This is a genomic window from Kitasatospora sp. NPDC092039 (assembly GCF_044756065.1).
Taxonomy (GTDB): domain Bacteria; phylum Actinomycetota; class Actinomycetes; order Streptomycetales; family Streptomycetaceae; genus Kitasatospora.
This window is the reverse complement of the sequence record NZ_JBIVSD010000006.1, coordinates 382208-429479: the sequence shown is the minus strand read 5'-3', so window position 1 is coordinate 429479 and position 47272 is coordinate 382208. Positions and strand designations below refer to the sequence as shown.

Annotated in this window: 53 protein-coding genes and 1 pseudogene; 14 read left to right on the top strand and 40 right to left on the bottom strand. The window is 71.6% G+C overall.

The genetic code is table 11. The features are described from left to right. The coding region (locus tag ACIQI7_RS15835; protein WP_401106869.1) for a transposase at positions 1 to 128 on the bottom strand (128 nt) is incomplete at its 3' end. Positions 129 to 434: 306 nt separating this feature from the next. Here ACIQI7_RS15835 and tcmP point away from each other — a divergent pair. Continuing rightward, on the top strand, positions 435 to 1592 hold the full coding sequence (tcmP, locus tag ACIQI7_RS15830; RefSeq protein ID WP_401109723.1) for a three-Cys-motif partner protein TcmP: 1158 nt from the start codon (positions 435 to 437) through the stop codon (positions 1590 to 1592). Here tcmP and ACIQI7_RS15825 read toward each other — a convergent pair. The 20 genes from ACIQI7_RS15825 to ACIQI7_RS15730 form a co-directional block, all read right to left on the bottom strand. Continuing rightward, a complete protein-coding gene (locus ACIQI7_RS15825; RefSeq protein WP_401109720.1) occupies positions 1582 to 2328 on the bottom strand; it encodes a DUF5131 family protein in 747 nt (248 codons plus the stop codon). The two genes, tcmP and ACIQI7_RS15825, sit on opposite strands and share 11 nt — an antisense overlap. A 425-nt stretch (positions 2329 to 2753) precedes the next feature. Continuing rightward, positions 2754 to 4691 (bottom strand): tetratricopeptide repeat protein, encoded by a 1938-nt coding sequence (locus ACIQI7_RS15820; protein WP_401109717.1) that lies wholly within the window; start codon positions 4689 to 4691, stop codon positions 2754 to 2756. A 173-nt stretch (positions 4692 to 4864) separates the two neighbouring features. Then, on the bottom strand, positions 4865 to 5782 hold the full coding sequence (locus ACIQI7_RS15815; RefSeq protein ID WP_401109714.1) for a glycosyltransferase: 918 nt from the start codon (positions 5780 to 5782) through the stop codon (positions 4865 to 4867). Between the two features lie 39 nt (positions 5783 to 5821). Further along, on the bottom strand, positions 5822 to 7696 hold the full coding sequence (locus ACIQI7_RS15810; protein WP_401109711.1) for a glycoside hydrolase family 15 protein: 1875 nt from the start codon (positions 7694 to 7696) through the stop codon (positions 5822 to 5824). A 328-nt stretch (positions 7697 to 8024) separates the two neighbouring features. Next, a complete protein-coding gene (locus tag ACIQI7_RS15805) occupies positions 8025 to 8177 on the bottom strand; it encodes a hypothetical protein (protein WP_401109709.1) in 153 nt (50 codons plus the stop codon). A gap of 10 nt (positions 8178 to 8187) precedes the next feature. Next, complete coding sequence (locus ACIQI7_RS15800) at positions 8188 to 8610, bottom strand: amidase (RefSeq protein WP_401109706.1); 423 nt, start codon at positions 8608 to 8610, stop codon at positions 8188 to 8190. 29 nt (positions 8611 to 8639) lie between these two features. Continuing rightward, positions 8640 to 9239, bottom strand: coding sequence for a GTP cyclohydrolase I (folE, locus tag ACIQI7_RS15795; RefSeq protein WP_401109704.1), 600 nt, complete (start codon positions 9237 to 9239; stop codon positions 8640 to 8642). A 47-nt stretch (positions 9240 to 9286) separates the two neighbouring features. Beyond that, positions 9287 to 9907 carry a PIG-L deacetylase family protein gene (locus tag ACIQI7_RS15790; RefSeq protein WP_401109701.1) on the bottom strand — a complete coding sequence of 207 codons (621 nt, stop codon included), beginning with the start codon at positions 9905 to 9907 and terminating at the stop codon, positions 9287 to 9289. Continuing rightward, complete coding sequence (locus ACIQI7_RS15785) at positions 9901 to 10734, bottom strand: 5'-3' exonuclease H3TH domain-containing protein (protein WP_401109698.1); 834 nt, start codon at positions 10732 to 10734, stop codon at positions 9901 to 9903. Before ACIQI7_RS15785 ends, ACIQI7_RS15790 begins: the two co-directional genes overlap by 7 nt. Before the next feature lie 29 nt (positions 10735 to 10763). After that, complete coding sequence (locus ACIQI7_RS15780; protein WP_401109695.1) at positions 10764 to 11897, bottom strand: glycosyltransferase family 4 protein; 1134 nt, start codon at positions 11895 to 11897, stop codon at positions 10764 to 10766. Then, positions 11894 to 12451 (bottom strand): phosphoribosyltransferase, encoded by a 558-nt coding sequence (locus ACIQI7_RS15775; protein WP_401109692.1) that lies wholly within the window; start codon positions 12449 to 12451, stop codon positions 11894 to 11896. The genes ACIQI7_RS15780 and ACIQI7_RS15775 overlap by 4 nt, the downstream gene beginning before the upstream one ends. Then, complete coding sequence (locus tag ACIQI7_RS15770; RefSeq protein ID WP_401109691.1) at positions 12448 to 13395, bottom strand: radical SAM protein; 948 nt, start codon at positions 13393 to 13395, stop codon at positions 12448 to 12450. The genes ACIQI7_RS15775 and ACIQI7_RS15770 overlap by 4 nt, the downstream gene beginning before the upstream one ends. Continuing rightward, positions 13392 to 14429, bottom strand: a complete 1038-nt coding sequence (locus ACIQI7_RS15765; protein WP_401109688.1) for a glycosyltransferase — start codon at positions 14427 to 14429, stop codon at positions 13392 to 13394. The genes ACIQI7_RS15770 and ACIQI7_RS15765 overlap by 4 nt, the downstream gene beginning before the upstream one ends. Further along, positions 14429 to 14872: a hypothetical protein gene (locus tag ACIQI7_RS15760; RefSeq protein WP_401109685.1), complete on the bottom strand. Its 444-nt coding sequence runs from the start codon at positions 14870 to 14872 to the stop codon at positions 14429 to 14431. The genes ACIQI7_RS15765 and ACIQI7_RS15760 overlap by 1 nt, the downstream gene beginning before the upstream one ends. Further along, entirely contained in the window at positions 14869 to 15432 is a 564-nt protein-coding gene (locus ACIQI7_RS15755; RefSeq protein WP_401109683.1) for a formylglycine-generating enzyme family protein, read from the bottom strand. Before ACIQI7_RS15755 ends, ACIQI7_RS15760 begins: the two co-directional genes overlap by 4 nt. A gap of 11 nt (positions 15433 to 15443) precedes the next feature. Then, on the bottom strand, positions 15444 to 16226 hold the full coding sequence (locus ACIQI7_RS15750; RefSeq protein WP_401109681.1) for an RNA-directed DNA polymerase: 783 nt from the start codon (positions 16224 to 16226) through the stop codon (positions 15444 to 15446). 160 nt (positions 16227 to 16386) lie between these two features. After that, positions 16387 to 17100, bottom strand: a complete 714-nt coding sequence (locus tag ACIQI7_RS15745) for a 7-carboxy-7-deazaguanine synthase QueE (RefSeq protein ID WP_401109678.1) — start codon at positions 17098 to 17100, stop codon at positions 16387 to 16389. Continuing rightward, positions 17097 to 17498, bottom strand: a complete 402-nt coding sequence (locus ACIQI7_RS15740; protein ID WP_401109675.1) for a 6-pyruvoyl trahydropterin synthase family protein — start codon at positions 17496 to 17498, stop codon at positions 17097 to 17099. Before ACIQI7_RS15740 ends, ACIQI7_RS15745 begins: the two co-directional genes overlap by 4 nt. Then, positions 17495 to 18205, bottom strand: a complete 711-nt coding sequence (gene queC / locus ACIQI7_RS15735) for a 7-cyano-7-deazaguanine synthase QueC (protein ID WP_401109672.1) — start codon at positions 18203 to 18205, stop codon at positions 17495 to 17497. The genes ACIQI7_RS15740 and queC overlap by 4 nt, the downstream gene beginning before the upstream one ends. A 179-nt stretch (positions 18206 to 18384) precedes the next feature. Then, on the bottom strand, positions 18385 to 18648 hold the full coding sequence (locus ACIQI7_RS15730) for a hypothetical protein (protein ID WP_401109669.1): 264 nt from the start codon (positions 18646 to 18648) through the stop codon (positions 18385 to 18387). 263 nt (positions 18649 to 18911) lie between these two features. On the opposite strand from ACIQI7_RS15730, the gene ACIQI7_RS15725 reads away from it, so the two are divergent. Further along, positions 18912 to 20246 carry a helix-turn-helix transcriptional regulator gene (locus ACIQI7_RS15725; RefSeq protein ID WP_401109667.1) on the top strand — a complete coding sequence of 445 codons (1335 nt, stop codon included), beginning with the start codon at positions 18912 to 18914 and terminating at the stop codon, positions 20244 to 20246. On the opposite strand, the gene ACIQI7_RS15720 is transcribed toward ACIQI7_RS15725, so the two are convergent. From ACIQI7_RS15720 to ACIQI7_RS15710, 3 genes are all read right to left on the bottom strand, one after another. Further along, the gene (locus ACIQI7_RS15720; RefSeq protein WP_401109664.1) at positions 20224 to 22014 is read right to left on the bottom strand and encodes a S9 family peptidase; all 1791 of its coding nucleotides are present in this window, start codon (positions 22012 to 22014) and stop codon (positions 20224 to 20226) included. The two genes, ACIQI7_RS15725 and ACIQI7_RS15720, sit on opposite strands and share 23 nt — an antisense overlap. 143 nt (positions 22015 to 22157) lie before the next feature. Continuing rightward, positions 22158 to 23012, bottom strand: a complete 855-nt coding sequence (locus ACIQI7_RS15715) for an IclR family transcriptional regulator C-terminal domain-containing protein (protein WP_401109661.1) — start codon at positions 23010 to 23012, stop codon at positions 22158 to 22160. A gap of 106 nt (positions 23013 to 23118) precedes the next feature. Beyond that, positions 23119 to 24066: a zinc-binding alcohol dehydrogenase family protein gene (locus tag ACIQI7_RS15710; protein WP_401109657.1), complete on the bottom strand. Its 948-nt coding sequence runs from the start codon at positions 24064 to 24066 to the stop codon at positions 23119 to 23121. 852 nt (positions 24067 to 24918) lie between these two features. On the opposite strand from ACIQI7_RS15710, the gene ACIQI7_RS15705 reads away from it, so the two are divergent. The 9 genes from ACIQI7_RS15705 to ACIQI7_RS15665 all read left to right on the top strand — a co-directional run bounded on the left by ACIQI7_RS15705 (position 24919) and on the right by ACIQI7_RS15665 (position 31824). Beyond that, complete coding sequence (locus ACIQI7_RS15705; RefSeq protein WP_401109654.1) at positions 24919 to 25197, top strand: transcriptional regulator; 279 nt, start codon at positions 24919 to 24921, stop codon at positions 25195 to 25197. Positions 25198 to 25223: 26 nt separating this feature from the next. Next, positions 25224 to 26273 (top strand): hypothetical protein, encoded by a 1050-nt coding sequence (locus tag ACIQI7_RS15700; protein WP_401109651.1) that lies wholly within the window; start codon positions 25224 to 25226, stop codon positions 26271 to 26273. Then, positions 26273 to 26980, top strand: coding sequence for an ATP-binding protein (locus ACIQI7_RS15695; RefSeq protein ID WP_401109648.1), 708 nt, complete (start codon positions 26273 to 26275; stop codon positions 26978 to 26980). Before ACIQI7_RS15700 ends, ACIQI7_RS15695 begins: the two co-directional genes overlap by 1 nt. A gap of 110 nt (positions 26981 to 27090) precedes the next feature. After that, positions 27091 to 27666, top strand: a complete 576-nt coding sequence (locus ACIQI7_RS15690) for a WhiB family transcriptional regulator (protein WP_401109645.1) — start codon at positions 27091 to 27093, stop codon at positions 27664 to 27666. After that, positions 27663 to 28664: a DUF2637 domain-containing protein gene (locus ACIQI7_RS15685; protein ID WP_401109642.1), complete on the top strand. Its 1002-nt coding sequence runs from the start codon at positions 27663 to 27665 to the stop codon at positions 28662 to 28664. Before ACIQI7_RS15690 ends, ACIQI7_RS15685 begins: the two co-directional genes overlap by 4 nt. 82 nt (positions 28665 to 28746) lie before the next feature. Further along, positions 28747 to 28971 (top strand): hypothetical protein, encoded by a 225-nt coding sequence (locus ACIQI7_RS15680; RefSeq protein ID WP_401109639.1) that lies wholly within the window; start codon positions 28747 to 28749, stop codon positions 28969 to 28971. Positions 28972 to 29150: 179 nt separating this feature from the next. Beyond that, positions 29151 to 29585, top strand: coding sequence for a MobC family plasmid mobilization relaxosome protein (locus ACIQI7_RS15675; RefSeq protein ID WP_401109637.1), 435 nt, complete (start codon positions 29151 to 29153; stop codon positions 29583 to 29585). After that, positions 29582 to 31330, top strand: a complete 1749-nt coding sequence (locus tag ACIQI7_RS15670; RefSeq protein ID WP_401109634.1) for a relaxase/mobilization nuclease domain-containing protein — start codon at positions 29582 to 29584, stop codon at positions 31328 to 31330. The genes ACIQI7_RS15675 and ACIQI7_RS15670 overlap by 4 nt, the downstream gene beginning before the upstream one ends. Before the next feature lie 113 nt (positions 31331 to 31443). Then, entirely contained in the window at positions 31444 to 31824 is a 381-nt protein-coding gene (locus tag ACIQI7_RS15665) for a hypothetical protein (protein ID WP_401109631.1), read from the top strand. Between the two features lie 18 nt (positions 31825 to 31842). On the opposite strand, the pseudogene ACIQI7_RS15660 reads toward ACIQI7_RS15665, so the two are convergent. The 5 genes and pseudogenes from ACIQI7_RS15660 to ACIQI7_RS15640 form a co-directional block, all read right to left on the bottom strand. After that, positions 31843 to 32013: pseudogene (locus tag ACIQI7_RS15660) on the bottom strand (IS5/IS1182 family transposase); the annotation flags it as partial. Between the two features lie 107 nt (positions 32014 to 32120). Further along, entirely contained in the window at positions 32121 to 33902 is a 1782-nt protein-coding gene (locus ACIQI7_RS15655; RefSeq protein ID WP_401109630.1) for a reverse transcriptase domain-containing protein, read from the bottom strand. Between the two features lie 459 nt (positions 33903 to 34361). Next, a complete protein-coding gene (locus ACIQI7_RS15650; RefSeq protein WP_401109627.1) occupies positions 34362 to 35117 on the bottom strand; it encodes an IS5 family transposase in 756 nt (251 codons plus the stop codon). A 101-nt stretch (positions 35118 to 35218) separates the two neighbouring features. Further along, positions 35219 to 35794 (bottom strand): DedA family protein, encoded by a 576-nt coding sequence (locus ACIQI7_RS15645; protein WP_401109625.1) that lies wholly within the window; start codon positions 35792 to 35794, stop codon positions 35219 to 35221. Positions 35795 to 35875: 81 nt separating this feature from the next. Next, entirely contained in the window at positions 35876 to 36616 is a 741-nt protein-coding gene (locus ACIQI7_RS15640; RefSeq protein WP_401109623.1) for a class I SAM-dependent methyltransferase, read from the bottom strand. 132 nt (positions 36617 to 36748) lie between these two features. Here ACIQI7_RS15640 and ACIQI7_RS15635 point away from each other — a divergent pair, with 132 nt between their 5' ends. Beyond that, the gene (locus ACIQI7_RS15635; protein WP_401109621.1) at positions 36749 to 37900 is read left to right on the top strand and encodes a sensor histidine kinase; all 1152 of its coding nucleotides are present in this window, start codon (positions 36749 to 36751) and stop codon (positions 37898 to 37900) included. Next, positions 37897 to 38577, top strand: a complete 681-nt coding sequence (locus tag ACIQI7_RS15630; protein WP_401109618.1) for a response regulator — start codon at positions 37897 to 37899, stop codon at positions 38575 to 38577. The genes ACIQI7_RS15635 and ACIQI7_RS15630 overlap by 4 nt, the downstream gene beginning before the upstream one ends. 193 nt (positions 38578 to 38770) lie before the next feature. Here the strand turns inward: ACIQI7_RS15630 and ACIQI7_RS15625 are convergent, their stop codons facing one another. The 7 genes from ACIQI7_RS15625 to ACIQI7_RS15595 all read right to left on the bottom strand — a co-directional run bounded on the left by ACIQI7_RS15625 (position 38771) and on the right by ACIQI7_RS15595 (position 43408). Next, positions 38771 to 39253, bottom strand: coding sequence for a hypothetical protein (locus tag ACIQI7_RS15625; protein WP_401109617.1), 483 nt, complete (start codon positions 39251 to 39253; stop codon positions 38771 to 38773). Between the two features lie 73 nt (positions 39254 to 39326). Beyond that, the gene (locus tag ACIQI7_RS15620) at positions 39327 to 39803 is read right to left on the bottom strand and encodes a barstar family protein (protein WP_401109615.1); all 477 of its coding nucleotides are present in this window, start codon (positions 39801 to 39803) and stop codon (positions 39327 to 39329) included. Positions 39804 to 39842: 39 nt separating this feature from the next. Then, on the bottom strand, positions 39843 to 40097 hold the full coding sequence (locus ACIQI7_RS15615; protein WP_401109613.1) for a hypothetical protein: 255 nt from the start codon (positions 40095 to 40097) through the stop codon (positions 39843 to 39845). Positions 40098 to 40543: 446 nt separating this feature from the next. After that, the gene (locus ACIQI7_RS15610; protein ID WP_401109610.1) at positions 40544 to 41620 is read right to left on the bottom strand and encodes a phage tail sheath family protein; all 1077 of its coding nucleotides are present in this window, start codon (positions 41618 to 41620) and stop codon (positions 40544 to 40546) included. Positions 41621 to 42339: 719 nt separating this feature from the next. After that, positions 42340 to 42669, bottom strand: coding sequence for an esterase (locus ACIQI7_RS15605; RefSeq protein ID WP_401109607.1), 330 nt, complete (start codon positions 42667 to 42669; stop codon positions 42340 to 42342). A gap of 89 nt (positions 42670 to 42758) precedes the next feature. Beyond that, positions 42759 to 42971, bottom strand: a complete 213-nt coding sequence (locus tag ACIQI7_RS15600) for a hypothetical protein (protein WP_401109604.1) — start codon at positions 42969 to 42971, stop codon at positions 42759 to 42761. 56 nt (positions 42972 to 43027) lie between these two features. Then, complete coding sequence (locus tag ACIQI7_RS15595; RefSeq protein WP_401109601.1) at positions 43028 to 43408, bottom strand: hypothetical protein; 381 nt, start codon at positions 43406 to 43408, stop codon at positions 43028 to 43030. A gap of 447 nt (positions 43409 to 43855) precedes the next feature. Between ACIQI7_RS15595 and ACIQI7_RS15590 the strand changes: the two genes are divergently transcribed. After that, on the top strand, positions 43856 to 44119 hold the full coding sequence (locus ACIQI7_RS15590; protein ID WP_401109598.1) for a hypothetical protein: 264 nt from the start codon (positions 43856 to 43858) through the stop codon (positions 44117 to 44119). Positions 44120 to 44126: 7 nt separating this feature from the next. Here ACIQI7_RS15590 and ACIQI7_RS15585 read toward each other — a convergent pair whose 3' ends face one another. The 4 genes from ACIQI7_RS15585 to ACIQI7_RS15570 form a co-directional block, all read right to left on the bottom strand. Next, on the bottom strand, positions 44127 to 44612 hold the full coding sequence (locus ACIQI7_RS15585; protein ID WP_401109597.1) for a hypothetical protein: 486 nt from the start codon (positions 44610 to 44612) through the stop codon (positions 44127 to 44129). A gap of 23 nt (positions 44613 to 44635) precedes the next feature. Further along, positions 44636 to 45484 carry a DUF317 domain-containing protein gene (locus ACIQI7_RS15580; RefSeq protein WP_401109594.1) on the bottom strand — a complete coding sequence of 283 codons (849 nt, stop codon included), beginning with the start codon at positions 45482 to 45484 and terminating at the stop codon, positions 44636 to 44638. Positions 45485 to 45503: 19 nt separating this feature from the next. Then, positions 45504 to 46298 (bottom strand): DUF317 domain-containing protein, encoded by a 795-nt coding sequence (locus tag ACIQI7_RS15575; RefSeq protein ID WP_401109592.1) that lies wholly within the window; start codon positions 46296 to 46298, stop codon positions 45504 to 45506. 124 nt (positions 46299 to 46422) lie between these two features. After that, positions 46423 to 47235, bottom strand: a complete 813-nt coding sequence (locus ACIQI7_RS15570) for a winged helix-turn-helix transcriptional regulator (protein WP_401109590.1) — start codon at positions 47233 to 47235, stop codon at positions 46423 to 46425. Positions 47236 to 47272: the final 37 nt, after the last annotated feature.

Here is a 47272-nt window from a genome sequence, read left to right as displayed (position 1 = left end):
AGCCGCCACAGCACCCCGTTGACCACCTGCCGGTGATCCCGCCAAGGACGCCCGGCACCATCCCGCTGCGGCAGCAACGGCTCAATCCGAGCCCATGCAGCATCCGTTATCTCTCCTCGACCCACCACAAGATCAATTATGAGACACGGCCTAGACCGCAACGACGCCGCGTCGTCCGCTGGAGGCACCTCGTCAGCGGGCGATGGGCGGATCGTAGGAGTCGACAGCCCTACCTGAGCAATGTCGCGAGCGGCCTCCTCAACACCGCGCTGTTCGGTGTAGCCAGCACGATTCCGGCTTCCGGGCCGGAGGAGGACGCCGAACTGTACCGGCGCTGGAGAGGATGGCCCGCACGTGCTCTTTACGGGACGCGCGCACCTCGTCCACCCTGGATCGATCAGCGGTTGGGATTGGCCGACGGCGAAGGGGGACGCATGTCGAAGGGCACGTCGGGGGAGTACTGGTCGGAGCCCGAGCTGCCGAGTGTCTTCAAGCACGCGTTGCTGAGCCGCTACATGCCCAAGTTCGGCGGGATGACCGGAGCACACGGTGGGCGAGTGACCTACCTCGACGGGTACGCGGGTGAGGGCCGTTACGAGAACGGCGAGCCCGGCTCGGCCGCTCACATCCTGCGAATCGCGGCTGATCACCAGGCGACGGCGGGTATCCGCTGGACCTGCTTCTTCGCCGAGAAGTCAGCGCCGTCCTTCGCCCAACTCGGCTCGTTGATTGCCGAGTACCAGGCACGAGGGGTCGATGCCAGGGCGTTCCGCGGCGACGTCCTCGGCTACCTGGACGAAGTGCTCGCTGCGGCGGCGGGCCGCCCGCTGTTCCTCTTCCTCGACCCCTGTGGGCTCGCCCTGCCCTTCGACCGCCTCAAGGACGTGCTCGCGCGAAGCCGGCCGGGACGGAAGCCGCCGACCGAGTTCCTCCTCAACTTCAGCATGATGGCGATCCGCCGGATAGGCGGCAACTCGAAGTCCCCTAAAGGGATCGAGCGTACCAACGAGCGCCTCGACGAGGTGTGCGGCGGACCGTGGTGGCGGGACTTCTTCGCGGGAGGTGACAGCCGCGAGGCGGACGAGAAGGTTGCCGCGGAGTACAGCGCCAGGCTGGGCAAGGCCGTCGACATGCAGATGCGCTCCGTACCCGTCACCAAGGCACCAGGGCACAAGGCCGTCTACAACCTGGTCTTCGGCACCCGCAGCCAGCACGGCTTGTGGGCATTCGGCGACGCGCACGCCCGGGCCCGCGACACCTGGTGGCAGCAACTCGAACTCCAGGAGGAGGAGACGAACGACGGACTGTTCCCCGTCGTCAGCCTGCAGCGCCCCGATCCGCAGAAGGTCCACGAGCGTGCCGTACCCGCGATCGCCGATAACCTCGCGACCCTGCTGCGCCACGGGCACACCATCAGGCTGGTCGACCACACGCTGGAGGTGTTCGGCGAGTACTACGGGCAGGTCACGGAGAAGGCGGCGCGCGATGCGATCAAGCTTCTGCACCGCAGGGGCGGGACGCCGAGCGACGGCAGGAGCCACCAGCGCGAGAAGGTCTACGACCTGCTGGTGAGACCGCCGGTCACGCGCTGACCGGAAGCGGCATCTGGTCCCAGGTCCGTCCGTCCAGCAGCCGGCCGCCAGCCTTGGGCGTGCGGCCGCCCCACTGCTTGAAGAAGAACGGCACCTCCTTCTCCAGACACGCGTCGCGCACCTGCCTGGCCCAGCCCGCCGCCATCGGACGGTGGGCGGGGCCCGACTCGCCGCCGACGATCACCCAGTGGATTCCGTCCAGATCGAGCCCGTCAAGCGGACCGAGGAGCGGCTCGCAGGACAGGAACCGCACCGCCGCCGGGACGACGCGCAGGTCGTCGACCCGGTCGAGCTCGGCCGCGGTCTCCACGGACACCCCCATCCACAGGTTCGCCGGCCAGTCCAGCCGGTCGGCGACGCGCCGGAGCCTCCTGGTCCGCTTGGTGAGCACCTGATAGGTGTGCTGAGGAGTGTCCGCCATCACCGCGAACACCTGACGCACGAAGTCGAGCGGGACCTTCGCGTGGAAGAGGTCCGACATCGAATTCACGAACACCGTCCGCTGGCCCTTCCACCCGTAGGGTACGTCCAGGGCGTCCCGATGAAGGGTGAGGGCGAAGCCCGGGCCGGATGTCCGAGGATCGCCGTCGGCCTGGTACTTGGCCGCGCCCATCGCTTTCAGCCGCTTCGCGAGCGCGAGGGCGTAGCAGTTATCGCAGCCGGCCGAGACCCGGTCACATCCGGTGGTTGGGTTCCATGTCGCCTCCGTCCACTCGATGCCACTGCGATCACTCACTGCCAGCTCCTTACCGCTGCCCTCCGGCAGCCACCGCCACCGCTTCGCTCCGCCACGGGCGGCACGGCACCCGCCCTACCATCCTCCGCTGACGCTGGCCCTGTCGAACCGGCTGGTCACACCCGCCGGTAGCGCGGGTGCACAATGTGCTGATCACTGGCCGACTCCGGTCCAGACCGGCACGTTGGGGTGGATCGCATCGAGCGGGGTGGCCGAGGACGGCGTTGCCGTCCACCGGCAGGCTCTCACCGCCGCTCTCACCGGTCGGCGTGCAGGCCAACAGAAGCAGATGGGGCGGCTGCGGTCATAGTGCGCAGAAACATTGTCCTTCCTGGAAGTGAGGGAAGGCCGGGTGTTGTCCGGCACGATGAGCTGTCGGGTTCGCGTTCGGGCGCCGGTCGGGCCACGTGGTCGGCGATCGGTGTTCACTCGGTCAGCAGCGCAAGCAGTCGGCTCTGCAGGCGTTCCACGTCGCGGCTGCTGCCCAGGCTCCGGTACTGGTCCTGGCTGGTGGCGTACCAGCTGGCGGCGACCGCGGGCAGGTTTCCGCGTTCGGCGGCTTGGCCGAGGAACTCGGTGCCGTAGGCCGCCCAGTGGCGGTGGCCGAGCCGTACGAACTCCTGCACGGCGATGTTGATGGTGGTGGCCGCGAGTTCGTGCTCGTCGGCCAGGGACTGGGCCTCGCCGAGGAAGACCTTTGCCCGGGCCACGTTCAACGGGTCGGGAGGGGTGAGCGATTCGAGGTCGGCGAGCGCCTGCCGGAGCAGCGGGATGCCGAGGTCGGTGTTGCCCTGGCGGGCGGCGGCGGAGCCGAGGAGGATCTCGGCGAGGCCGGCGCCGCGGCGGTCGTCGAGGTCGGCGTAGAGCTCGATCGCGCGGGCGAGTTCGGGCTCGGCGGCGGCGTACCGTTCGGCGTCGTACAGGGTGGCGCCGATCCCGGCGGTGCACTGGGCGGTTCCGTCGGGGTCCTGGTCCTCGGTGGCGAGGATGCGGGCCTCTTCGTAGAGCCGGAGTGCGTCCTCGTGCTGCCCGGTGCGTTTGTGGGAGATGGCCAGGGTGGTGGTCATCTCGCGGATGGCCATGCGGTGGCCCCATTGGCGGGCGGCTTCCACGCCCAGTTCGTGGCAGGTGAGGCTAAGGTCGGTGCGGCGGAGGCGGTGGAACAGGGGCCACAGGTCGTGGACCAGGACGGTGAGGGCCTGGTGTTCGCCGAGGTCCCGGGCGGCGGCGAGGGCGGGCAGAACGGAGGGGGTGATGGCTTCCAGCCAGTCCAGGGCGGTGCGGTCGTCGCCGATGCGTGCCGCCTGGGCGGGGTGGTGGCGGTGCTGGCGCGGCAGGGTGCGGTGGTGCGGGGTGAGGATTCGTACGGTGGTCTGGGCGTTGTAGATCAGGTAGTCGAGGTGGCGCTGGACTACGGGCCGGCGGGCGTTGGCGGGGCTGTGGAGCAGGTCCCGGGCTTCAGGGCGGATGCGGTAGACGTCGCCGCGCACGTTCTGGCGGCCGATGTGCTCCAGCAGGTTCCGGGCCGCGAGTTCGTGCAGCAGGTGCAGGCTCTGTTCGGCGGGGGTGGCGGTGGCGGCGGCCACGGTGAGGGGGTCGAGGTCGGGCGTGGGGATCAGGGCGGCGAGCCTCAGCAGCCGTGCTTCGGGCTCGGGCAGGGCCGCGAGGGCGAGGGCGGTGGTCATCAAGACACTCTCCGGATCGGTTGAGCTCAGGGCGGGGTGGGAGACGAGGGGGCGCGCGGGGGTGAGGACGGCCTCGCCGGCGGCCAGGCCCACGGCCAGGGGGTTGCCTCCGCAGGCGCGGGCGAGGGCTTCGGCGGCGGCCGGCTCGGCGCGTACCCGGTCTGCGCCGAGGATGCGGCCGAGGAGGGCGACGGCGTGGGCAGGGGCGAGCGGGCCCAGCTGGTGGTGGTGTGCTCCGTGGGCGGCGAGCGCGGGCATCGGCGAGCGGCTGGTCACCACGACGAGGCACTCCGAGTTCGCGGGGACCAGCGGCAGGACCTGCTCAGGGCTCGCGGCGTCCTCCAGTATCACGAGCAGCCGCCGGGTGGCCGCGGTGGAGCGCCACAGGGCCTGCAAGTCCGAAACTTCCCAGGGAAGTTGACTGCCGTCGCCTCGACCGAGGCCTCGCAGCAGGGAGCGGGCGGTCTCGACCGCCGAGGCCGGTCCGCCGGCGCGCAGCTGGACGAGAAGCTGGCCGTCCGGGAACCGTGCGGCGTGCCGATGGCCCCAGCGGGCGGCAAGGGCGCTCTTGCCGATTCCACCCGGGCCGGTGATTACGATGACCGGGGCTGTGCCTTCCGGCCGGACGGCGACGTGCGCGTCCAGCGCGGCCATGTCGTGCTCGCGGTCGGTGAACACGGCCGGAACCGGTGCGAGTTGGCGAGGAACCGGCTGGGCAGGGACGGCGGAATGGAAGTGGACGTCGCCGACTCGGCCGGCTTGTACGACGGAGCCGGTGCGGGCGTCGGCGATGCGGTTGGACACGGACGCCGAGGGCCGGTTGTCGGCGTCGGGTAAGGGGGGTGTCCTTGTCATCGGTGGTGCTCCAGGTTGCGTGCCGCTGGGTCGTCGGGTGGCAGCGTGTGGGGTTTGGTCGTCTCAGCCTGGGCTCGGACCGTCCATTGGCGTCCTGCGCGACCGGGCGACGGGTGGGCGCAGGGGGCGCTGGGTGTGAACGGCTGTTGGACGGGCGGGTGCTGTTCGGTCTGGGGTAGAGGGGCTGCTCGCCGTGTCGGTGACGCGGAATCCGCTTCGTGGGCACGCAGCCTTGCTGCTGCGGCGGTGCCCCGACGGAACCGTTCGGCGGGGTCGCGACAGACCTGGACGAGCGCGGCGGCCAGGTCGTCGGTGTTCGGGTCGGTGACCCATCCGTTGGCCTCGTAGCCACCGTGGACGATCACCTGTTCCGTGTCCGCGTCGGTGAGGACGACCGACGGGGTGGCGCACGCCATGGCCTGCCAGAGGTGAGCTGTGGTGCGCCGGGCGGTGCTGAGGTAGGCGTCCGCGGCGGCGAAGAGCGAGGGCAACTCCGTGGCCGGGACTTCGCCCAGGAGGAAGACGGTGTCGTCGATGCCGGACTTCGCGGCGAGCGACCGGAGGCTGTCGTTGCCGTCAGAGCTGGTGTTCGGGCTGCTGCAGACGACGAGGGCGGGCCGGGCGTCCGGCGCCAGGGCGTGGCGGGCCGTGTCGACGGCATCGAAGAGCAGACGCAGGCGCTCGTACCGGCGATGGCCGAGGACGGTGACGATGACTGGCCTCAGGTAGAGCGCACCGGTCCACAGAGCGGAGAGGTCTGACTCCTCGTACACGCCGACACGGCTGCTAGGCACGTGGGTGGAGCGATACGTGATGAGGAGCTTGCGGAGGACGGCCGCCCGCTCGGTCGGGCGCATCGCCATGGGCTTGAACGAGGTGGTGTCCACCACGGGCAGGGGCGAGGCGCGGTCCACTGTTGTCTCCTTGGCTCGGGCGTCGGGCGGGGGAGTGGCTTAGGCGGAGGTGAGGGTCCGGTGGCCGACGCCGCGCTGACCGGGCAGGTGGGGCGCCGCCGTCCGGGCGAGGTCGGCCGCAGCGTCGATCACCCCGATGTGGCTGAGGGCCTGGGGGAAGTTCCCCCGCTGCCGCTGGTGGGTGGGGTCGTACTCCTCGGCCAGCAGACCGAGGTCGTTGCGCAGCTTCAGGAGCCGGCCGAAGAGCCTGCGGGCCTCCGCGGTGCGGCCGAGGGCGTGAAGTGCGCGGACGAGCCAGAACGAGCAGAGGAGGAAGCTGCCTTCGTGGCCTTCGAGGCCGTCCACGTTGGCGTCGCGGGCGGCGTGGGTGGGGTAGCGCTGGACCAGGCCGTCGACCGTGGAGAGTTCGCGCTGGACGGCTTCGACGGTGCCGATCACCCGCTTGTCGTCGGCGGGGAGGAAGCCGACCAGCGGGATGACCAGCAGGGCGGCGTCCAGGTCCTCGCCTCCGTAGGACTGGGTGAAGGTGTTGCGCTGCGGGTCGTAGCCGTTGGTGCAGACGTCGTCGTGGATCTCGGCGCGCGCCTTGCGCATCCGGGCGAGTACGTGTTCGTGCGAGCTGCCCCTCCGGGCGAGCAGGGTGATCGCGCGGTCCAGGAAGACCCAGGCCATGACCTTGGAGTGGACGAAGTGCCGTTGGGGGCCGCGGACCTCCCAGATGCCCTCGTCCGGCTGCCGCCAGAGTCGGATGACTTCGCCGGCCAGGGCGACCAACAGGGCGTCGGCGTTCGGGTCGGGCTCCAGCCCTGCGTCCTCGGCGACCAGGAAGGCTTCGGCGATGTGGCCGTAGACGTCGAGCTGCAGCTGGTCGGCGGCGCCGTTGCCGACCCGGACCGGGAGGAAGCCGGCGAAGCCCGGCAGGTGGCTCAGAACCCGTTCGGTGAGGTCGGTGCCGCCCCCGAGTCGGTAGATGGCCCGGACGTCGCCTGAGAGCTCGATGCTGCGCAGCAGCCAGTTGCGCCAGGCCCGGGCCTCGGCCCGGTGGCTGCCCGAGCGCAGGAGCGCGGCCACGGTCATGGCGCTGTCCCGGGGCCAGGCTGCCCGGTAGTCCCAGTTCCGCTCGCCGCCGAGCTCCTCGGGCAACGACGTCGTGGGTGCGGCGACGATGCCACCGGTCGGGGCGTGGGTGAGGGACTTGAGCACCGCGGCCGAGGAGAGGACGGCCTCCCGGTACGGGCCGGGGTAAGTGCAGCGGCTGGTCCAGACCGACCAGCCGCCGAGGGTGTCGGTGACCATGGCGAGGCCGTCGGGGACCACGGGTTCCGGCTCGGCACCGGCGCGCCAGGTGATGGTGAAGGCGATCTGGTCGCCCGGCTGGACCGTCACGTCCGCGTAGGCGGTATGCCGGTCGTCGAGGCTGTGGCCCGGACCGTCGAGCCACAGCTCGTCCGTCCTGTGCGCGAAGACGGTCCGGTGAGCGGCGCCCTGGCGCAGGAACCGGAGCAGTGGCGTCGTGAGGCCGTAGCCGAAGGCGGCCCGAAAGCGCGAGCGCATCCGGACCCGGCCGCGCAGTCCGGTGACGATGCGGACGACCTGGGCGCCCGGCACGGCGCCGTCGATCGGGACCGGCATGAAGTCGGTGACCCGCACCACGCCGGAGGGCGTCTCCCAGTCCTGGTCGAGGACGGGGGAACCTCCCTGGTACGTCCGCCGGGTGAGGGTGGCATGGGCGATGTCCGCCGGGGCGAGACGCCAGAAGCCGTGGTCGTCGGTGCCGAGCAGGCGGGCGAAGACGGCGGGGGAGTCGGGCTCGGGCAGGCACAGCCACGTGATTGTGCCGCTGCGGTCGACGAGCGCGGTGGAGCGGCTGTTGCCCAGCAGGGCGTGGTCCTCGATCAGCGGGCTCTTGGTCACGGAAGGTCCTGACGGTGGGTGGGATTGAGGGTGGTGGCGCGGCGGCTGGCGGCTCAGGAGGGTCCGGGCGGCGGCGTTCACGGTGGCGTCGAGCGTGCGGTGCACCACGAGGCCGGACGTGCGCTGCTCGACCGCCCGGTGCGTCCTGACCTGCCAACCGATACGGGGGTCGCAGCCGACCACCACGCGCGGGCACAGAGGGTCGTCCCGGTAGGGCGGTGGGCGCGCAGGACCGGCCAGGGGCCGAGCGGAAGCGACGCCAGGATCAGATCGGCGTAGGTCTCCGCCCGGCCTGTCCAGCTGCTGCGCCACGCTCCGTACAGGTCGGTCAAAACGAGCGGATCGAGTACGGTCCCGCGGAAGACGGCTTGGTGCTGCCAGCGGGGCGGCCGGTGGCGAGTCCGGCCAGCAGGACGACCTTGCCGGCGCCGGGGAACGGCAGCTCGGGCGCCTTGAGGTGCCTCAGCGGCGGTACGCCCATGGCGGGATGGTCAGACGGGACGAGGAGCGTTGAGGGTCGCCTCCGTGAACGCCTTGACGGTGTCGGCACCGTGACCCAGTCGCCGAAAGCGGTCGATCGCCAGGAGCAGGGCCTGCGCGGCGGTGTCCGCCGCGTGGATTCCGGCGGGGCTGCCGGGCTGGTCGGTGCCGTCGCCGATCCACTCGGAGAGCTTCTCCACGCCCAGGTCGTCGAGGAGGAGGCCGTGGGCGGCGTAGACCTCGCCGACGACGCCGGACACGGCCTCCAGTCGGGCGGAGGCCTCGCGCTCGCAGCGCAGCCCGGGGGTCCGGGGGAAGACCTCGGGGACGTAGGTGCAGCCGGCCGGAGGAGAGGCCTGAAGCTGCTGCCAGACCTCGGCCGGTGCCGCGTCGGCGCCCAGCGAGGCGGTGAGGGTGAAGATGTGCGAGGGCATGGTTGGTTCCTGGGGACTGAGGACGGTGGTTACGCGCGGGCGGGAAGAGCGAGGCGTTCGATGCGGGCGGCCAGGTCGGGGTCGCTCTCGGTGCAGCCGAGCCTGCACATGGTGGTGGTGCGCACCGCGGGGGTCTTGACGCCGCGCATGCTCATACACAGGTGCTCGCCGGTGGTGAAGACGGCGACGTCGTCGCTGCCGGCGGCTTTGGCGAGGTCATGGGCGACGTCGTGGGTGATGCGCTCCTGCAGCTGAAGGGCGTGGGTGTGGGCCTCCAGGTGCCGAACGAGCTTGGACAGGCCGAGGACGGTGGTACCCGGCACGTAGGCGATGGAGACGTCGAGGCGGAAGGGCAGCAGGTGGTGCTCGCAGACGCTCCACGCTCCGATGCCGGTCAGCAGGACGAAGTCGTCGTACTGGCCCTCGTGGGCGAAGCTGGTGTCGAGCTTGCCGGGGTCGTGGTCGAGGAACTCGCCCCACCATGCTGCGAACCGGCGGGGTGTGTCCTTGAGGCCGGCGCGGTCGGGGTCCTCGCCGAGAGCGAGCAGCAGCTCGCGGGTCAGCTCTTCGACGCGCGGACGGTCGACGCGGCGGCGCTGGGCGGGTACGGGTATGGGTGTCATGGTCATGCCCTATGGGGTGAGTTGGAAGTGGGCGGGTGGAGAGGAGCGACGCATCAGAGGTGGGAGGCGCCGGGCAGGCAGCCGAGGATCGGCACGGCGGTGAACGCCTCCGCGTATCGGGTGCCGATGCGGGCGCCCCAGAGCCGGCCGAGGTTCTCGGCCATGGGCCCGAAGTGCTGCTCGATCGGCTGGCTCGCGTGCTCGTACAGCGCGGCCATCTTGGTGTCGAAGGTCGCGGTGGCATCCACGATCACGTCGGCGCGCACCGGGCCGTCCAGGGTGAGCGAGTTGTACGTGTCGCAGGTGTAGAGGCGGCTCGGTCGGCCGGTGGCGATCCGGGGCTCGGGGACGGCCGCGAGCACGGCGGTGGCGACCTCCCGGTGCTCGGGGTGGACGTCGTTGAGCGGGTGGGTGATGACGATCTCCGGCTGAGCCTCTAGCAGCAGCTCCTGTACGGTGGCGTGGTCGAGCCGGGCCACCTGGCGCAGCTCCACCCCGAGCGCGGCGGCGCCCTTGCGGGCCTCGGCGTCGCGGACGTCGTCGCGGTGCGGGACGACGACGGTCACGACGGCGGACCAGGCGTGGAGGGCGAGGGTGGCGCCGGCCCACAGCTCGGCGTCGTCGGGGTGCGCGAAGGCGGCCAGGACCGAGCCCGGCCCGGCACCGCTCACCACAGCCCGAGCTTGTCGACGACGTCGGCGGGCTTCGGCAGCTGCGGGCTGGACTCGCTGCGGAGGGCGACGGGCACGGCCAGGTCGCGGCGCACTGTGATCATCGCCTCCCACCGCAGCACGTCGGCCCAGGCGGTGGTGATCGCCGTTCCCTTGGCGCCGGTCAGCCGCCCGGAGCCGGGCAGGTCGTGCAGTCGCATGCCGTCGCGCAGCAGCGTGGCGGCGACCTTCGGCCCGATGCCGCGGACGCCGGGGATGTTGTCGGACTTGTCGCCGGTCAGGGCGCGGAAGGCCGGCCACTGGGCGGGAGTGACGCCGTACCGGGTGAGGACCTCGTCGGCGGTGATGATTCGCTGGGAGGACTTCCGGGAGCGGTTGAGGATGCGCACGCGGTCATCGAGGAGCTGGTAGAAGTCCATGTCCCGTGACATGACCAGGACCGGCCGCGAGGCGGCGGCCCGGGTGGCGAGGGTGGCGGTGACATCGTCGGCCTCGGCGTCACCGACCTCGACCCACCGGATCCCGTACGCGTCCAGGCCGTCCTTCACCGGGGTGAGGAACTGCAGCGGCTTGAGCGCTTCCGGGGTGGCCTCCCGGTTCGCCTTGTACTCCTGATCGGCGGCCACCCGAGCGGCCGTGCCGTGCTCGCCGTCGAAGACGACCAGGACCTCGGGCTGCTCGACGTCGAGGTCGTCGCGGATCGCGGCGCGCAGCAGGGCGAAGAAGGCGAACAGCCCGGTCAATTCGCGGGACTTGTCGCGGGAGAAGACCGGCGCGGGGAAGCCGAAGGTGCCCGCCCACAAAAGGTTGAACCCGTCGACGAGCAGCAACGGCGCAGGGGCTACAGGGTTTTCGGGCATCACGACACCGCCTCCAGGAAGAAGTCAGCGATTCGGTGCGGCTCGAACTCGGCCGCCCTCCGATACACGGTCTGTGTAGTCGCGGCGTACAGTATGTCATCTTCCAGAAGGGTTTGCGCCGCCTTGTGGAGGGCGGCCGGGCCTTCGTCGTGGCCGACGAGCAGGTGGTCGCCGTCGCCGGTCGGGCTGATCAGGGCGGGCAGGTTGCCGACCCGGTAGGCGACGACCGGGGTGCCCACACTCATCGCCTCCAGCGCCACCAGGCCGAAGGTCTCCTTGTGGCTGGGCACGATCACCACGGCGGCACCGGCGAGCCAGGGCAACACCTCGTCCCAGGCCAGCGCCCCGCGCAGACGGACGCCCGGGACGCGGGCCGCCGCCGTGCGGCAGGCGTCGAGGAGTTCGGACTGAGACCCCGCGCTGTCCTCGAACCCGGCCTCGGCGAGCGCCACCTCAACGGGCCGGTCCCAGCCGGAGGCGGTTTCCAGCAGGTCGAGCACGCCCTTCTCCGGCCCGAGCCGCGCGAGGACGCGCACAGGGCCGTTGCGCCGCAGTTGCTCACGGAGCTCGGGCGCGGGCGGGGTAACGGTGGGGTCGGGCAGGAGCGCGTTGGGGACGACGCGGAGGTTGCGCGGGCCCCAGTCGGCCAGCTCGTCGCGCACGACGGCGGAGGGTACGAGGACGCGGGTGGCGCGGGCGAGCGCGGGACCGGCGTCGAGGGTGTGCGGCTTGACGTGGGCGGCGAGAGCGCGGCGGACGTGGCCGGGGATGTCGCCGCGAAGGCGGCCGAGGCCCCACAGCGCGTCAGTGAAAAGGACGGTGTCGATGCGGTGTTCGGTGATCAGGTCCCGGATCTGACGGGTCAGCCGGGTGTCCTGGTAGGTGACGGCGTTGCGCAGCACGGCGTCGTCGCACGGGAACTGCACGTCGTCGAGGCGCAGTCGGGCGACGGTGACGCCGGGGAGGCCGGGGCCTTCGGGCTGGGGCGCGGCGGTGGCGATGACGGGCCGGTGGCCGTTTCGGGCGAGGCCGAGGGCGAGCGCGGCCGTCGCGCGTTCGATGCCGGCCGGGGCGTCAGAGGTCCAGGAGACGAGGACCAGCAGGACGCCGCGGGAGGCGGGGCGGAGGATCACCGGGCACTCACCCACTTCAGGGTGGGCACGGGCCGGGTCAGGCCGTGGTGCGGCGTCTCCCACGGGAAGACCACCCAGTCGTCGACGTTCCAGGCCCACCGGTCGGGGTTCTGCACGCAGCCGCGGTTGCGGAACAACGCCGCCGTCATGATCTCGGCGCTGTGGTCGAGCCGGTCGTTCAGCGCGTCCGAGACGGCGGCGAACGTGGCTCCGGTGCCGGCGATGTCGTCCACGAGGAGCACCGTCCCCGAGAGGCACTCGGGCAGCGTGTCCGGGAGCACGACCTCGACGTCGCCGGTGGCCTGCTGGAACAGGGCGTTGCTCGTGTTGTGCCTGGCAGTGACGGTGTGGAAGGGCACCTTGAGGTAGGCGGCCATGAGGCGGGCCGGTTTGATCCCGCCGGAGGCGATGCCGATCACGCAGGTCACGTCCGGATCGATCCCGACGACGGACTCGGCGATCAGCCGGGCCGCGTCGAAGCACTGGTAGTGCGTCGGCGCGAACGGGACGCACTGTGCGAAGACCCGCTTGCCGGCGTGCGAGGAGTTGGTCACGAGGTGCTCCCGGAAGTGGGCAGGCGCAGGTCGTCCGGGCCGGTGACGGGGACGAACGCGGAGATGCCGGTGGCGCCTCGGGTGTTGCGCCAGGCGTAGCCGTCGGCGCGCAGCACGGTGAAGCCGCCCGCGCTGGTGCGGGTGCGCAGCCGGACTCGGACGCCGTCGGGGACGGTGAGCGGGCCGACGATCTCCCGGGCCTGTTCATCGGTGAGCGACTGCTCGGCGGCGAGCGCGACGCCGGAGCCGATGGGGAGCATCTGGAGGAAGGTCACCCCGCCGGCGCCGAGCTGGGCGGCGAGGTCCAGCAGCTCCTGGGCCTCGTGCTGGTTGGACCGCATCAGGACCATCTGGAGCTGCACGAACAGGCCCTCGTCCACGGCGGCGCGAATCCCCGCGACGGCGCGCCGGTAGCTGTCCTGGCCGCGCCAGAGGTCGTGGGTGGCCTCGGTGGCGCCGTCGAGGGAGACCCGGATCGCGTCGAGGGCTTCGGCGAGTTCCTCGGCGCGGCGGGCGAGGTGCCAGCCGTTGGTCGTGCAGCTGACCACGCTGGTGCCCTGGCGGCGAATCGCGCGGGCGAGCTCGGGCAGGTCGCGCAGCAGCAGCGGCTCGCCGCCGGAGATGTCCACGCCCAGCACCCCCGAGGCGGCGATGTGGCCGGCGAGGATGCGTCGCTCGGCCGCGGTGGACTCGCGCACGCTCTTGTCGTCGAGGCACTGCGGGCAGTCCAGGTTGCAGCGCACGATCGGGGACCAGCACATGCTCAGCGGGTATTCGAATGCGAGCGTGGAGGGATCGGCCTCGGGCCAGGCGGCCACCTGCTGGTCGTCCAGGGCGACGCAGCCGGCGGGCAGCGGCTGGGGCGGAACGTGATTGGTGCCCACCGCGGGGTCGTGCACGACGGTGGTGCCGCCGAACGTGGCGACGGCGAAGGCGCGGATCATCGGGTGATCACCTCAGCATCGGTCAGGTGCTTGTCGGCGGCGGTGGTGAAGTCGCGCCCGTGCCCAACGGGCGCGGGCAGGGACAGCAGGTGGCGGTAGCGGGCGAGCGTCGCGGGCCAGGAGGCGAGCTTGGCCTGCCACTGAGCGGCGGCGTCCGGCGGGTCGAGATGGAAGCCGACGGCCTGACGCAGCGGGACGACGAGGCAGCCGGCGGCGATCAGGGCCGCGCCGAGATGGGTGTCCTCCATGCCCCAGCCCAGCAACCCGAACTCCTCGTCGAACCCGCCGACGTCCACCAGCTGCTCGCGCGGCACCGCCAGCAGGGCGGTGACGACCATCCGGGGCAAATCCCAGTCGTAGTAGGCCCGTCCGTACCCGAGGGTCTGGAAGTCGTTGGTGGCGTCGAGCGGGCGTCCGTCCAGCTCGTCGGTGAGCGTGATCCCGGAGTACGGAAGGATCTTGCCCACCGGGGGTCGCCAGGTGACGCGGTGGTCGGCGCCGAGGAGCGGAGGCCCTTCGGGCAGCAGCGGCCCGCCGCCGGGCGACGCCTGGTAGGGGACGTTGTGCCGGAACCCGGTCAGCACGGTGTCGGCCTCGGCGCGCGCGGCGACGTCGGCGAGCACGTGGGCGGGCAACGCCATGTCCGCGTCGACGAACAGGATGGTCGGGGCCTGGGCGAGGCGGGCACCGGCGTTGCGCGCCGCCGCCGAGCCGCGCCGCTGGGACAGACGCACCGCGGTGGTGACCGCCGGATGGCGACGGGCGATGTCGAAGGTCGCGTCCGTCGAGGCGTCGTCGACCAGGATCACCTCCACATCGGCTGCGTGCTGCTGCGCGCCGAGCGCGTCCAGCACCGTCGGCAGGGCGTAGGCGGTGTTGTGGGCAGGGAGCACGACGGACAGCGCCCGACCGACGCTGGCGCCGGCCGGGGTGGGCTGGTGCCAGGCCAGACCGGTGCGCTCGGTGAACCCCGTCGTGAAGTACTGGTGGGTGTTGGCCTGGGTTTTGAGCGCGTCCGCGAGGTTGGTGTTCATCACGGCCACCTCCATTCGTCGAGCACGGCGGCGGCCTGGGGCCAGCCACGGGGGTCGGGGATCCAGTGCAGAACCGGGCGCTCCGGCCGGGCCAGGAGGTCGGTGAGCAGGACCAGGTAGTCGGGTTCGAGGACCAGCAGCACCCGCTGCGGGACGCCGTTCGCGGCGAAGTCGCGCCGCAGCTGGCCGTTCACGATCAGGCGCAGCCCCTCGACCCGGTCGGCGTCGAGGCGCTGGTCGTACGAGGCGATCAGGTCGTCCGCACGAACCAGGCCGAAGGCCGCGGAGAGGAAGCGGATCCGGCTGCGGGCGTGCGGGTGATCGGCGAAGCGGGCGTGCAGCTGAGGGGCGACGCCGCCGGTGTACCGCTCCAGGACGGGTAGGAGGCCGACGTCCGGCGCCTTGCGGCGCGAGCAGCCCGCGATCACGAGGTCGCCGATCACGCTGCCCTCACCACCCGGAAGCCGATGCCCGGCGAGCAGAGCTCGGCCGGCGCGGCGTTCAGGAACGTGCACCGGGCGTACAGCGGCAGGGAGTTGTAGGAGCCGCCGCGGATCACGGAACCGCTGCCGATCGTCTTCGAGGCGGTCCACTCCCAGCAGTTGCCCGCCATGTCCCACAACCCGGTCGGGGTCCGGCCCCGGGGGTGGGAACTGACCGGGGTGAGCCGTCCGCAGGAGTCGCGCAGGTTCGCCCGCCCCTCGTCCGGCTCGTCCTCGCCCCACGGGTACCGACGGCGTTCGGGTCCGGAGGCCGCCCACTCCCACTCCTTCGACAGCGGCAGCCGGCCGCCCAGGTCGGCGGCGATCCGGGCCGCCTTCGCGTGGGCGACCCCGACCAGCGGCCGGTGGTCCGGGGCGAGGCCGAGCTGGGCGGGCGTGACCGGCGTCGCGGTCCACTCCAGGTCGACCACCTTCACCGGCTTCTGCCGGTCGCCGAACAGGCACACACCGCCCGGCACCGGCACCCAGGTGAGCGCGTGGCTGACGAGGTTCGCCATCATCGCTGCCCCCTTCATCCGGCGATCAGGAACAGGTCTTCGGCGTTCACACCGGCCCAGACCTTGGACTTCGCGAGGTTGGGCCGCAGCCCACAGCGCGCCAGCGCCCCAGTGACGGCTTCGAGGGCCTCGCCGGCCTGCTCGGCACCGTCGCAGAAGACGCAGTAGTTGTCCGCGAACCGCACCGTGCGCAGCCCCGCGAGCCGTACGTCCGCCCGGGACAGCCGAAGGTTGAGCAGCAGGGGAGACAGCGCTGTGCCCGGGACGAGTGGACACGGCAACGGCTCCAGAACTTGCTCGAAGAGGCGCAGGAACGAGCCGTCCGCCACGTGCTCGGCCAGCCAGTCGGTGACCTCGGCCGCGCACGAACCCTCCGACACCCGCCGCACATCCACGTCGGCCACCCACCGGAACCCCTCCCGCAAGTGCCGGTCGGAGTCGCGCAGCGCCGTGATCCGGTTCCGCCCGGCCCGGTAGCCCGAGACCCAGTCGGCGAACGCCCGCTGCTCCAGCACCGGCTCGATGGCTCCCCGCATCGCCCGCTGGACGACCCGGTCGGCCACTGTCGGGATCACCGAGGGCATCGTCTTGCCGGTGTACGTGGTGATCGCCACCTCGCGTAGCGGACCGGGCACCCAGGAACCCGTCCGCAACTCCTCGGCCAGGACCTCCAGCCGGCTGTCCATGCCCTGCCGGAACTGCGCCCAGCTCATCCCGTCGGCGCCCGGCGACCCCGCGCGGCGCATGCAGGCCCGCGCCGCGGCCTTCAGATGCCGTGGCTCGACGAGGAACGGCATCAGCGAATGGGCGCGCGGAGAGCGGGAGTTAGCTATAGTGGGCCGTGCCTGGACGGCATGCAGGATCCCGCTCCCCTCTGCACCACATACTTGGCCGCTACCCAACACGCGCGGCCTCGGGGAGTCGGAACGACCGCGCCGTCCAGGCGCCTTGCTGTTCTCACCGACCACGAGTGGCCTCCCAGAGCAGCGTGTGCAGCCGCGGGGTGAGGTTCCAGCTCCGCTCCAGCACCTCGTCCGCCAGCTCCCGCATCCTGCGCAGGACCACCGCGCTGTTCGCCCCCTCCGGCATGACCCACACGTCGGGGAGCGAGAACTCCTCTACCAGTGAGGCGACTTCGTCGAGCTGGCCGGCCTCGTGGACGACGAACTTGAACCGGGCCTTGCCGCAGGCCGCCAAGGCCTCCAGCGCCTCCGGGACGATCCGCCGGTCCCCGGGCGCGGCGAAGGCCTCCAGCTTCGGCGACACGTTGAACGCCGCGACCGAATCCACCAGCTCCGGCAGCGGGATGACGGTGCCGTTCGTCTCCACCTCCACCCGCCGCCCCGACAGCAGCTGCACCAGGTCGATGACCGGGCCCTGCTGAAGCAGCGGCTCACCCCCGGTGACCACCACCAGCCGAGGCGAGCGGGCCATCACCCACGCCGCCAGATCCTCGACGCCGTGCCGGGTGGACACCTCCCGCGGGTCGAACCGGGACCAGTCCCAGGTCTCCGGGGTGTCACACCCCGGGCAGCGGAGGTTGCACCGCGACAACCGGATGAACAGCGACTGCTGCCCGACGCTGGGGCCCTCGCCCTGGAACGTCGGCCCGAAGCACTCCGCCACCAGCAAGCCCTTCCCGCCGGCGATCGCACCCCCGGACAGGCTCACCGCTCCTCCAGCACGAACTCGGCCCAGCTGCTCGCCGTTTCCGACACGCGCACCGACACCAAGCGGCCGGGCAGCGACGGCTCGACGTGCTCCACGAACCAGCAGGCCAGCCAGCCGGCGAGATTCTCCGACGTCGGGACGACCGGCAGGACGTCGTTCAGCACGCGGTGGTCGAGGGTGGAGTCGATGAGCTGCTTCACCGGCGCGAGCTCGCCGAAGTCCGTGACGAAGCCGGGCGCCACCAGCCGGTCGGCGGTGAGAGCGAACTCCACCGCGTAGGAGTGGCCGTGCATCCGCGCACACTGATGCCCCTGGGGCAGGCCGGGCAGGAAGTGAGCCGCCTCGAACCGGAACGCCTTCCCGATCCGGTGCCGGCCGGGCACGACGACCCCGCTCATCGGGCCGCCCCGGTGGGCGAGACGGCGTACTCGGTCGGGTCCTCGACCTCGGCGAGCACGAAGGCCTCGATCCGTTCGGTACACGTCCCGCACGTCCCGCAGTGCAGCTCGCCACCGCGGTAGCAGGACCAGGTGTCCGCGAACGGCACACCGACCTGGTCGGCGACCCGCACGATGTCGGCCTTCGTCTGATCGATGAACGGAGCCAGCAGCCGGAATCCCTCGGCGATGAAACCCTCGTTGCCGACCCGCGCCACCTCGCCGAACGCGTCGAAGAACTCGGTGCGGCAGTCCGGGTAGACGGCGTGGTCGCCGGCGTGGGCACCGAACGCCACCGCGTCCGCCCCCGCGGCGACCGCCGCGCCCACGGCGATCGAGAGCATGATCGCGTTCCGGTTCGGCACCACGGTGCTGCGCATGCTCTCGGCGGTGTAGTGGCCGTCGGGCACCTCGACGGCCGGGTCCGTCAGCGCCGAGCCCGACAGCAGACTGCCGAGTCCGCTCAGGTCGACGATGTCGTGGCGTGCACCGAGACGGTCGGCGATCAGCACCGCGAAGTCGAGTTCCTTCCGGTGACGCTGCCCGTAGTCGAAGGAGAGCAGCGTGAGCCTGCTGCCGCTTTCGGCAAGCCAGTAGGCGACGGTGGTGCTGTCCAGCCCACCGGAGGCGATCACCACCGCGTGCTGCGGGGGTACGTGTTCAGTCATCTCCATACGTCTTCCTCGTAGTCCTCCGCTGTCGGAGGTCGGAGTGAGTCCGGCTGACGCACGTCCGCGACGGGGCCGACTGGTTGGTCGGCAACGCTCGGACGGACTCAAGCCGGTGTGGATGCGAGCGCTATGCTCCAACTGAGCCGGGGGCGCGGATGGGACAGCGAACCTTGTGGTCAGGCCTCGCCGACGTCCGGCGCGGACCGGGATTGGGCCGGTGTGCTCGCGATGTCCTGGTGGCCCAACTCCTGGTTGAGGAGCACCCCCAAGAGGGTGATCGCGAGGACGTTGCCCAGCAACCAGAAGGTCCACATCAGCGCCTCCATCGGGTCGCCGGCCTCCGTGGTCCGGATCCGGGCGGCGGCACTGGGCTGCGGTTGGCGCGAGTTCACCGTCGGTGCGTGTACGGGGTGCGTCGGCGGCGGGAGGTTCGTGGTCATCGGCGTCCTTGTCCGGAGAGCTGCTGGGCCCAGGAGGGGCACTGCCCCTGAGCACGACCGGAGCGCGGTGCCGAGGGGCGTCCGGCTCTGCGGTAGTACGGAGGGGCACCCGATCCGAGGTGCACAATCCTTGGGGGCTCATACGGAAGCAGCTGCCAAGCCCGGTGCAACAGTGCAGACTTGTTGCAAAACGCGGCAGTGATGTTGAAAAAGCGCCGATGACCTGCGCGGTTGGCGCACCAGGAACTCTCGGGGAGATCGCGATGGCACGATGGGGACGGCTCGCCGTGCAGCGCAGGGCCGCCGGCTACACCCAGGAGCAGCTGGCGACGCTGATGGACGTCGACCGTACGACGGTCCACCGCTGGGAGAAGGGCACGGCGACGCCTCAACCGTGGCAGATGCCGAAGCTCGCGAGGTTGTTGAAGGTCTCCGCGACCGAGCTGCGCTCCCTGCTCCACGGAGGACCGGATGCGGTCGATGCGCCGGCCGCCGCTCCGGGGGGCGGCGACGGCCGAGCGGAAGCGGCGCACCAACGCCGCCAGGGCGAGCAGAAGGTGACACCCGTACGGTCGCCCTTGACACAGGTGAGCGGTCTGGTCGCCGACTGGCTGGCCATCAGCTCACCGACCGAAGCGACCGCGCTGGTGCTGCCGGTGACCGAGTCCGACGTCAGCGCCGCCGAGGGGATGCTCGACCTGTTCCGTCAGCTCGACCACACGCACGGGGCTCGGCAGTACCAGCGGCAGGTCAGCTCCTACATCGATAACGACCTCGAAGCGCTTCTCCGCCGCCCGGTCACGGACGAGGCGGTCGCTCGTCGGCGAGCGAGGCTCACGGCCGGTTTCTGCGAGCTCGCCGGCTACCAGGCCGTCGACACCGGAGACCCCGACCAGGCCCAGGCGTACTACCGGCGCGCGCTCACTCTGACGGCCGTGACCAACGATCAGGCGTACAGCGCCTACCTCGTGGCGGTGAACCTTGGGCACCTCGCGCTGCACTGCGGCGATTCGGAGACCGCCTTGCAGTGGGCGGCCTCGGCCCGGGCAGCGGCCGGGACCGCCGCGAGCCCGGCAACCCGGGCCGCCATCACCGCGGTCGTTGCCCGCGCGAACGCCAGGATGCGGCGGGAGGCGGAGGCGACCGAGCTGATCATCCAGGCCGAGAGGCTGCTCGACACCGCTGACCACCAGGACGAGCCCACCTGGATCCGCTACTTCAACCACGCCTACCTCGCGGACGAGGTCGCCCACTGCCTCCACGACCTCGGTCGCGCCCCGGCCGCGAGGAGTCAACTCGCCGACGCCCTCAGCGGCGTGGGTGAGGACCGGGTCCGCCGGCGGGCGATCGACGCCGCCCTGCTCGCCGCCACCTGGTTGCGCACGGGGGACCTCGACCGGGCATGCGCGGCCGGCCGGGACGCCGTGTCCTATGCTGCCCGGACGGGGTCAGGCCGGTGCGTCGAGCGGGTGGCCGGAGTCCTGGCCGACCTGCGGGCCCACGCCGACTACGCCCCGGCCCGGGAGCTTCGCGAGTTCGCCCGGGCCGTGCTACCCGAAGCCGACGGTATAGCCGTCACCCTCTCGGGTGGCTCATGATATGGCGGTAGAAGTCGAGTTCGGCGCGGAGGGCCTGTTCCCGGGCGGCAGGCGCCGACAGGTAGTGGTCGCCGTCGTCCAGCAGCAGGCTGTCGTGCTCACCGCCGAGGGCGGCCAGATCCTGGGCGAACTGCAGTGCCTCCTCGGCGGACGTGATCGTGTCAGCCGTTCCGTGGATCACCAGCACCGGACACCGGACCCGGTCCGCCGTCACCGTTCCGGCGGGCCCTCGCAGCACGGCCGCGTGGGGGCGTTGGAACTCCGGGACGGACAGCTCCCACCGCGCGGGGTCGATGATCGCCGAGGTAGCCGTCGCGCCGGCGAATGGCCCGGGACGAGTCGCCGCCTGGAGTGCCGTGTACCCGCCGGCGCTCGCGCCGCTGACGAACATCGCCCCGGGCAGCGCCACGCCGGTCGAGCGCAGGTGCGCGGCCACCGTGGCACAGTCCTCGACGTCGTACTCGCCCCAACGGCCGTGCAACGCCTGCCGGAAGGTACGGCCCTGGCCGGTGCTGCCCCGGTAGAGGACTTCGGCGACGGCGAAGCCGTGGCTGACGAAGAACTGGGTCGTCCAGTCCAGCCGCAGGGGCACGTCGTCCGTCGGGCCGGGGTGCGCTCGCACCAGGAGCGGCACGGGCGACGCCGCCCCCGACGGCCGGTGCAGCAGGAAGCTCACGCGACCGCTCCCCGCCTGTGCGGTGTCGATCGTTGGCGGGACGGGCGTCCAGGGCGGTGCAGACTCGGACTCGGCGCCCACCTGGACGGCCGGGACGTCGGCTTGTGCTGTGAGGTCGAGCGACCACAGACCCGGAGCGGACGACGGGGTGGAGCCGATCACGGCGAGTCGGTCGCCGTCGACCGCGATGTACGGCTTCACCGAGGTGAGGTTCGGGCCGAGCCGACGCCGTCCGCCTGTGGGATCGACGGCGACGAGTTCCGTGGAGAAGCCGTCCAGCACGGTCAGCACGACGGCACCGTCGGGCCCGAATCCGTACGACCGGTAGCCCGCTTCCCAGGGCGCCGGCGCGCAGTCCGCATCGATGGGCAGGACCGCCGTCACCACGCCGTCGCGAAGCCGGTAGAGGTTCCACCAACCCGTTCGGTCGGACATGAAGTACAGCGACCCGTCCGGCCCCCAGGACGGCTGGACCACGGACTCCGAGGAACTGCCCGCCACGACGCGACCCGGCTCAGGTCGGCTGAGCCGGGTGTCGGCCAGCAGGAGGCGGCTGCTGTCCCACGGCATCCGGTCCCGGCTCCACTCCAGGTACGCCAGGCTGCCCCCTGCGAGCCGAGGGCAGGCGAGGAAGCCGGAGGAGCGAACCAGGACCTGAACGCCTCCAGCCGGAGCCACGGCGACGATCTCGTCCGCACCGTTGTCGCCACGAACCGCGAACACGCCGCCGTTCGGGCCCGGAGCGAGGTCCCCGTACTGTTCGGACCCACGGACGCGCACGATCCTCTCCGGTGTGCGGCCGAGCGGCTGGTGGAAGAGGGAGCCGTCGTCGCCGACGAACCACACCCCGTCCTCCACCACGGCGAAGCTGCCGCCGCCGTAGGCGTGGAGCCCGCTCCCGACGGCGAAGTCGGACGGCGTCACCGCGAAGGCCTCGCCGGAGCGCTCCGAGCACATCACGCGCCGGACCCCGCCGTGATCGGGGTCGGACTGCAGCCACCACAGCGAGCCTGCCACGGCCTGGAGTTCGTCGTAGGCGACGACCTTCCGCGCAACCCACGCGGGTGACAGCCCTGTGTCGTGAGACTTCATGAAAGGGATCCTGCCGAATCACGTCAGTAAGTGCCACCACCGCGAACTGACCGGTACACGACGTCCGGATGCCCAGGACCTCAGCGCTGCTGTTCGGATCCGTTCTCAGGCGGCAGCGCTGAGGTCGGCTCGGCAGCTGTCGGCTACACGGCGGCTGCGATCGGGCTCGCGGTCAGCTCGCTGATGCTCTCGGCCGCCTTGCGGGTGTGGTAGATCAACGGGCGGAGGTCGGCGGGCATTTCGGTGGTCCGCCGGAGCAGGAGGACGGCGCCCATGATGGAGTCGTGCCACAGGACCGGGGCGGCGACGGAGTCCCAGCCCGGCATGCACTCCTGGCGGCCGACGCCGAAGCCGAGCCGGCGGATCTCGTCCAGGGAGGCGGCGAGGGCGTCGTTGTCGCGGATCACGCCGGGCCCCGCGGTGGGTGGTACCTCCTCGGCGAGGACGAGGTCCTGGATGCTCTGGGGGAGGTGGGCGAGGATGACGCGTCCTGAGGCTCCGGTGCGCAGGGAGCGGGAGACGGAGACGACGTCTGCGGCGGACATGCCGACCTCGGCGGGGTCCAGGTCGCCGATGACGTAGTCGGTGCACAGCCGCTTCGCGCCGCCGAATGGGGAGAGGACGTAGAGCAGGGCGAGGCCGCCGGTGGTGGCGTGGAGGTGTTCGAGGATCGTGTGGGTCGAGGCGGCGCTGGGGGAGTGGGCCATGGCCTGGACGCCGGCGCGGGCGGTGGCGGTGCCGAGGCGATAGCGGCCCCGGCCGACCTGTTCGAAGGTGCCGTCGGTGACGCCGGTCTTCAGGATGCGGTGGGTGGTGGCGTCGTCGAGTCCGGCGGCGCCCGCGATGGCGCACAGGGAGTGGACCTCGCCGGGGAGTTGGGTGAACGCGGCCTGGACGGCGAAGGCGCGGGCTGCGAGCGAGGACGGTGGCTTGCTCGGCGACTCGTCCTGGCGCTGAGCGGGCACGGCGTCGGACGTGGTGGTGCTGGTGAGGGTCATGGGTGGCTTCCGGGTGGTCGTCGCGTCGTCCGGCGACGGCGCGATGGGGCTGTGCCGGGGTAACCCGTCGGGTGCGGGCGTACGGGCAGCTCGACGGGCCGAGCGGTCAGCGGTCGAGGTCAAGGACGACCTTGCCGCTGGTGAGACGGGCGGCGAGGTCGTGGTGGGCCTGGCGGGCCTGGCCGAGCTTGTAGACCGGGCCGTTGAGTGGCTTGAGCCAGCCGTCGGCGACCGCCGCGAAGAGCGCGGACATCGAGTCGTTGAGGTGGGTGCGGGAGGGGTACAGGTTCGGGAGCCAGAAGCCGCTGACGGCCTTGGAGCCGGCCAGCAGGCTGGTGATGGGCACGAGCCCGTCCGCGCCGGTGACGGCGCCGAAGACCGCGAGGCGTCCGCGCGGGGTGAGGGCGGCGAGGGTGGCGTGGAAGACGTCGCCGCCGGTCATCTCCATGGCGGCCGAGACCGGACCGCCGGCGGCCTCCAGGATCCGGTCGGTGAGGCCTTCGGGGGTGGAGGAGTCGACGACGGCGTCCGCGCCCAGAGCGGTGGCGGTGCGGCGCTTGTCCTCGCTGGAGGCCATGGCGATGACCTTCGCGCCCGCGTGCTTCGCGAGCTGGACGGCGAGCGAGCCGACTCCGCCGGCAGCCGCCGGGACGAGCACGGTGTCGTCCGCGGTGACGCGCAGGTCGGTGAAGAGCAGGTGCCACGCGGTGTTGCCCTGGAGGGTGAGGGCGACGGCGTCGTGGTCGGCGATGCCCTCCGGGACCTCGAAGGCGAGCTTGCGGTGGACGACGGCGGTCTCTGCGTAGCCGCCACCGCGGCTGAGCGCGATGTAGCGGCGCCCGTCCTCGGCGATGCCGAGGACCTCGTTGCCCGGGATGAACGGGGTGGGCATGGGAGCGGGGTACGAGCCCTCGCGCAGGTGGATGTCGGCGAAGTTCACGCCGGCCAGCCGGGTGCGGAGACGAAGGTGGCCGGGGCGGAGCTCCGGCTCGGGCATCTCGGTCGGCTCCAGGACTTCCGGGCCGCCGAACTCCCGCACAGCTATTGCGCGCATGTTGTTCAAACCTAAATATTGCACGGTGGATTCTCGGTGAAGCGCCCATCGGTGGTGCGCTCGGACAGTGAATATACCTGGCGGGGAAATGCCGATTTCGTTGCGCATATAGGGGTGGCGCGCGCTTCGGCATCGCGAGTGGTATTCGTCACGTGACGCTCTGTGGCTGAATCCGAGTGGTTGCTCACTGTGAGGATTCGAGGTGGCAGCCTTGCAGCTACTCGCTCCTCCGTTTGCGGAGCGTTGCCGTGGCGCCTGGTGGAGATCATTTCTCAGTCTCCGAAAATACCCTGCGCCTACTCGCGTAGATCCCTTTGATTTCTTGACCGTATCCAGGTCGCTACTTAATGTCTTCCCTGCGGCAAGGGCTTGCCGCGCATTATTGATGGGGAATCATGTTATGAGGCTTCAGCTGGATCGGGGATCGGTCGCCACCTGTGAAGCCCGTCGTCCCGGGGTCCCGCGAATCAGGCGGATCACCGCGAGTGAGAAGGCCTGCGGTCTGGCGGCCACGGATGGTCACCGCGAGCCGGGCGGCTTTCGAGAACGACGCCGCCCGGTGGCCACGGGCCGTGACACAGGGCTGGGTGCGCCGCCGACGAGGCCGCACGGAGAACAAGCTGGATCTGTCGGCGCGGTGCCCCTATGGTGCTGCTCCCGCCGCAAGCAGGCCGGCGGAGCGGGACGCGAGCAACCGGCTCAGCGCCCCTGAAATGAGACCGGCGTCCTGGAGCTACCAACTCCTGGACGCCGGGCCCGACGCCCCGAGGGGCGCCGATTCACTACCACGTGCACGCGGGACTTCTTCGCACGAGACCGCCGCGCACGTTCCTACGAAGCACGGAGTATCGCATGCCCGCCATACCCAGCGGAACCCCGACCTCGGACGCCCGGCCGCGCCTGGCGGCCAAGCTCGCCGACATGATCCCGGGCGCCGCCAAGGTCGCCGTCGGCTTCACGGACCCGGTGACACTGTGGCCCCACGCGTACGCCCGCGCCGCCGACGCCGCTGGCCGCCCGGTTCGGCTGAGCCCCGTCGCCCGAAGGATCGTCGCACGCTGGGTCGTCCGGGCCTACCCGGACACCGACTGGACGCGTCCGCACCTCCTGGACCTCACCACCGGGGGCTGACCGTACGCCGAGCCGGGGCCGCTGACATGGCGCGAATACGCTCCATCAAGCCGGAGACCTGGGTGAGCGAGACGCTCGCCGAGGTGTCCATCCCCGCGGTGCTCACCTTCCTCGGCATGACCAACCACGCCGACGACCACGGCAGACACCGCGACAATGCGGCGGTCGTCTACGGCCTCATCTGGCCACTGCGCGACGAGGTGAACCGCACGGACGTCGAGGACCACCTCCGGCAGCTCGCTGCCGCCGACGCCATCTGCCGGTACACCGGCTGCGATGGCCGCCGCTACTTCCACTACCCGACCTGGCGCAACCACCAGAAGATCGACAAGCCCAGCCTGTCCCGGCTGCCCGCCTGCCCGCACTGCGAGCCGGAGCGGTGCGGGGTCTGCAAGGGCCCCTGCATCCAGCGTGCCGCCCTCGCGGGTACCCCGGGAGCGGTCACAGAAGACGCCGTGAACGCTCCCCGAGGGTTCGACGAAACCTCGGCGAAACCTCCCGCAGCCCTCCCGCAGCAGAACGAACCCCTCGCTGCACCCGCAGCGAAGACGCCCCCCACCGCTGCCCCAGTAACGGACACAGCGGTCGGCACCGAGGGTAAGCCGGTCCCGAGCCCTCGAAAAACCGCGGGTCAGGCCACATTCGGCGAAACCTCCCCGAGGGTTCGCCGAAGCCTCGACGAGGGCTCGGCGCCTGGATCTAGGATCTTGGATCCTGGATCTTCTTTCCCTACGGGGCGCCAGGCGCCCGACGCGGACACCCTCTCGGCAGGCCAGCTGGTCGGCGAGTACGTCGCCGCCTGCGCCGAGCGCCCGCCGGGCAGCGTCCTCGGCCACCTCGGCAAGGTCGTCAAGACCCTGCTGGACGAGGGCATCGCCCCCGACCACGTCCGCGCCGGGCTGCGGCGCTTCGCCGAGATCCAGGGCCACCCTTCCCGGCTGCCGAGCCTGGTCAACGACGCCATGAACGCACGAAGCGCCGGTTTGGCGCGGCCGGGAATCCGGCCTAACGTGCCCGCACACCAGGCGTGGACCAACCCGGTCGACGCTGCCACCGCCTACGCCGAGGAGCTGTGATGCGCACCCACCGCGACCCGCAGACCCTCGCCGACGCCCCGTCGGTGCTCGACCGGATGGCCGGCATCCTCGCCGCCCGGGGCATCGACCAGCACACGGTCGACGCCCTCCCCGACGAGGTGGAGCCCTACTCGGCGGAGGCCGCGCTGTCCGCCGGGCTGCCGCCGCGCTACCGCGACGCACTCGCCACGAACCCGCAGGTCCTCACCTGGGTGCGGCAGGTCGCAGCCCAGGCCACCGCTCCGGGCCTGGGTGCCCGCCGCCAGGTCACCACGGGCCCCAGCCTGCTGATGGCCGGGGTCGTCGGCGCCGGGAAGACCCACGAGGCGTACGGCGCCGTGCGCGCCCTCGTGCAGGCCGGCATCGGGGTGCGCTGGCGCGCCACCACCGCCGCCGACCTCTACGCCCAGCTGCGGCCCAGCTCGGACACCGACGCCGAGCGGGTCCTCGCCGCCTACAGCCGGGTGCCCCTGCTGATCCTCGACGACCTCGGCGCCGCCAAGTCGAGCGAGTTCGTCGAAGAGCAGACCTACCGGCTGATCAACCGCCGCTACAACCACCTGCGCCCGACCCTGATCACCACGAACCTGCCGATCAGGGACCTCAAGGCCCACCTCGGTGACCGCGTCACCTCCAGGCTCGCCCAGATGACCACCCGGGTCGAGTTCGAGTCGGTCGACCGCAGACGCCTCCAGCGCGCCGCCTGAGCCGCCGCCGCGCTCGGCTGCCCCACGGCGAGCCGACCGACTTTCACCGACCCAGCGCCCTCTCCGCCGACGCCAAACCCGCGCGCGGAGAGCGATCGGAGCAACCCCGCATGACCACCACGACCAGCCTTGCCCGCCACCGCGCCCTCGGCGACCACACCTGGCAGGACCAGGCCGTCTGCACCCCGACCGAGTACAACCCCGTCGACCCCGAGGTGTTCTTCCCGGGGCCGGAGGACGCCGACAGGATCGCCACCGCCAAGGCGCTGTGCGCCCAGTGCCCCGTCGCCCGCGTCTGCCTGGACGCCGCTCTGGAGACCGGCGACACCCACGGCATCCGGGGCGGCCTCACCGAGGAGGAACGCGAACCCCTGCACGCCAAGATTAACGACCGCCTCGACTACAGCCGCGTCAACGCGGTACTGGCCGGACGCGACATCTCCGTCACCAAGGCCGAGCGCCGCGCGATCGTCCTGGCCGGATACCGCCAGGACGTCCCCGTCGAGCGCCTCGCCTGGCTCCTCAAGATCACCCCCGAGCACGCCCTCAAGCTCTACCGCGAAACCCGCCGCGCGATCCGCCACCGCCAGATCGCCGAGCAAGCCACCGCCCGCGCCGCCTCGACCAACCACAGCACCACCAGCGCCGAGCAGCCGAACCGCGACGACTTCGGGACGGCCGCATGAGCACCACCACCCCGCCCACCGCACGCGTCACCGGCTGGGACCGCGCCGTCGTCATCGCCCTCGGCGCCTCCGGCTGCGCGCTGAGCTTCTCCGCCCTCCAGCAGATGGCCGTCGCCATCCACGTCCGGGACTTCCTCACCTACCTCTTCCCGGTCATCGTCGACGGCTTCATCGCCTACGGGGTCCGCGCCCTGCTGGTCCTGCGCACCGCGCCGCTGCGGGCCCGGATCTACGTGTGGGCGCTGTTCGGCGCGGCCACCGGGACGAGCCTGTGGGCCAACGCCCTGCACGCCGTCCGGCTCAACGAGCAGAACGCGACCGCCGGCCTCCGGCTGGGCGACACGGTGGTCGCGGTGCTGTCCACCATCGCCCCGCTCGCCCTGGCCGGCGCCGTCCACCTCTACATCCTCATCGCCCGAGGGACGGTCAGCCCCGCTGACCCGGTCGGTCACGGTGACCGACCGGCCGAGGCCGACCTCGGTCAGGTCACCGCGGAGGAAGCCGGACTGACCGAGCGGTTGGCGGCGCCGACCGCCGGTCAGGACAGCGCCGGTCACCCCGCCTCCGGTCAGCCGGTCGGCCGCCCGGGCACCGCCCCGGCGCCGCAGCCGCCGCTGACCCCGGTCAGCCCGATCAAGCCCTCTGACCTGGGCGGTCACCCGGACACTGACCGGCCGCTCACCGACCGTCCGGCGGTCAAGCTGCCAGTCGCCGCCTCGCCGGTCAGCCCCACCGAGGCCACCGGTCAGCCGGTCAAGCCGCCGGTCACCGCCCCGCCGGTCACTGACCGGGACGTTGACCGCCGCCCTGACCTGGACACCGAGGACCTGCTGACGATCGCACGGCAGGCGGTCAGGGAGGAGGACAAGCTGACCCGCAAGGTGGTCGCCGAGGCGATCCGCGGTCAGCAGATCCCCCTGTCCAGCGACACCCTGACCCGGCTGATGGCCCAGCTGCGCGAACAGCACGGTCAGGCGGTCGCTGCCGACCGGAACTGACCGACCCCAGACCGCCAGGGTGACCGACCAGGTCACCCCGGCGGTCACCCACCGCACTACCGTAGAACGGGAGCACCCCACCATGCGCACCACCCCCGCCACCTGGGCCGAGGCGGACTCCTGGCTCGCCGTCCTCACCCAGCGCGGCCACCTCCACCGCGTCGAAACCGGCCCGGACGATGCGCGCAGCGTCCAGCGCGGCCGGCACTCCCGCCCCTGGACGCTTCACCACCCCGTTCTCGCCCTCGACTTCGTCGAGGACCTCCTCCTCGACCTCCGCCAGCGCGACAGCGAGGCCAGCCGGTGACCGCCTCCGACCAAGACGGCACCACGCAGGCACCGGAAGGTGACCGTGATCAGGCTCCTGGCGGAGCAAGTTGTGGGGTAAGGAGTCCTTACCCCGTCCCCGCCCCGAAGGGGGCGCAGGCACCCAGGTCGGCGCCAGACCCAGAGGGGCCTGCCACCAACCGGGGAGTCGGCCCAGGGGTGCCGACGAAGGGGGAGAAGCAGCAGAACCCGCCGCCCGCCGAAGCCGTCCGCGCCGCCACCCGCCGCCGCTTGCGCCAGCCCGTCCCGCGCACCAACCGCGTCTGCCCCCGCTTCAGCGACCCCGAGTGGTCCCTCCTCCAGCACGCCGCCGAGCAGGCCGGCTTGACCCTCGGCGGCTACACCGCAGCCGCCGCCGTGGCCGCCGCCGCGAGCATCGACCCGAACGCCGCCGTCGCCGACTACCGCCGCGGCATCCAGGAACTCATGGAGTCCAACCGCCAACTTGGAGCCGTCGGCAACAACCTCAACCAGGTCGCCCACTTCCTCAACGCCGGCGGCCAGCCCGCCGCCGACCTCCGCCAACTCCTGCACCGCGTCGAAGCCGCCATCGCCGCCGTCGACGAGGCCGTCGCCTGGATGGTCCGCCGGTGATTCCCAAGATTCGCACCGGCGCCGGAGGCACCTACGGCCTCATCCGCTACCTCTACGGGCCAGGCAAACGTGACGAACACACCGACCAGCACCTCGTCGCCTCCTGGAACAACTTCGCCCCCGACCCCGGCCGCAACCCCCGCCACACCATCGCCCAGCTCGCCGCCCAACTCGACCAGCCCGTCAAGGCCATCGGGGGCCGCGCCCCCGCCACCACCATCTGGCACTGCTCCGTGCGCGCCGACCCCGGCGACCGCCACCTCGACGACAACGACTGGGCCACCATCGCCCGCCGCATCGTCCACGCCACCGGCATCGCCCCCGAAGGCGACACCGCCGCCTGCCGCTGGGTCGCCGTCCGCCACGCCGACGACCACATCCACATTGCCGCCACCCTCGTCCGCCAGGACGGCCGCCTCGCCGGCCTCAGCTTCGACCGCCGCAAGGCCCAGGCCGAAGCCCGCCTCATCGAGAAGGAGTACGGCCTGCGCCAGCTCAACCCCGGAGACGGCACCGCCGCCAAGACCCCCACCAGCCAGGAACGCTTCAAGGCCGAACGCACCGCCCGCACCGAAACCCCGCGCGAGACCCTGCGCGAAGCTGTCCGCCAGGCCGTCGCCGGAGCCGCCACCGAGCAGGAGTTCTTCACCCGCCTGCACGAGGCCGGCCTGCGGGTGAAGATCCGCCACGCCCCTTCCGGCGACGTCCTCGGCTACAACGTCGCCCTGCCCGGTGACCGCAACCGCGACAGCGAACCCGTCTGGTTCGCAGGCAGCACCCTCGCACCTGACCTATCCCTTCCGCGGATCCGCCGCCGCCTCGACGCCGGCCCCACCGCCGACACCACCTCGGAGCCAGGCAACCGCTCCGCGCGGCTCGACCGGTCCGCACCCGCGCGCTACCGCCGGGACGCCGCCCACGTTGCCGACCGCGCCGCCGCGCTCCTCGACGGAGGCGACGACGAAGCCGCCGCCCAGCTCGTCGGCGCCGGCGAACTCCTCGACGCTCTGGCCCAGACCTCCCCGGCCGCCACCCGCACCGAACTCCGCGACGCCGCCCGCGCCTTCGAACGCGCCACCCGCAGCCACGTCCGCGCCGAGAACGCCGACATCCGCGCCCTGCGCTCCGCCGCCCGCGGAATCGTCCACGCCGGCAGCGCCCTCGGCCGAGGCGAAGACGGCGGCGCCACCGCCATGGTCCTGTCCACCCTCGTCCTCGTCGCCCTGGCCGCCGCCCGCTGGCACTCCGCCCGCGGCCACGCCCAGCAGGCCACCGCCTCCCGCCAGGCCGCCGACCACCTACGCGCCGCCTACCGGCAGGCCGCTGCCACCCCGATGCGCACGATGCGCGAAGCAGGTCGCGCCCTGCCGCAGACCGACCGCCACCGCCACGACACCACCATCCGCAACGTCCTCGACAACGCCCGGCGGCCCTCGCCACCGGTCCGCGAGTACGACGCCCTGGCCGCGGTCCTCGCCGAAGCCGAGAATGCCGGCCACGACCCGAAGGCCCTGCTGGAGGAAGCCGCCTCCTGGTGCGAACTCGACACCGCCCGCAGCCACGACGACGTCCTGGTCTGGCGCATCCGCCGTATCGCCGACTTACCCGCCAACCCCCAGCCACCGCGCAAGGCTCCGGCCACCACTAAGAACAGCGCAAAGCCGACACGCAGCGCACAGCGCCCCGCCCCGCCGACACCGGCCCGGAGCGCGGTCGACCCACACCACCCGACCCCGCGGCGCTGACCCCTGCTCAGCGAGCACCTGCCCCAGCTCGCCGGGCGCCGCAGGCACAAACCCCCTCGACACCCGGTCCCACCAGGTGTTAGGCAAGAACCCGAGCACCGAACGGAGAGCCCGTGAACAGAACCGACGAGCGCACCACCAACATCCCGTACCCGGCCACCTCCGACCCCCTCCTTCAGCTGGAGTACGACAGCCGGCCGCCGAGCGGCCCCGACGCGGTGCGCCTCGTGAAGTGCCCCACCGAGCTGGTACTCCGCGGAATGCCCGTCATCTGCCCCGCCTGCCGAGCGCGCCGGGACTGGCTGCTGATCAACCACCGCCGCCACGTCTGGATCGGCTGCCGCTGCGGCACGGAGTGGCTGGAGCCCGAGATCACCCGCCGCGACTTCGACGCGATGATCGCCGATCCCACCTGGACGCACTACCGCACCCTCGACGACGCCCGCGACGTGTTGGGGTTCGACGGGCTCTTCGCCGGGCTCTACCTGGAGTAAGACCGACCGGCAAATGGATCACTTGAGGCGTCGGGTGGTGGGGCGCCCCTGCCAGCGGTAGTGGCTTGTGGAGCGTCGGATGAGCATGCGGAGCGTGACGAGAGCGGCGGCGAGGTAGAGGTAGAAGTCCACGACCGCGCCGCTTCTCTCGGTGCAGCGCCGCAGCTTGCCGTAGTCGTTCATCCACGAGGTTGGGTCGGCCGCGCGGCGAGGTGCCTGACTGAGCAGGTCCTTTTCCGCGCGGCCTCCCGCCGAACCGGACATGACGGTTTCCCTGTCATCCGGCTCTCCAGTTATCACGGCGTGTGTGATCCGGCCGTTCGTGCCTCGTGGATGCGGTCATGGCAGGCAGCGCAGGCCACGAGGGTCTTGCGCCGCCGGTCGAGCATGACGCGCGCCCAGTCGGACGGCGGCCATCCGGCCCGAGCGAGATCGGCAAGGGCCCGGACGTGATGCACCTGGACATCACCGTTGGCCCCGCAGACCTCGCACGTGTCCGCCAGGAGCCTGGTGATCAGCTCCTTCTGCGGATAGTCCACCCAGACAGGCCGGCGGTCGACGACCTTCGCCGACCGCTGCTGCTGGAGAGGGATTCCACCGAACCGCGCCACCAGCGGCTTCCTGTTCTCCCGCTCGATCCGGGCCTCGAAGCAGACTCGGGGCCCGTTGGGAGTGTCGATCCTGGCCTTGTGCTTGGCGGCCATCTTCGTCACGGTCGAACGGTGCTTGCCCGCAAGGGTTTTGAGCATGGAGGTTTCCATGACCCATTGCAGCCGGTGCAGCCGGAAGACGTCTCCGGCGAGCAGGTAGTACTGGACGATGCCCCGGTAGACGGCCCCGAACGTGGCGACGATCGCGTGATCGCTGCCGTTGGTCAGTTCCGTTCGCTTCGCGGGTTTGCCGCGGGCGAGGTAGGGCTCGCACTTGGCCTTGATCACGTCCCGGGGAACACGAAGAGCGATCTGGCCATTCACCCTGCGGTAACGGCCGGTCTTCTTCGTGTCGTTGTGCTGGGTCGTGATCTCGTAGCCGAGAAACCGTGCCGCCCGGGTACGGGCGTGAGTGATCAGCGTCTTCTCCCGGGAGAGTTCCAGCCTGAGTTCGTCACGCAGGAAACCTTCCAAGCGGCGCTTGATCTGCTCGGCCTCGGCCTTCGGCCCGGTGAATCCGAGGAGATGGTCGTCCGCGTAGCGGACATAGCGAAGCCTGCGATAGGACGGATCGTTCGGATCCGCGCTCGGCAGGCTCACCATCCGTTGACGCAGTGTCCGGGCCTGGGGCCGGTCGCCGCGTCGGCGGGCTTTCGCCAGCAGGTTCTGCAACTCCAGATATGCCGGGTTTCTGGCCCGGCGCTCTCCACGGGTGTACTCCGGGATCAGAACCGTCTCGACGAATTCGTCCAACTTGTGCAGGTAGATGTTGGACAGGATGGGGGAAGCTACTCCGCCTTGCGGAGCTCCGGAGAGTGTGGCTCCCCATTTCCAGTCCTCCAGGTATCCGGCGCTGAGCATGTTGCGCACCAGCCGCAGGAACCGCTGGTCATGGATCCTCTCGCCGAGGATCGACAGCAGGACCTGGTGGTCCAGGCTGCCGAAGCAGTCGGCGATGTCCCCTTCGATGAACCAGGACGTCCCGGTCCAGGTGTGGGCGACCTCCCGCAGCGCGGTGTGGCAGCCCCGCCGGGGGCGGAATCCATGCGATCGGTCGGAGAACGTCGGCTCGTAGTACGCCTCCAGCAGCAGGCGGACCACCTCGCTGACGAGCTTGTCCGACCAGGTCGGCAGACCCAGCGGGCGCGTGCTCCCGTTCTTCTTCGGGATGTGCACGCGCCGAACCGGCCGGAAGCGGTAGCGCTCGTGGCGCATCGCCTCGATGATCCGGTCGATCTTCCGCTGGGACATGCCGTCCACGGTTTCCGGCGTGACCCCGGGCGTCATCGCGCCGTGGTTGGCGTAGATGCGACCGTAGGCCAGCAGATACAACTGCGGGTTGAACAACTGTCGATACAGCTCGTCGCACGGCAGACGGCGCCTACCGCGCTCACGCAGGACACCCAGCACCGTTGCGGCGCTCTGCATTTCGCATACCTCCCCATATCCGGGTGTCCGAATCACCTGGCCCCCTTCGCCCTGCGGACGGCTTTCCCGTCCTCCCCGACCGGGCGTGACTCCGGCGACTACTACGGGGCCTCCGTCGCCATAGGACTCGCGTCCCGTAGGCGATCCCACGTTCGTCCCTGTCTGTACGTTCTAGCGCGACTTAGGCGTCCCACTCATCTCCTTGAATGTCCTCGCTGGACATCGCTCCGGGCCCCGGAAGTTGCACCAGTTGACACAATCGAAACCGGTGCAGGGTCGGCGTCGGTTTCAGCTGCCTTTCCGACGGATAGGAACTTGCATCTTCTGGAGATTGGGCTTCAAAAAATCCAGTCTTCGCCATATCGCGCGGGCCGCCCGACACACCGCCCCTGACAACTGGGCCCGGTCACCGGTTTGCTGACATGCTCTTGTCCCCTTCACCTTTCGGATCCAGGTGAGTCATCCGGCCCAGGAACCTCCTTCCGAGTTCCTCCCGGCTGAGCCAGGGATACAAACAGAGCGCCTCGTGGCGCACTGGGTGCGCTCGACCACCCAGCGTTTGGCGGCCTGGATCGGGGCGGGCACGCCCTTGCGGGCGATCTCGGCCGTGAAGCCCAACTCGGCTATTAGCAGACGGGACTTGTTGCTGTCGTAGCCGCGGTCGAGGTTGATGTTGACGGTCTCTGGCATCGCGCCGACCTGTGCCCTGGCCGTGTCCAGGGTGGAGCCGAGCAGCAGTGAGTCGTGTCGGTTGGCCCCAGTGGCGACAACTGCGAGCGGGACGCCGCAGGCGTCGGTGGCGACGGAGCGTTTCAGTCCTTGCTTACCCCGGTCAACCGGCGAGCGACCGGTCTTTGTGCCGCTGGACGGGGCCTTGGTGATGCACCCGTCCACCGAGATCTCGCCGAGCCCGAGGCCGATCATGCGGTCGTAGGCTTCCAGGGCGAGAGCGTGCACGGCCTGTGAAATCCCCTGCTCGGCCCACTCTTTGACGCGTCGGCGGATGGTGCGGTCGGAGCATCCGGGGGTGGAGATGCGCTCGTAGCCCGAGCCGTGGACCAGAGCGAGGACCACATGCTCGAAGACCGTACGGTCAGGCACCCTGCGCCGGTGGCAGCCCAACGGATGGCCTGCCGCGAACTCCTCCCGTGCAGGCAGAAGGGCGGCGAACTGAGCCCACAACGGTTCGAGCAGGCTGGATGGCAGCGCGGGCACAGCCCGTCCCTTCCTGATCACTGGGGCTTTCCCGTCGTGATGACGCCGGGACCGTGTTGAGGATGAGTGCGGCGGACGCGCGGGTCTCGCGGCAGGGGCGGTCAGCGCACCGGGGCCTCGTTCTTACAGCCCGAGTGCCCGCGCGGCATGGTTGCGGTACCTCGTGCGGAGCGCCGGGAGCGCCGCCACCAGAGCGTGGTTGCGAGGGAGGTCAGGGCGACCACGGCGAGGGCCGGACCGCCGACGGTGAGAATCTGCTGGAGGGAGGTTGCGGCGCTGTAGCCGATGCCGGCTTCGGCGGTGGCCCACAGGACGGCTGCGGTGGCGCTGTAGGGCGCGATGCGGCGGTAGGGCAGGCGGGCGGCGCCGGCCAGGTGGGGGGTGAGGGTACGGACCATGGGCAGGAAGCGGCCGAGGAAGACGGACCGGCCGGCGTGGCGGGTCATGAGCGTCTCGGCCTGCTGCCAGGCTCCCGCAGGGATACGGCGGCCGAGGCCGCCGGTGCGCAGGCGCTCGCCCAGAAGGTGGCCGGTCCAGTGGGCGAGGCGGTCGCCCGCAACGGCCGCGGCGGTGGCGGCCGCGATCACCGGCAGGAGGTGCACGGCGCCGGTGCGGGCCATGGCTCCGGCCGTCAGCAGCAGGGCGAGGGTGGGGGTGAACGTGCCCAGCAGAAGCACGGATTCGGCGAAGACAACCAGGGGCCAGGACCGTGTAGACGGCGGCCGGCGGCAGGTGGGCGAGGGCGTCGGTGAGGTGGTTCACTGCTCGGCGCCTGGCAGGAGAGGCAGCAGGTGCGGGGTGGCGGCGTCCACACTGGGGCGGCGCAGTTCCCAGACGTGGGCGGGTGGCAGGTTGGCGAGGACCGTCCAGCGGGCGGTGGCGTAGCGGCGCTGGTAGGCACCCACGACCTGGTCGACGGCGGCGTGGCGGCGGGCTTCGGCGCGGGGGGCGAACAGGGTGCGGGCGCGGCGGGTGCCGAGGTAGGCGAAGTAGGTGAGGGTGCCGCCGGGGTGCAGCAGGTCCAGGTAGCGGGCCATGACGCGGTCGACCAGGTCGGGGGTGAAGTTGGTCAGCGGCAGGCCGGAGACGATGACGTCGTAGCGCCGGCCGGTGTCGAGTTCTTCGACGTACGCCTGGTGGACTTCCGCGCGGACGTGCCGGATGACCGGGGCCGGGTGGTGGTCGACGAGGCGGCGCAGGCGTTCGGTGAAGCGCGGGTTGGCTTCGACCACGTCGAGGTGGCTGCCGCGCGGGAGGCGGGAGAGCAGGGCGCGGGTGACAGCACCGGTGCCGGCGCCCGCCTCCAGGACGGACAGCGGGCGGGCGCCGCAGGTGGCCACCGGGTCGGTCAGGGTACGGGCCAGGGCCCGGCTGCTGGGCGCGACGGCGCCGGTGGTGCGCAGGTCCCGGGCGGCTTCGCGCAGGAACGTCCAGCTCTCGGCGGCCTGCCGGGCGTCGGCGTTCCGGGGGATTCGGGGGGAGGGGGTCCTGTGGTCCATGCTTTCGACGCTAGGAATCCGGGACGCCCTTCGGACCTGCCATTGTGCGACGGTCCTCCCCGACGAAAGTAGGGGGTGGGCGTCGCATTTCGTACCGCCCCCGCGTTCGGCGGGCTGCCTACCATGGCGAGGGTGAAGTGGTGGAGGAGCCCGCGGTGGGCCGCGGTGGGCCGGGCAGCGTTCCTGGCGTTCCTGGTGTGGACGGCCTACCAGAACGGCACCGCGACGGCCGGGACCCGGTTCGGAGTGCCGGTGCTGGTCGCGGCCGCGGTGTGCGCGGTCGTCCTGGCGGTGCCCCGGTGGCGCCTGTCGGGGGCGCCGGTGGTCGTCACCGTCGCCACCGCCTGGTGGGGATGGGTCGTCGACCCGTTCCTGGCCGTGGTCCTGTTCGACCTGGCGGTGGCCCGTCGTACCCGTACCGCCCTGGTGTGTGCGGCGCTCGCGCTGGCGGGCAACCTGCTCGGGGTGCAGGCCGGCTCGATCTGGACGGACCGGCGGTGGGCGGCGATGCTGACGGCGCTGATGTTCGGCCTGGTGGTCGGGCTGTGGCAGGGCAACCGCCGCCGCCTGCTGCGGACCCTGGCCGACCAGGTCGACCACCTGCGGGTGGAGGCCCGGCTGCGCGAGGACGCCGCCCGTGCCGCCGAACGCTCACGGATCGCCGCCGAGATGCACGACGTCCTCGCCCACCGCCTGAGCCTGATCGCCCTGCATACCGGCGTCCTGGCCACCCGCTCCCCCGATCTGCCGCCCCGGGTCGCCGAGCGCCTCGCCCTGCTGCGCGCCACTTCCGTCGAGGCCCTGTCCGACCTGCGCGAGGTGCTGGGCGCGCTGCGCGGGCCCGCTTCCGAGGACGGCCCCGACCCGCTGGAGCCCGCACTCAAGGACGTCCGCGACCTGGTCGACCAGGCACGTGCCGCCGGGCAGGACGTCACCCTGACCGTGGACGGCGACCCGTCGCAGGCACCGACCACGCACCGCCTGGCCGCGTACCGGATCGTCCGGGAGGGGCTGACCAACGCCCGCAAGCACGCGGACGGCGGGCGGGTGGCCGTCCGGGTCGGCTACCGGCCGCCCGCGACCCTCGTCGAGGTCACCAACGACACCGGTTTCCCGGGCCCCGGTGCCTCGACCGGCTCCGGCTACGGCCTGGTCGGGCTGCGCGAGCGCGTCGCCGCGCTCGGCGGCCACCTCGACGCCGGCCCGGCGGGCGCGGGAGCCTGGCGCCTGGCGGCCCGGCTGCCCCACCCCACCTCCTCCGACCGGAACGGGAAGCACCCGTGATCCACGCGATGATCGTCGACGACGACGCCCTGGTCCGCCTGGGCCTGACCGACCTGCTCGACGGCGCCCCCGGCATCGAGGTCGTCGCCCAGGCCGCCGACGGGCTCCAGGCCATCGAGCAGGCCACCGCGCACCGCGTCGACGTTGCGCTGGTAGACGTCCGGATGCCCCGGATGGACGGCATCACCGCCACCGCCCGGCTGCGCGCTCTGCCCCACCCGCCCAGGGTGATCACCCTGACCACCTTCGACCTCGACGAGTACGTCTACAACGCCCTCGCCGCCGGCGCCGACGGCTTTCTGCTCAAGGACACCGACCCCGCCGAGATCCTGCGCGCCGTCCACCTCGTCGCTGCCGGTTCCGCGATGCTCCACCCCAACGCGGCCCGGCGCCTGATCGACCGCTACCACGCCGCCAACCAACCCCGCGCCATCGCGGCCCGGGCCCACCTCGACAAGCTCACCCCTCGCGAACGCGACGTCCTGGCCCTGCTCGCCGAGGGCGCCCCCAATGCCGACATCGCCACCCGCCTCGCCATGCGTGAGAGCACCGTCAAAGCCCACGTCAGCCGCATCCTCGCCGCACTGGAGGTCACCAACCGCGTCCAGGCCGCCCTCCTGGCCCGAGACGCCGGCCTCACTTCCTGGACAGCCGAAGGCAGAAACCACCGAGCGTGAGTGCGGCCAAGCCGACGCCGAAGTGGCGCCCGCTCCAGCAATCGCTGCCTATCGCCGGTCGGTCTAAGGAGCGCTCGCTGTTGCATCGGATGCAACATTCAGCGAGACCGGTACAGGCCGCTGGCCTGCTGACTTTCAAGGGGGCTGATTTCGAGTTGGCCCCTGCTCCGGCACCGGGCCTTCTCGTAGGGCTTTAGGTCGCGGTAACGGGGCCATAGTTCCGTCCAGGGAGCATCGGGGTTGCGGCACAGGGTGATCGGGGCGTGGCGTTCGCAGTGTCGATGCTGGCCGTGCTGCCGATGTGGGCGGCGGTGTGGCAGTCGGTGAAGTCGGCCGCCAGTCGGGTGGGGTCGATGGCGACGGCGATGATCACGTGGACGGTGTCCGGTGGCGGGCCGAAGCGGTGGAGGTCGTTGTTGCCGCTGTCCACCGGGGGCAGACGATGTGCGGGCTTGTAACGGTCGAGGGCGCCCGCTTCTCCGTAGTTGTCGGTGAGCACGGCCGTGACCGCGCGGTCGGCGGGTTGAAGGTCGTCGTACACGGCGGCGACCTGTGCGGTCAGTGCCGGCCAGCCGACGCTGTCTGCTGCGGCCGGGTTGACCGGTGTCCGGTTGAGGAGGTCCACGGGCAGGAGAGGCAGTGTCAGCACGACGTCCAGGGCGGTGCCGACCGCCATATTGGGTGACGTGATGGTCTGCCGGCGATCTTCGTGACGGACGGGGCCCTCGGCCGGTGCGTCGCACTCCCGGTCAGCCGGTCCGGCCGACGGAGCGCAGACGGGACCGGGTGGGGGTAGCCTCGGGCGGGGCGGTGGTGAAGAGGACGCGGAGCGGGGCGTCGGCGGCGGGCGCGGTGGCCGCTGCGTCCAGGACGGCGAGGAGGAGGGCGAGCCGGTCGGGCGGCTCGTCCGCGAGGAGGGCGTCGGCGTCCGTGACGAGGACGAGGAGGCCGCCAGCGGCATCGGTCGGCTCGGCGCCGGGCGGGTGGAGGGCGTCGCGCAGGCACTCCTCGAAGGCGTCCCAGTTGTGGCCGAAGTAGCCGGGGAAGGCCAGGGCGTGCGCCCATTCGGTGAAGAGGGCCGCCGTGGTGCGGCAGTTCGCGCCCCGGACGAGGCGGAGCCGATGGGTGCCGGCGGCCAACCCGGCCCAGGCCCGGCCCGGCAGGAGGTCCCACACCGAGGCCGCGCGTGCGCAGACGTCGACCGCCTCCTCGGGCCGCCGCACCATGCGCAGCGCGTTGCCGAGGGTGACCAGCGCGCGCCCGCCTCATTGTGCCGGTCGCCGCTCTCCCGGTGCACGGCGACCGCCCGAGTGCTTGGTGTCGACCGCGTCGTCGGAGTGCCGCAACGCGGTCAGGGTCGTACTGAGGCAGCTGAGCATGTTGGCCTCGCGATGCCGATCGCTGAGCGTGCGGACCGCCTCGGCCGCCCGGGTCTGGGCATCGGCGGCCTCCTCGAATCGGCGCAGCTCGCGCAGGAGCAGGCCCAGGTTGTTCAGCGCGGTCGCACCCTCCGTGGGCATCCCGGTGCACGGCGGCGACCCGGGCCTGGACGTCGGCCGCCTTTTCGAACCGCCGCAGTCGGTGCAGGTCGCCGCCAAGGTGGACCAGCGCGTCCGCCTCGCCGTACCGGTCGCCGATCTCACGGCTGGTCAGGTCCAGGAGTTGGGAGAGCTCGCTTCCTCAGCAGCGCGAAGCCGGCGCAGACCGCTTCGATCCACTGCGGGAGCCGGTCGCCTTTGAGCTCGGTGATCATCCTCCAGAACGTGCGGATGTGACCGGTGAATGCCTCCAGTTCGGGGGCAGGGCGCGAGCACTGACGTCAGTTTGAGTCGATCGTTCTCCGGCGGGTGCCGGGGTGCCGGGGTGGGTCAGGATCCGACCGGCGACGGCCCCGCGGCGACGACGACGGCGCCGCCGGGCCCAGCCCCGCGACGCAGCCCGTCTCGCGACCCGAACCCCCAGGCCGTCAGGCCTGACCGGCGCTCCCGGTCACGGTCACACTGATGAAGTCGGCCGGGCGTGCCGCGGCGAGGCCGACCTTCAGGACGACCCTGCCGGCCTTGACGTCCTCCGCGGTCATGGTGGCACCCTCGCCGATCTGAACGACGTACGCTTCTTCCGGCTTCGTTCCCATCAGCCCGCCCCGGCGCCAGAGGTCCTGCAGGTAGCTGTCCGCCGCCGTCCGCACGCTCTCCCACGTCGCCTGGCTGTTCGGCTGGAACGCCACCCTGTCAAGGGCCTGCCGCAGGTTCCGTTCCACCAGGTCGACCAGGCGCCGCACGGGGACGTACTTCCACTGGTCGTCGGTCTCGTCGAGGGTGCGGGCGCCCCAGACGAGCGTGCCCTTGCCCGTGAACGCGCGCAGGACGTTGACCGGCTGGGCGTCGCCCTGCTCGGCGTCGCTCACCGCCTGGGACGGGGTCGAGCCGCCCTGCACCGCGACGTTCGCCGGAGCCTTCCACACCCCGCGCTCGCTATCGACCCGGCACCACACTCCGGCGGCCGCGCCGACAGGCGGAACCGGCTGGGCGCCGTCTCCGGACGGGGTCAGCCACGGGTGGTACAGGGCCGCGTGCGCGCTCTGGTCGGCTTCCAGCTTGAACGCCCTCGCCGCGTCGCGGGCCTGCCGTACGTCGTGCTCCCGGCCGGCGTGCAGAATGGCCATCGCCCGGTGGGACGCCGCGAAGGCGGTCACGGCCCTCGCAGTCTCAGCCGCCGCGTCGGCGCCGCCGTCCCACAGGCCGAGCGGCACCAGGATGGTCACGTCGTGGAACGCCTCGACCGAGGTCAACGCCTCCCTCAACGTCTTGCCAGCGGTGTTGGCCAGGTAGCAGAAAGCCCCGCCGTTCTCGAAGTACCCACGCAGCACTGCGCCGGTCTCCCCGGTGGCCGTGGCCTCACCGGCAGCCCGGGGAAGGTCAGGCCACCCGCTGACCCGGACCACGCCCTCGAACGCGGTACCGAAGTCGCCGATGAACACCGGTACCGCTGTCCCGCCGGAATCCTCCTGGCCGTAGCCGCCGGGGTAGTTGAAATCCGCCATCGAACGCTCCATCCAGACCAGAACAGGACAAGGACATGCGCCGCCTCAAGGCCACCAGGCGCGAGCCGTGACGGAGGCAGCACTCCGCCGGAGCGTAACGACCCTGCCGCCCAAGGTGATCAAAACTCGCGTCTGCGCCACATTTGCCGAGTAGTTGGTGTAGAGAGCTCACCCGAACGAGGAAGAGCGTCATACGTATTGTGCACGCTGGCCTCGCTCACACTGCCGTTGAGCTGCGCGGACCTTCTTCTCCACGGCTCGCACCACACTGCAGGCCAGCGAACGAAGGCCTACCAGCTGCTCACTGAAGCCTTCGACCGGACACGCAAGGCGGGCCTGGCGGTGTTCAGCATGCTTGGCAAGGAGTATGTGGCCGCGCTCAGCTCCGTAGCCGACATGCTGCAACTGCACACCATGTACCGAAGCGACGATGCCCGCGACCCCTGTATTGAGATCCCCGAACTCCCGGAAGGTAGAGGAGGTTCAGGATCCAGGAGCTGAGCTTCGAGGGTGCCTCTGCTCTTACGGCTGTGAGCGGCTCCGCCGCTGATGCTCAGGGTGCGCGGCGACCTCGGAGTAGCCCCGGAGCGGTTGGTCGGGGGCCATGATGGTGTTCTTCCTCGCTGTTCCGGTGATGGGCGTACGTGGCAGTGGGCGGGTGGGCGTACGGCAAGGCCACCCCGGCTGGTTCAGCGCGGGGCGGCCTTCCTCGGTGGTGGTCAGGAGTTGGCGAGCCGGTTGGCGAGTTCGAGCGCGGCGGTCGCCACGGTGAGGGCGGAGCACAGCCGGGTGACCTCGCGCAGGGTGGGGTGGACGAGGCGGGGCCAGTCGTCTCCGGCGGCGGGCCAGGTGGCGAGGTGCACGTCGGTGGTGGCGAGGCCGAGGCGGGCGGTGACGTCCCAGCCGGCTTCGGGGGCGGGCTCCCAGCGCAGGAGGACGCGGCCGAAGGGGAGCCGGGGCAGGGTGTTCGGGACCCAGAGGACCTTGATCGGGCGGCTGGTGTGGGTGGGGACGCTGTGGACGAGTGCTCCGCTCGCCCACGGTGGCACGGGGTGGAGAGCGAAGCGGTCGAGCGGGCGGGGAAGACTGGGGCGGTAGCTGCTGGGGATAGGGCTGTCCTCCGATCGGTGGCGTGCGGTCAGGTCCAGGCGAGTTGCTCGCGAACGGCGCAGGGAAGGTAGCTCTCCTGGCCGTCCTCGCTGATGTAGGCGATGCCGTCCTGGACGATGACGTCCGTGCCGACGTAGTGGGCGAAGGGCCAGTCCGGGTTCACGGCGAGGCGCACCCGCAGAGTCGGGTCGAGGGTCTGGAGCTGGGCGATCAGGTGGCCGACGGTGAAGTACTGGGGCATGGCCGTTCTCCAGGAGGGGAAGACGTGGTGGGTAGGCGAAGCGACAGCGGTGGTGGTTACGGAAGGTCGGGGCGGAGCATGGGTGGGCGGGCGCGTAGGCGGCCGCGCGGCCGGATGAGGACGGGGGCGTCGGTCGGCCAGGGGTCGCAGGTGTCCCACGGGTCGCCGGTGGTGAGGACGACCGTGCCGTCGAGGCCTTGGACTTCCGGCAGGCCGCAGGCTCCGCAGCAGCAGGTAGGGTCGTAGCGCCCGGGGTGGGCCGGGTAGGTGCCGGAGGCGAAGTAGTCGGCCCGGGGAAGACAGCCTGACTGGGCGGGTTGGAAGGCGGAGACGATCAGGTCGCCGGGATGGATCTGGTCGGCGCGGGCGATCCGAAGATGGGGGCTCGCGAGGATGCGGCGGCTCGCGCCGTGCTCGGTGGCGGCGGTGACGACCACCAGGTGGAAGTCGACGTGGTGGGTACTCGTGGTGCCTCCTTCGGGAGGTGCGGATGATTCGGTCAGGCGCGTTGGCGGGGAACGAGCGGGGTTTCGCCGCCGTGGGTTTCGATCAGGTCCCGGACCAGTGCCACGGGGACGTACAGGTACACGGACTCGGTGGGGCCGCACCGTGATCGGAGGAGAGCCAATCGCGATCTCCGGCGGTGGGACGGACGGGCGCAGGCAGGAGGCTTCCGGGGGTGTTCATGGGGCTGGATACCTCTGTTGACCTGCGGTTTCGGCGACATGAGTACGTTGGCATGGCTCATGCCGAAGTCCGTAGTCGTTTCCGGTGGTGACCGGTCTGCTGTGGGCGAACTGGGCCGGGAATGGATCGGCGAGGCCCGGTGCTGAAGAGGGGTTACGGCGCGGGGCCGTACACGGGCCCGAAGGGGGAGAACGGCGTTGGAGCCGAGCAGAGGCCGCGACATGGTGGCACTGGAGCGCAAGATCCGCAGCGCGGGCCGGGCGTGGACGATGGGGGACCTCGTCGTGATCGCTGACGGCCAGTGGGCTGTGAACACGACGAACCGTACCGAGCGGATACAGGACGAGCTGGCCGAGACCCGGCTGGCGGACGGCCGGCGAGTGGAGCTGACGCTGGAGGAACTGGCCCGTACGGTGGGCGCCGCCGATCCCGGCGCCCACCGCGATCAGGTCGCGGACTGACCGGCCGCTACCGCCGGTTGACCACCGGCAGGCCGGGAGCGGCTGCGGCCGGTGGGGCGGCCTGGCCGGTGGGCAGGCCCAGCGGGCGAGGGGACTGCGCGGTGCGGGCGGTGGCCGCCCGGACGCGTTCGGCGCCGAGGCCGTCCTGGGTGTGCAGGGAGAGCTCGCGGGCGTCGACGACGTGGCGGATCGCCTGGAGAGCGGTGTTGCTCTCGCCGTGGGCGGTCCGCAGTGCGCTCGCCGATTCCGTGATCCGGTCGAGGTCGTAGAAGGCGGGGACGTGGCCGGGACGGGTGAGTGCGTGCAGCCGTTCCCGGTGCACGGCAACGGAGTTGGACACGACGGTCAGGTAGCTCCGGGTGTGCATGGCCGCACGCAGGAGGGGGTCCTCGACGGGGCGGCGGATCGCGGCCTTCTCCAACTCGGCGATCGGCCGGCCCCACGCCTTCTCGATCATCGCGTCGGCGTGCTCCAGGGCGGTGGGGTCGGGCACGGGGGTTCCTTCCGGAATGGTGGTCAGCGGGAGCGCCCGGCGACGGCGGCTGGGAGTGCCTGCGGGCGGGTGGTGGTGGTGTAGGCGAGCGCGGTGGGGGCGGCCCGGGGCACGGACAGCGAGCGGGAGGTGGCGGCCCGGAGGCGCGCCACCTCCAGCGGACTCGGTGCGGTCGGCGTCGCGCTGGCCACAGCGGGCAGGTGCTCCAGGTCGATGCGCCGCATGTACCGGTGGACCGGGGCCGGGTCGGTGACGGCGGTGGTGAGCGTCTGCAGCAGGTGCTCGGGCAGGCGCGAGGAGGCGGTGGCGTACCAGACGTCGCGGGGCGGGCCGACCTCGAACAGCCAGCGCTCGGTGTCACCGGCCATCTCCGCTGAGTGCCGCAGGGCGTTGTCGCGGCGGTGCAGACGGATGAGGTCGTCGGGGGACTGGTAGGTGAGGAACGGCGTGGCGGGGTTCAGGCGCCAGCCGGAGGAGAGGAGTTGGAGGGTCACGCCTGCGCCGTCGGGCTGGGGTCCGTTGTCCAGGTAGGCGTCAGAGCCCTGGGTGTAGGCGTCGGCGAGTGCGGCGGTGAAGTCCTCGACGACCTCGGGCGGCGTCTTGTGGTCGAAGGTGACCAGCCACTCGGGCGGGGCGAAGGCGTCCCAGCCGGCGCTGATCTTCCACAGCGTGGAGTCCTCGCCTTCCGGTAGGAAGGCGAGGCGGGCCCGTAGGTCCGGCGCGGTGACGAAGGTGTTCGCCAGCTCGTCGCGGCTGAGCGCCCAGCCCGCCGCCATCAGTCGCCTGATGGCCGGTGAGACGTCGGCGTTCGAGTTGGCGAGGTAGCGGGGCGTGATTCGGTACTCGCGGGGCTTCTCGGCGGTGTACGGCATCGCAGGTCCTTCCGGAGGTTCAGCGGCGGCGCGCGGCCGGCGCGGGCCGGGAAGCGGGAGCTGCGGCAGGGAAGGTCAACGCGGCGGCCGTCGGCCGGCGGGCGGGGGCGTCCCGGGAGGGCGGCCGGGCGGTGATGTGCGGCAGGTGGCGGGCGGGGATGTTACCGAGGCGGCGCTCTACGGGCGCGGTGGAGCTGAAGGCGAGGGCCGCGCGGACGAGCGGGTAGAACGGCACGCCGATCGTGAAGTCCGCACGCCAGGACGGGTTGTGGGGGTCGCCCGCGAGCATGCTCCAGGCCGGCGGGGTGAGGCCGGCGACTTCGGTGTCGGGTGGCTGGTGGCCGACGCGGTGCCGGTAGACGGCGGTCCCGTCCGGGGCGACCTGGTCGTGGAAGCCCTTGGGGGCCTGCTCGGGCCGCCAACCGCGGTCGGCCAGGACGGAGGCCGGTGTGCGGGGCAGGTGGTGCGGGCCGCCGTGCAGGTAGTCGCGGTGGCCGCTGCGCAGGCCGTGGACGAGGACGGTAGTGAAGGCGGCGGTGATCTCGGCGGGTGTGCCGGAGCCGAACGACGCGCGCCACAGGGGCTCGGCGCCGGGGCGGGAGTAGCCGTGGAGAGTCCAGGCTGCCGTGCTGCCGGCCGGAGGGCCGCCGGTGACGACAGCAGTGCGGCAGGGGCTGGTGAAGCGGACGCCGCCGTCGGGGATGCCATGGCGGCTCCAGCCGGGGGCGGCGGCCAGCGTCTCGGTGATGAGCCGGGGGTCGCCGGGTCCGGCGAGGCGGAGCGGGCGGACGAGCAGGCGGGTGGTGGAGGGCACTGGGGCTCCTTGTCGGGCGGGGAGCGGGCCCGCACGTCGCCGCAGGACAGGACGGGGATGGCGGTGTGCGGACCCTGGGGCGCTGAAGGTGGGGGAGCGCTTCTGGCCGGGGCGTTCACGGCGGTCACCGTCCGTGGGAGGGGTAGGAGGCCGCCGTCACCGCTGCTGGGACGCGCGGCTGCGCGGCGGGGGCGTCGCTGAACAGGCCGGTGGGCGCGGGGCTTCGCCGCAGGGCCGCCGCGGTCCGCATGGGGCCCGCTCCGGTGGCGAGGGTGCGGATGGCGGCCGGCACGAGCGTGGGAGAGGCGGCCGAGTGCCGCATGTCCCACTGCTGCACGGCGGCGTAGACGGGGGCGAGGGCGCGGCCGGCGTCGGTGAGGGCGTAGGGGTCGCCGTGCCGGGAGCCGGTGCGGGTGACCAGGCCGTCGGCCTGCATGCGGTTGAGCCGGCTGGAGATGAGCTGTTCGGAGACGCCGACGCGCTCCCCGAGGTGGGTCACCCGCATGCTCCCGTGTTCGGAGAGCAGCCGGACCACCTCGGTGGTGTCCACCAACTGCAGGCGGTGCAGGGCGTCCTCGATCCGGTCGGACCGTCCCTGCGGCGCGCGGTCGAGGTGTTCGGAGGACCACTGGGCCACCGCGCGGTAGAGCGGTCCGAGGGTGCGCGCACGGGCGCTGAGCCGGTAGGGGGCCGAGCGGTCGAAGGTGGCGTCGCGGTCCATCAGGCGGGCGCCCGCCATGGTGGCGAGGCGCTTGCTGATGTACGGCTGGCTGACCGCCGGGTGGTAGTGGGCGACGTCGCGCACCCGCATGGCCGGGCCGTACTTGGCGATCGTGTGGACGAGGTGCGTGGTCCACTTCGGGGCCAGTTGGCGCAGGACAGTCTCCACGCGTGCCGCGTCGGCGGTGCTCAAGGCGCTGGTCGGCAGGACGGACATGCTCGGGAACTCCTGGTCAGCGGGTGCGGGGGGGGGG

Excerpts from the sequence above, each read along its gene's own strand:
- ACIQI7_RS15750 (WP_401109681.1), bottom strand. The coding sequence starts at position 16,226 with ATGCCGTTCCTCGTCGAGCCACGGCATCTGAAGGCCGCGGCGCGGGCC.
- ACIQI7_RS15800 (WP_401109706.1), bottom strand. The coding sequence starts at position 8,610 with ATGCCCTCGCACATCTTCACCCTCACCGCCTCGCTGGGCGCCGACGCG.
- ACIQI7_RS15695 (WP_401109648.1), top strand. The coding sequence starts at position 26,273 with ATGCGCACCCACCGCGACCCGCAGACCCTCGCCGACGCCCCGTCGGTG.
- ACIQI7_RS15740 (WP_401109675.1), bottom strand. The coding sequence starts at position 17,498 with ATGAGCGGGGTCGTCGTGCCCGGCCGGCACCGGATCGGGAAGGCGTTC.
- ACIQI7_RS15600 (WP_401109604.1), bottom strand. The coding sequence starts at position 42,971 with ATGCCCCAGTACTTCACCGTCGGCCACCTGATCGCCCAGCTCCAGACC.
- ACIQI7_RS15725 (WP_401109667.1), top strand. The coding sequence starts at position 18,912 with ATGGCACGATGGGGACGGCTCGCCGTGCAGCGCAGGGCCGCCGGCTAC.
- ACIQI7_RS15640 (WP_401109623.1), bottom strand. The coding sequence starts at position 36,616 with ATGGACCACAGGACCCCCTCCCCCCGAATCCCCCGGAACGCCGACGCC.
- queC (WP_401109672.1), bottom strand. The coding sequence starts at position 18,205 with ATGACTGAACACGTACCCCCGCAGCACGCGGTGGTGATCGCCTCCGGT.
- ACIQI7_RS15770 (WP_401109691.1), bottom strand. The coding sequence starts at position 13,395 with ATGATCCGCGCCTTCGCCGTCGCCACGTTCGGCGGCACCACCGTCGTG.
- ACIQI7_RS15680 (WP_401109639.1), top strand. The coding sequence starts at position 28,747 with ATGCGCACCACCCCCGCCACCTGGGCCGAGGCGGACTCCTGGCTCGCC.
- ACIQI7_RS15620 (WP_401109615.1), bottom strand. The coding sequence starts at position 39,803 with ATGGTGCGGCGGCCCGAGGAGGCGGTCGACGTCTGCGCACGCGCGGCC.
- ACIQI7_RS15625 (WP_401109617.1), bottom strand. The coding sequence starts at position 39,253 with ATGGCGGTCGGCACCGCCCTGGACGTCGTGCTGACACTGCCTCTCCTG.
- ACIQI7_RS15805 (WP_401109709.1), bottom strand. The coding sequence starts at position 8,177 with ATGGGCGTACCGCCGCTGAGGCACCTCAAGGCGCCCGAGCTGCCGTTC.
- ACIQI7_RS15690 (WP_401109645.1), top strand. The coding sequence starts at position 27,091 with ATGACCACCACGACCAGCCTTGCCCGCCACCGCGCCCTCGGCGACCAC.
- ACIQI7_RS15755 (WP_401109683.1), bottom strand. The coding sequence starts at position 15,432 with ATGATGGCGAACCTCGTCAGCCACGCGCTCACCTGGGTGCCGGTGCCG.
- ACIQI7_RS15655 (WP_401109630.1), bottom strand. The coding sequence starts at position 33,902 with ATGCAGAGCGCCGCAACGGTGCTGGGTGTCCTGCGTGAGCGCGGTAGG.
- ACIQI7_RS15720 (WP_401109664.1), bottom strand. The coding sequence starts at position 22,014 with ATGAAGTCTCACGACACAGGGCTGTCACCCGCGTGGGTTGCGCGGAAG.
- tcmP (WP_401109723.1), top strand. The coding sequence starts at position 435 with ATGTCGAAGGGCACGTCGGGGGAGTACTGGTCGGAGCCCGAGCTGCCG.
- ACIQI7_RS15705 (WP_401109654.1), top strand. The coding sequence starts at position 24,919 with ATGCCCGCCATACCCAGCGGAACCCCGACCTCGGACGCCCGGCCGCGC.
- ACIQI7_RS15730 (WP_401109669.1), bottom strand. The coding sequence starts at position 18,648 with ATGACCACGAACCTCCCGCCGCCGACGCACCCCGTACACGCACCGACG.
- ACIQI7_RS15700 (WP_401109651.1), top strand. The coding sequence starts at position 25,224 with ATGGCGCGAATACGCTCCATCAAGCCGGAGACCTGGGTGAGCGAGACG.
- ACIQI7_RS15570 (WP_401109590.1), bottom strand. The coding sequence starts at position 47,235 with ATGTCCGTCCTGCCGACCAGCGCCTTGAGCACCGCCGACGCGGCACGC.
- ACIQI7_RS15615 (WP_401109613.1), bottom strand. The coding sequence starts at position 40,097 with ATGCCCACGGAGGGTGCGACCGCGCTGAACAACCTGGGCCTGCTCCTG.
- ACIQI7_RS15610 (WP_401109610.1), bottom strand. The coding sequence starts at position 41,620 with ATGGCGGATTTCAACTACCCCGGCGGCTACGGCCAGGAGGATTCCGGC.
- ACIQI7_RS15685 (WP_401109642.1), top strand. The coding sequence starts at position 27,663 with ATGAGCACCACCACCCCGCCCACCGCACGCGTCACCGGCTGGGACCGC.
- ACIQI7_RS15580 (WP_401109594.1), bottom strand. The coding sequence starts at position 45,484 with ATGCCGTACACCGCCGAGAAGCCCCGCGAGTACCGAATCACGCCCCGC.
- folE (WP_401109704.1), bottom strand. The coding sequence starts at position 9,239 with ATGACCATGACACCCATACCCGTACCCGCCCAGCGCCGCCGCGTCGAC.
- ACIQI7_RS15765 (WP_401109688.1), bottom strand. The coding sequence starts at position 14,429 with ATGAACACCAACCTCGCGGACGCGCTCAAAACCCAGGCCAACACCCAC.
- ACIQI7_RS15710 (WP_401109657.1), bottom strand. The coding sequence starts at position 24,066 with ATGCGCGCAATAGCTGTGCGGGAGTTCGGCGGCCCGGAAGTCCTGGAG.
- ACIQI7_RS15715 (WP_401109661.1), bottom strand. The coding sequence starts at position 23,012 with ATGACCCTCACCAGCACCACCACGTCCGACGCCGTGCCCGCTCAGCGC.